The 57671-nt window shown below is 51.3% G+C and carries 50 protein-coding genes (2 of these 50 only partly in view); 28 read left to right on the top strand and 22 right to left on the bottom strand.

Annotated features, from left to right (window positions below; translation table 11 throughout):
- Positions 1 to 46: the beginning of an HAD family hydrolase gene (locus HMPREF1141_RS07965; protein WP_009063000.1), read on the bottom strand. 599 nt of this gene lie to the left of the window's left edge; the window shows 46 of its 645 coding nt (coding positions 1-46); the start codon lies at positions 44 to 46; its stop codon lies beyond the left edge, outside the window.
- Positions 47 to 362: 316 nt separating this feature from the next.
- On the opposite strand from HMPREF1141_RS07965, the gene HMPREF1141_RS07970 reads away from it, so the two are divergent.
- The 5 genes from HMPREF1141_RS07970 (at position 363) to HMPREF1141_RS07990 (ending at position 6465) form a co-directional block, all read left to right on the top strand.
- A complete protein-coding gene (locus HMPREF1141_RS07970; RefSeq protein ID WP_009063033.1) occupies positions 363 to 896 on the top strand; it encodes a FumA C-terminus/TtdB family hydratase beta subunit in 534 nt (177 codons plus the stop codon).
- A 98-nt stretch (positions 897 to 994) separates the two neighbouring features.
- Complete coding sequence (locus HMPREF1141_RS07975; protein WP_035316772.1) at positions 995 to 2179, top strand: cation diffusion facilitator family transporter; 1185 nt, start codon at positions 995 to 997, stop codon at positions 2177 to 2179.
- A 101-nt stretch (positions 2180 to 2280) separates the two neighbouring features.
- Complete coding sequence (gene htpG, locus HMPREF1141_RS07980) at positions 2281 to 4161, top strand: molecular chaperone HtpG (RefSeq protein WP_035316774.1); 1881 nt, start codon at positions 2281 to 2283, stop codon at positions 4159 to 4161.
- Between the two features lie 192 nt (positions 4162 to 4353).
- Positions 4354 to 6060 (top strand): adenine deaminase, encoded by a 1707-nt coding sequence (ade, locus tag HMPREF1141_RS07985; protein ID WP_009063064.1) that lies wholly within the window; start codon positions 4354 to 4356, stop codon positions 6058 to 6060.
- Between the two features lie 84 nt (positions 6061 to 6144).
- Entirely contained in the window at positions 6145 to 6465 is a 321-nt protein-coding gene (locus tag HMPREF1141_RS07990; RefSeq protein ID WP_035316776.1) for a DUF1540 domain-containing protein, read from the top strand.
- Positions 6466 to 6561: 96 nt separating this feature from the next.
- Here HMPREF1141_RS07990 and HMPREF1141_RS07995 read toward each other — a convergent pair whose 3' ends face one another.
- The 3 genes from HMPREF1141_RS07995 to HMPREF1141_RS08005 form a co-directional block, all read right to left on the bottom strand.
- On the bottom strand, positions 6562 to 7212 hold the full coding sequence (locus tag HMPREF1141_RS07995; protein WP_009062877.1) for an ECF transporter S component: 651 nt from the start codon (positions 7210 to 7212) through the stop codon (positions 6562 to 6564).
- A gap of 337 nt (positions 7213 to 7549) precedes the next feature.
- The gene (locus tag HMPREF1141_RS08000; protein ID WP_009063060.1) at positions 7550 to 8200 is read right to left on the bottom strand and encodes an ECF transporter S component; all 651 of its coding nucleotides are present in this window, start codon (positions 8198 to 8200) and stop codon (positions 7550 to 7552) included.
- 69 nt (positions 8201 to 8269) lie between these two features.
- Positions 8270 to 9067 (bottom strand): type III pantothenate kinase, encoded by a 798-nt coding sequence (locus HMPREF1141_RS08005; protein ID WP_035316777.1) that lies wholly within the window; start codon positions 9065 to 9067, stop codon positions 8270 to 8272.
- A 449-nt stretch (positions 9068 to 9516) separates the two neighbouring features.
- Between HMPREF1141_RS08005 and HMPREF1141_RS08010 the strand changes: the two genes are divergently transcribed.
- On the top strand, positions 9517 to 10650 hold the full coding sequence (locus HMPREF1141_RS08010; protein WP_009063019.1) for a GGDEF domain-containing protein: 1134 nt from the start codon (positions 9517 to 9519) through the stop codon (positions 10648 to 10650).
- A gap of 53 nt (positions 10651 to 10703) precedes the next feature.
- Here the strand turns inward: HMPREF1141_RS08010 and HMPREF1141_RS08015 are convergent, their stop codons facing one another.
- The 3 genes from HMPREF1141_RS08015 to HMPREF1141_RS08025 form a co-directional block, all read right to left on the bottom strand.
- Positions 10704 to 11417, bottom strand: coding sequence for a DUF554 domain-containing protein (locus tag HMPREF1141_RS08015; protein WP_009063074.1), 714 nt, complete (start codon positions 11415 to 11417; stop codon positions 10704 to 10706).
- A gap of 499 nt (positions 11418 to 11916) precedes the next feature.
- Entirely contained in the window at positions 11917 to 13161 is a 1245-nt protein-coding gene (locus tag HMPREF1141_RS08020) for a tetracycline resistance MFS efflux pump (protein WP_009062950.1), read from the bottom strand.
- A 157-nt stretch (positions 13162 to 13318) separates the two neighbouring features.
- The gene (locus tag HMPREF1141_RS08025; RefSeq protein ID WP_009062933.1) at positions 13319 to 13792 is read right to left on the bottom strand and encodes a MarR family transcriptional regulator; all 474 of its coding nucleotides are present in this window, start codon (positions 13790 to 13792) and stop codon (positions 13319 to 13321) included.
- A gap of 280 nt (positions 13793 to 14072) precedes the next feature.
- On the opposite strand from HMPREF1141_RS08025, the gene HMPREF1141_RS08030 reads away from it, so the two are divergent.
- A complete protein-coding gene (locus HMPREF1141_RS08030) occupies positions 14073 to 15317 on the top strand; it encodes a transglutaminase domain-containing protein (RefSeq protein ID WP_051044289.1) in 1245 nt (414 codons plus the stop codon).
- Here HMPREF1141_RS08030 and HMPREF1141_RS08035 read toward each other — a convergent pair.
- The gene (locus HMPREF1141_RS08035) at positions 15286 to 15879 is read right to left on the bottom strand and encodes a GNAT family N-acetyltransferase (RefSeq protein ID WP_009063005.1); all 594 of its coding nucleotides are present in this window, start codon (positions 15877 to 15879) and stop codon (positions 15286 to 15288) included. The two genes, HMPREF1141_RS08030 and HMPREF1141_RS08035, sit on opposite strands and share 32 nt — an antisense overlap.
- A 340-nt stretch (positions 15880 to 16219) precedes the next feature.
- On the opposite strand from HMPREF1141_RS08035, the gene HMPREF1141_RS08040 reads away from it, so the two are divergent.
- The 3 genes from HMPREF1141_RS08040 to HMPREF1141_RS08050 are packed head-to-tail and all read left to right on the top strand — an operon-like array spanning position 16220 to position 20459.
- Entirely contained in the window at positions 16220 to 17002 is a 783-nt protein-coding gene (locus HMPREF1141_RS08040; RefSeq protein ID WP_009063126.1) for an ABC transporter ATP-binding protein, read from the top strand.
- Positions 16999 to 19134, top strand: a complete 2136-nt coding sequence (locus HMPREF1141_RS08045) for a CARDB domain protein (protein WP_009062923.1) — start codon at positions 16999 to 17001, stop codon at positions 19132 to 19134. Before HMPREF1141_RS08040 ends, HMPREF1141_RS08045 begins: the two co-directional genes overlap by 4 nt.
- Complete coding sequence (locus HMPREF1141_RS08050; protein ID WP_009063008.1) at positions 19131 to 20459, top strand: ABC transporter permease; 1329 nt, start codon at positions 19131 to 19133, stop codon at positions 20457 to 20459. Before HMPREF1141_RS08045 ends, HMPREF1141_RS08050 begins: the two co-directional genes overlap by 4 nt.
- A 53-nt stretch (positions 20460 to 20512) precedes the next feature.
- Here the strand turns inward: HMPREF1141_RS08050 and HMPREF1141_RS08055 are convergent, their stop codons facing one another.
- Positions 20513 to 21418 (bottom strand): cation transporter, encoded by a 906-nt coding sequence (locus HMPREF1141_RS08055; protein WP_009063153.1) that lies wholly within the window; start codon positions 21416 to 21418, stop codon positions 20513 to 20515.
- Positions 21399 to 21875 (bottom strand): MarR family transcriptional regulator, encoded by a 477-nt coding sequence (locus HMPREF1141_RS08060; protein WP_009062895.1) that lies wholly within the window; start codon positions 21873 to 21875, stop codon positions 21399 to 21401. The genes HMPREF1141_RS08055 and HMPREF1141_RS08060 overlap by 20 nt, the downstream gene beginning before the upstream one ends.
- 384 nt (positions 21876 to 22259) lie before the next feature.
- Between HMPREF1141_RS08060 and HMPREF1141_RS08065 the strand changes: the two genes are divergently transcribed.
- From HMPREF1141_RS08065 to HMPREF1141_RS08075, 3 genes are all read left to right on the top strand, one after another.
- Complete coding sequence (locus HMPREF1141_RS08065) at positions 22260 to 23546, top strand: AI-2E family transporter (protein ID WP_009063070.1); 1287 nt, start codon at positions 22260 to 22262, stop codon at positions 23544 to 23546.
- Positions 23547 to 23648: 102 nt separating this feature from the next.
- On the top strand, positions 23649 to 24281 hold the full coding sequence (locus HMPREF1141_RS08070; protein ID WP_009062934.1) for a DedA family protein: 633 nt from the start codon (positions 23649 to 23651) through the stop codon (positions 24279 to 24281).
- Between the two features lie 183 nt (positions 24282 to 24464).
- Positions 24465 to 26801, top strand: coding sequence for a sensor domain-containing diguanylate cyclase (locus tag HMPREF1141_RS08075; RefSeq protein WP_009062868.1), 2337 nt, complete (start codon positions 24465 to 24467; stop codon positions 26799 to 26801).
- A 31-nt stretch (positions 26802 to 26832) separates the two neighbouring features.
- Here the strand turns inward: HMPREF1141_RS08075 and HMPREF1141_RS08080 are convergent, their stop codons facing one another.
- The 6 genes from HMPREF1141_RS08080 to fliD all read right to left on the bottom strand — a co-directional run bounded on the left by HMPREF1141_RS08080 (position 26833) and on the right by fliD (position 32884).
- A complete protein-coding gene (locus HMPREF1141_RS08080; protein ID WP_009063101.1) occupies positions 26833 to 27255 on the bottom strand; it encodes a GNAT family N-acetyltransferase in 423 nt (140 codons plus the stop codon).
- Positions 27252 to 28286, bottom strand: coding sequence for a UDP-glucose 4-epimerase GalE (galE, locus tag HMPREF1141_RS08085; protein ID WP_035316782.1), 1035 nt, complete (start codon positions 28284 to 28286; stop codon positions 27252 to 27254). The genes HMPREF1141_RS08080 and galE overlap by 4 nt, the downstream gene beginning before the upstream one ends.
- Before the next feature lie 26 nt (positions 28287 to 28312).
- Entirely contained in the window at positions 28313 to 29125 is an 813-nt protein-coding gene (locus HMPREF1141_RS08090) for an amidohydrolase family protein (RefSeq protein ID WP_035316805.1), read from the bottom strand.
- A 237-nt stretch (positions 29126 to 29362) separates the two neighbouring features.
- Positions 29363 to 29803: a hypothetical protein gene (locus HMPREF1141_RS08095; RefSeq protein ID WP_009062978.1), complete on the bottom strand. Its 441-nt coding sequence runs from the start codon at positions 29801 to 29803 to the stop codon at positions 29363 to 29365.
- Positions 29804 to 29833: 30 nt separating this feature from the next.
- A complete protein-coding gene (gene fliS / locus HMPREF1141_RS08100; protein ID WP_009063137.1) occupies positions 29834 to 30211 on the bottom strand; it encodes a flagellar export chaperone FliS in 378 nt (125 codons plus the stop codon).
- A gap of 21 nt (positions 30212 to 30232) precedes the next feature.
- Positions 30233 to 32884: a flagellar filament capping protein FliD gene (gene fliD, locus HMPREF1141_RS08105; RefSeq protein WP_009063128.1), complete on the bottom strand. Its 2652-nt coding sequence runs from the start codon at positions 32882 to 32884 to the stop codon at positions 30233 to 30235.
- A gap of 201 nt (positions 32885 to 33085) precedes the next feature.
- On the opposite strand from fliD, the gene HMPREF1141_RS08110 reads away from it, so the two are divergent.
- Positions 33086 to 34246, top strand: coding sequence for an HD-GYP domain-containing protein (locus HMPREF1141_RS08110; RefSeq protein WP_009062972.1), 1161 nt, complete (start codon positions 33086 to 33088; stop codon positions 34244 to 34246).
- Between the two features lie 153 nt (positions 34247 to 34399).
- Here the strand turns inward: HMPREF1141_RS08110 and HMPREF1141_RS08115 are convergent, their stop codons facing one another.
- The 5 genes from HMPREF1141_RS08115 to HMPREF1141_RS08135 form a co-directional block, all read right to left on the bottom strand.
- Positions 34400 to 35650 carry a methyl-accepting chemotaxis protein gene (locus tag HMPREF1141_RS08115; RefSeq protein WP_009062984.1) on the bottom strand — a complete coding sequence of 417 codons (1251 nt, stop codon included), beginning with the start codon at positions 35648 to 35650 and terminating at the stop codon, positions 34400 to 34402.
- A gap of 44 nt (positions 35651 to 35694) precedes the next feature.
- On the bottom strand, positions 35695 to 36207 hold the full coding sequence (locus tag HMPREF1141_RS08120) for a chemotaxis protein CheW (RefSeq protein ID WP_009063149.1): 513 nt from the start codon (positions 36205 to 36207) through the stop codon (positions 35695 to 35697).
- Positions 36208 to 36285: 78 nt separating this feature from the next.
- The gene (locus HMPREF1141_RS08125) at positions 36286 to 36828 is read right to left on the bottom strand and encodes a chemotaxis protein CheW (RefSeq protein WP_009062886.1); all 543 of its coding nucleotides are present in this window, start codon (positions 36826 to 36828) and stop codon (positions 36286 to 36288) included.
- Positions 36829 to 36972: 144 nt separating this feature from the next.
- Positions 36973 to 37314: an EscU/YscU/HrcU family type III secretion system export apparatus switch protein gene (locus HMPREF1141_RS08130; RefSeq protein WP_009063061.1), complete on the bottom strand. Its 342-nt coding sequence runs from the start codon at positions 37312 to 37314 to the stop codon at positions 36973 to 36975.
- Positions 37301 to 38719, bottom strand: coding sequence for a hypothetical protein (locus HMPREF1141_RS08135; protein WP_009063025.1), 1419 nt, complete (start codon positions 38717 to 38719; stop codon positions 37301 to 37303). Before HMPREF1141_RS08135 ends, HMPREF1141_RS08130 begins: the two co-directional genes overlap by 14 nt.
- A 157-nt stretch (positions 38720 to 38876) precedes the next feature.
- Here HMPREF1141_RS08135 and HMPREF1141_RS08140 point away from each other — a divergent pair, with 157 nt between their 5' ends.
- The 11 genes from HMPREF1141_RS08140 (at position 38877) to HMPREF1141_RS08195 (ending at position 53275) form a co-directional block, all read left to right on the top strand.
- Positions 38877 to 40982 carry a chemotaxis protein CheA gene (locus tag HMPREF1141_RS08140; RefSeq protein WP_009062888.1) on the top strand — a complete coding sequence of 702 codons (2106 nt, stop codon included), beginning with the start codon at positions 38877 to 38879 and terminating at the stop codon, positions 40980 to 40982.
- Between the two features lie 60 nt (positions 40983 to 41042).
- Positions 41043 to 41591: a flavin reductase family protein gene (locus HMPREF1141_RS08145; protein WP_009062893.1), complete on the top strand. Its 549-nt coding sequence runs from the start codon at positions 41043 to 41045 to the stop codon at positions 41589 to 41591.
- A 95-nt stretch (positions 41592 to 41686) separates the two neighbouring features.
- A complete protein-coding gene (locus tag HMPREF1141_RS08150; protein WP_009063167.1) occupies positions 41687 to 42751 on the top strand; it encodes a tartrate dehydrogenase in 1065 nt (354 codons plus the stop codon).
- A gap of 72 nt (positions 42752 to 42823) precedes the next feature.
- Positions 42824 to 43633: a protein-glutamate O-methyltransferase gene (locus HMPREF1141_RS08155; RefSeq protein WP_035316810.1), complete on the top strand. Its 810-nt coding sequence runs from the start codon at positions 42824 to 42826 to the stop codon at positions 43631 to 43633.
- Between the two features lie 4 nt (positions 43634 to 43637).
- Positions 43638 to 44672 carry a chemotaxis response regulator protein-glutamate methylesterase gene (locus HMPREF1141_RS08160; RefSeq protein ID WP_009062987.1) on the top strand — a complete coding sequence of 345 codons (1035 nt, stop codon included), beginning with the start codon at positions 43638 to 43640 and terminating at the stop codon, positions 44670 to 44672.
- A 387-nt stretch (positions 44673 to 45059) separates the two neighbouring features.
- Positions 45060 to 46418 (top strand): ABC transporter substrate-binding protein, encoded by a 1359-nt coding sequence (locus tag HMPREF1141_RS08170; protein ID WP_009063028.1) that lies wholly within the window; start codon positions 45060 to 45062, stop codon positions 46416 to 46418.
- A gap of 132 nt (positions 46419 to 46550) precedes the next feature.
- Positions 46551 to 47393, top strand: a complete 843-nt coding sequence (locus HMPREF1141_RS08175) for a sugar ABC transporter permease (protein ID WP_009063157.1) — start codon at positions 46551 to 46553, stop codon at positions 47391 to 47393.
- Positions 47393 to 48229 (top strand): carbohydrate ABC transporter permease, encoded by an 837-nt coding sequence (locus tag HMPREF1141_RS08180; RefSeq protein WP_009063012.1) that lies wholly within the window; start codon positions 47393 to 47395, stop codon positions 48227 to 48229. Before HMPREF1141_RS08175 ends, HMPREF1141_RS08180 begins: the two co-directional genes overlap by 1 nt.
- 36 nt (positions 48230 to 48265) lie before the next feature.
- Positions 48266 to 49312, top strand: a complete 1047-nt coding sequence (locus HMPREF1141_RS08185) for a LacI family DNA-binding transcriptional regulator (RefSeq protein WP_009062892.1) — start codon at positions 48266 to 48268, stop codon at positions 49310 to 49312.
- A gap of 1 nt (position 49313) precedes the next feature.
- Complete coding sequence (gene malQ, locus HMPREF1141_RS08190; RefSeq protein ID WP_009062866.1) at positions 49314 to 50819, top strand: 4-alpha-glucanotransferase; 1506 nt, start codon at positions 49314 to 49316, stop codon at positions 50817 to 50819.
- Positions 50820 to 50935: 116 nt separating this feature from the next.
- On the top strand, positions 50936 to 53275 hold the full coding sequence (locus HMPREF1141_RS08195; protein WP_035316812.1) for a glycogen/starch/alpha-glucan phosphorylase: 2340 nt from the start codon (positions 50936 to 50938) through the stop codon (positions 53273 to 53275).
- A 324-nt stretch (positions 53276 to 53599) separates the two neighbouring features.
- On the opposite strand, the gene iolC is transcribed toward HMPREF1141_RS08195, so the two are convergent.
- Positions 53600 to 54619 (bottom strand): 5-dehydro-2-deoxygluconokinase, encoded by a 1020-nt coding sequence (iolC, locus tag HMPREF1141_RS08200; protein WP_009062992.1) that lies wholly within the window; start codon positions 54617 to 54619, stop codon positions 53600 to 53602.
- A 218-nt stretch (positions 54620 to 54837) separates the two neighbouring features.
- On the opposite strand from iolC, the gene HMPREF1141_RS08205 reads away from it, so the two are divergent.
- From HMPREF1141_RS08205 to HMPREF1141_RS08215, 3 genes are all read left to right on the top strand, one after another.
- Positions 54838 to 55596 (top strand): DeoR/GlpR family DNA-binding transcription regulator, encoded by a 759-nt coding sequence (locus tag HMPREF1141_RS08205; protein ID WP_009063161.1) that lies wholly within the window; start codon positions 54838 to 54840, stop codon positions 55594 to 55596.
- 256 nt (positions 55597 to 55852) lie between these two features.
- On the top strand, positions 55853 to 56677 hold the full coding sequence (locus HMPREF1141_RS08210; RefSeq protein WP_035316784.1) for a class II fructose-bisphosphate aldolase: 825 nt from the start codon (positions 55853 to 55855) through the stop codon (positions 56675 to 56677).
- A gap of 25 nt (positions 56678 to 56702) precedes the next feature.
- A protein-coding gene (locus HMPREF1141_RS08215; RefSeq protein ID WP_009063076.1) for a CoA-acylating methylmalonate-semialdehyde dehydrogenase crosses the window boundary here: on the top strand, positions 56703 to 57671 show its 5' portion. 549 nt of this gene lie beyond the right edge of the window; 969 of the gene's 1518 nt are visible here — the first part of the coding sequence; it begins with the start codon at positions 56703 to 56705; its stop codon lies off the right edge, out of view.

Consider the following 57671-nt stretch of genomic DNA (forward strand, 5'->3'; position numbering starts at 1 on the left):
GAGTGCCGTCCAAATCAAAAACAATCAGTTTTTCTGGTGTTGCCATGCTTGCAGTCCTTTCTGTTGTGTGAAATGATGCAGAATGCCTGCATGTGAAGGTGCCGCCGGATTCGCGGCCTTATACAGTTTATTATACCGCATTTTATTTCGGAAACAAACCACTTTCGCAAATTCGGCGTATTCGCAAAAAATCAGAAAATAATTGCTGTATCTTTGGCGTAGAATGTGCTTTCGCAGACAGATGCGTTTACTTGAATAAAACGGTTGTCTTCTCCCACGCCTCGTGCGGAGGAAAAAGAGCCATCTATCAGTAAAACTTATTGTAACGGGAATGGGTCATCATAGAGAAGGAGAGAGTTGTTTTGGAAAAAATCAGGCTGAATACAAAGGACTTCAAGGAACAGGCGAAGAATTTGAAAGCCGGGGATCAGGTTTTGCTTTCCGGCACGGTATATACGGCGCGTGACGCCGCGCACAAGCGGATCTTCGCGCTGATGGAGGAGGGCAAACCTCTGCCGTTTTCGATGGAGGGCGCTGTGATTTACTATGCCGGTCCCACCCCCACGCCGGAGGGCATGGCGATCGGCTCCTGCGGGCCGACCACCTCGGGCCGGATGGACCCGTTTGCGCCGCGCCTGCTCGACATGGGTCTTGCCGCGATGGTCGGCAAGGGGAACCGTTCTCAGGAGGTAGTCGATGCCATCCGCCGCAACGGGGCGCTTTATCTGTGCGCCATCGGCGGCGCCGGAGCGCTGGCCGCCCAGTGTGTGCAGTCGCTGCAGGTGGTGGCGTTCGACGATTTGGGCTGTGAATCCGTCAAACGGCTGGAGCTGTGCGATCTGCCGCTGGTGGTGGCGATCGACTCCAAGGGGAACAGCCTGTTCTCAGAAATATAAAATGTTGTCAGTATCTTCCCCCGCCGCAGGCGGGGGAAGATACTGCTCATACTATTGTAAAGTCAATTTGTTAAAGCACAAAGGAAAGGGGCCTTTTGATGACAAAGCTGCTGATCCGTCTGTTTCTCCGCGATCCGGAAAACGGAAATCAATCCCAGTTGCGGGAACGGTATGGCAAGCTGGCCGGATGGGTCGGGGTTGCGACCAACCTGGTGCTGTTTTTCATTAAGCTGCTTACGGGGCTTGTATTTCACAGTATCGCGATTATGGCGGATGCGTTCAACAACCTGACGGATTCCGCTTCTTCTCTGGTGACCCTGTTCGGGTTTCACCTTTCCGCAAAGCCTGCGGATGCCGAGCATCCCTATGGTCATGCGCGGATCGAATACATTGCGGGCATGGTGGTTTCCTTTCTGGTCGTGATGGTGGGCTTTCAGCTTGCGCAGACGTCTGTCGGCAAAATCCTGGACCCGCGTCCCACGGAATTCGGCACGGCGCTGCTGATTGCACTCATCGCGTCGGTGCTGCTCAAGGTATGGCAGGGCCTGTTTTACCGCAAGATCAGCCGTACCATCGATTCCACCGCGCTGCTTGCCAGCTCTCAAGACAGCCGCAACGACGCTCTTTCCACCGGCGCGGTTCTGATCGGCCTTTTGATTTCGTATTTTACCGGCTGGCAGCTCGACGGCTGGCTTGGCCTTGGCGTTGCGGTATTCATTTTGGTCGCCGGCTTCCGCCTGGTGATCGAAACAGCGAATCCCCTGCTCGGCCTTGCTCCCAGCAAAGAGATGGTCGACGACATTTACCGCAGGATTCTGTCTTATCCCGGCATCATCGGCCTGCACGATCTGAACATTCACAACTATGGGCCGGATCGCTGCTTTGCCTCGGTTCACTGCGAAATGTGCGCCGACCGCAATATTGTGGAAAGCCACGAGATCATTGACCGGATCGAGCGCGATTTTCTCACCGACAGCAACATTCACCTGGTGATTCATCTCGACCCGGTGGTAACGGGCGACGAGCGGGCCAACCGGCTGAAAATCTATGTGGAAGAAAGTCTGCGGGCCGTTTCAGATGAAATCACGATGCACGATTTTCAAGCGGTGTGGAAGCCCGAAGACTCCCGCGTGATTTTCGACATTGTCGTGCCCTACCGCTTTTCCTGGAGCGACGAGCGGCTGACGGAATATCTGAGCGAGAAGATCAAATCGCAGGAGCCGCAGTGTGAGTCGATCATCACGGTGGACCACGATGATTCGCCGCCCCCGCGCGAGCGGTAAAATTTACATTTTGGACTTGTTTTTTGTCCGTTCTTGTATTACTATAAATTTAGCACTTTGGCTATCAGAGTGCTAAATTTATTTTTTGTACGGAAAGGAAAATCGTTATGAAGCAATTTAAAGCGGAATCAAAACGATTGCTGGAATTGATGATTCATTCCATTTACACGCACCGCGAAATTTTTTTGCGCGAGCTTTTGTCCAACTCCAGCGATGCGATTGATAAGCTGTATTACAGAACCCTGCAGGACGGCGACACGGGCCTGAACCGCGACGACTTTTACATCCGCATCACGCCGGACAAAGAGGCGCGTACCCTTACCATTGAGGATAACGGCTGCGGCATGACGAAGGATGAGCTGGAAAATAACCTGGGCGTCATTGCAAAGAGCGGCTCGCTGAATTTTAAGCAGCAGATGGAGCAGAAGGATGACGTAGAGATTATCGGCCAGTTCGGCGTGGGCTTTTATTCCGCGTTCATGGTCAGCGACTGCGTGACCGTATACAGCCGCGCCTATGGCAGCGAAGAGGCCTGGCGCTGGCAGTCGAAGGGCGTTGAGGGCTATACCGTCGAGCCCTGCGAGAAAGAGGGCCACGGCACAAAGATTGTCTTGGAGCTCAAACCCACCACCGAAGAAGAAAACGTCGATGAGTTTCTGGAGCAGTACCGGATTCGCTCCATTGTAAAAAAATATTCCGATTACATCCGTTACCCCATCCATATGGAGGTGGAAAAGCACCGCCAAGAAGGCGCCGAAAACGAGACGGAAACCTACCATGAGGACGAAACCCTGAACAGCATGGTTCCGCTGTGGCGCAAGAACAAGAACGAAATCACAAAGGAAGAATACGAGCAGTTCTACCGCGATAAATTCTATGATTATGAAGCGCCCCTGCGCATCATTCATACCAGCGCAGAGGGAACCGCCACCTATAACGCGCTTCTGTTCATCCCGGCCAAGGCTCCCTACGATTACTATACCAAGGAGTTCGAAAAGGGCCTGCAGCTGTATTCCAACGGCGTGATGATCATGGAGAAGTGCGCCGACCTGCTGCCGGATTATTTCAGCTTTGTGCGCGGTCTCGTCGATTCTCAGGACTTGTCGCTGAATATATCCCGCGAAATGCTGCAGCACGACCGTCAGCTCAAGCTGATCGAGAGCCGCCTTGAAAAGAAGATCAAGTCCGAGCTGGAAGCGATGCTGAACAACAGCCGCGAGGATTACGAAACGTTCTTTGCGAGCTTCGGCCTGCAGATGAAATACGGCGTGTATTCCGATTATGGCCAGCATAAGGATTTATTGCAGGATTTGCTTCTGTTCTACTCGTCCAGCGAGAAAAAGCCGGTAACGCTCAAGGAATATGTCGGCCGGATGAAGGAAGACCAGAAGGATATTTATTTCATCAGCGGCGAGAGCGTCGCGCGCATCGAGCAGCTGCCGCAGACGGAGCTTCTGCGCGAAAAGGGCCTTGAAATGCTGTATCTGACCGATCAGGTGGATGAATTTGCGCTGCGCATCCTGAATGCCTACGATGGTCACGAGTTCAAGAATGTCTCTTCCGACGATCTGGGCCTTGAAACCGAAGAGGAAAAGAAGGCCGCCGAGCAGCAGAAGGAAGAGTACAAAGACCTGCTCGAATTCCTGCAGAAGGCGCTTGACGGCAAGGTGAAGTCCGTCATCGTTTCCCAGCGCCTGAAATCCCACCCGGTCTGCCTTTCCAGCGAGGGGGCCATCTCTCTCGAGATGGAAAAGGTGCTCAACGCCATGCCGAACGCCGAGCGTGTGCAGGCCCAGCGCGTGCTCGAGCTGAATCCCACCCACTCGGTGTTCGCTGTTTTGCAGAAGCTGTACGAAACGAATCAGGACAAGCTCATGGAATACGCTCAGCTTCTGTACACGCAGGCCCTGCTGATCGAGGGCATCAGCATCGAAGACCCTGTAGCGTTCTCCAATCAGGTCTGCAGCCTGATGTCCGAATAATCCCCCGTTTTTTCTCTCTTTTTTTTGGGAAAATCAGCTTGTCAAAGTTGTTTGTCTGTGCTATCATGGGCAAAAGAAAATGGAATCTTACAAAATAAAACTCCTTCCTCTGCCAATGGCAGGGGAAGGAAAATTTTAAACTTTTACAGATAAAAAGCGAATGCAGGCGAACGAAAAAGGGGGCAGGCTGTGATGAAATGGAAGAAAGAATGGATTTCGTATGCTTTGGGCAAAGAGCTGCCGGAACTGGTGCTGAAAAACGCAAACGTGGTGGATGTGTTTTCCAAGCGCGTGCGAATCGCGGATGTGGCGATTCAGGAGGGCATGATCGTCGGCGTAGGGGAGTACCGCGGAAAGCGTGAGGTGAACCTTGCCGGGCGCTATGTGTGCCCGGGTTTGATCGACGCCCATGTACATATCGAATCCTCTATGACCTCGCCCGGCCTGTTTTCGCGGCAGATACTGCCGCATGGTACCACCACCGTGATCGCCGACCCGCACGAAATCGTCAACGTTGCGGGGGAGCGGGGAATGGAATACATGCTTCGCGCGAGCGAGGATGTCCCCGTCAACGTGTATTTGATGCTGCCCTCCTGCGTTCCCATCAACAGTCTGGAGCATAACGGCGCTGTGTACGCCGCCGCTCAGATGGAACGCCTGTGCCGTAACCCCCGCGTGCTCGGTCTTGGCGAAGTGATGGACTGCCCCGGCGTGCTGAGCGGAAAAGCAGACCTGCTCGAGAAAATCGAGCTGATGCGGCACGGCGTGATCGACGGCCACGCGCCGTCGGTTCGGGGGAATGAGCTGCAGGCCTACCGTCTGGCCGGGGTTCAGACCGACCACGAATGCGCCACCTATGAGGAAGCGCTGGAGCGAGTGCAGTCCGGATTTCTGGTGCAGATTCGGGAAGGTTCCGCCGCGCGGAATCTGGAAGCGATCGTGTCCGGTGCGTTAAAAGACGGCCTGCCGTTTGACCGCTTCGCGTTCTGCACCGATGATCTGCATCTGGATGATGTCAAGCGCCAGGGTCATATTGACCATAACATCCGCAAATCCATCCGCCTGGGGCTCGACCCGGTCACGGCGATTTGCTGCGCGACCATTCAGCCGGCCCGTTTCTACGGTCTGCGCGATCTGGGCGCGGTCGCCGCAGGCTATCGCGCCGATTTGGTGGTTTTGGATGATCTGGAGGAATTCCGGATCGTTCAGGTCTATAAGGACGGTGTTCCCGCGTCGGAGAAAATCACCGGTACTCCCCAGCCTATGGCGGAGCCGGAGCTGACGCACAGTGTGCATGTTCCCGCCATTTCGGCAGGGCAGCTGGCTCTGCCCGCACAGAAGGACTTCCCGGTGATCACGCTGGTGCCCGGCGAGATTCTCACCCGCCTGGAATATCTGGAGCTGCCCGGGGAAAACGGTGTGTTCCAGCCGCAGGGCGATCTACTCAAAGCCGCGGTGGTACAGCGCCACAGCGATTCCGGTCAGCTTGGGGTAGGCGTCGTGAAGGGCTTTGGCCTGAAAAACGGAGCGATCGCCTCTACGATCGCTCACGATTCTCACAATCTGATTGTAATCGGCGATAACGATGCGGACATTCTCTGCGCCATCGATGCGCTGCGCGCCTGCCAGGGCGGGTATGCGGTGTGCTCCGGCGGCAAAGTGCAGCAGGTGCTGCCGCTGCCGGTGGCGGGCCTGTTTACAGAGCAGGCCGATCTGGATGTCGCGTCGGCTCAGTACGAAATGGGAAAGCTTTGCCGGAGCATGGGAGTGCCGGAAACTCTGGATCCGTTTCAAAATCTTTCATTTTTGTCGTTGTGCGTGATTCCCGAAATCCGCCTGACAGACAGCGGGATTTTCAGTGTGACGGAAAACCGTTTTTTGATCAAAGAAAACGATTGAGCGACTTTTTCGGCGGCCTGAAACGCATAAGGAATCTGTTCGTGCGAATACTAGCAGCATCAATTCAAAATGAGGTGTTGCGTCATGACGAAACTGGAGTGTCACGTAAATTCCTGTGCTAATAACTCCGCTAATTTTTGCTGCCTGCCCAATATCAGAGTGTCGGGAGCGATGGCCTTCAACAGCGAGCAGACCTGCTGTTCTTCTTACGTTTCCCAGCAGGATGGGGCGTTTTCCAATTCAATGGTCGGCTCGATTCCAAATGAGTCCATGCCCGTCGACTGTACCGCTACAAACTGTTCTTATAACGCGGGCGGAAGCTGCGCGGCCAGCAGCATTTGCATCAGCGGCAGCGGCGCTTCTGAAAAAGGGGAGACCAGCTGCCTGACCTTCCATCAGTCCTGAGCGTTGATCAAAAAGTCCACCGGCATTGCCGGTGGACTTTTTGATTGTAACGAAGCCCCGGGCGAAGAATCGCACGGGGCTGTTTTTTATCATCAATTATGTTGATTCGGCCAGGGCGGCGGTGCTGTATCTGCGCAGGGGATAGCATACTGCGGAGGCGGCAATCGCGCAGACGACGGCTTCTAAAATTCCATTGGTGGCAACAGTGACGCTGAGCGCTCCCAGCAGAAGCTCATAGCTCATTCCAAGGGTCGCGGCATAAGCCTGGCCAAAGAAGACGTATATTCCGCTCAGAACCAGAACCGTGTTGGTCAGGCTGCCCAGAATTCCGCTGACTGCATAAGGGATCACCTTCGCGCTTTTCCTGCCCTTCAGCGCTTTTTTGAGCGCCTGGAACACAACGCCGGCAACCACGCCGATCAGAATGCGGGGCACAAAGCTGATAACAAGGCTCCAGAAATTGCCTTTCGCGTCGCCGATGCTGTAGAAGGGCGTGAACACGAACGCAACAGGGGATGTGGGTGCGAAAGTCGCAACCAGAAATCGGAACAGGCCGGTAAAAAAGCCCATCAGCGCACCGGCTTTTGTGCCAAGCATAATGGCGGTAATAATGACCGGTACACCTGCCAGAGTGGCAACCAGGGGGCCGATCGGGATGGAACCCAGCGGCGTAAAGCATACGACGATCTGGATTGCCAACAGCATAGAGAATTGTGCCAGAAACAGGGTTCTTTTGTTTGTTTTCATAGTTCCTCCTTGCTGCTGCTCCAATGCCTGGATGCAGCGCAATACATAGATTTATCAAGAACAGGGGACATCCCTGTTTTGATCGGAAAAAGCTTTGGATTTTTGCGTTTTTTTGGAAATGGGGCGCAGACCGTCGAGCAGCTGATGCTTGCCTACAATAAACGGACTCACGCAGTTCTGCATCATCAGATTTGCCATTGTACCGGCGGCCGAGGTTTGGGAGACGTGCAATTCCGCGGCAAGCCGCGAAGCAAGTCCATCCAGAGCATGGCGGCGGTACCGTACAGCAGGCCCCGGGCGGTGTTTTCCGCCCAGGGCCTTTTTTTCACACGGTGGATTATGTTGATTCGGTCAGAGCAGAGGTGCTGTATTTGCGCAGAGGATAGCATACCGCGGTGGCAGCGATCGCGCAAATCACGGCTTCCAAAAGACCATTGGTGGCAACGGTAATTCCGAGTGCTCCCAGCAGAAGTTCATAGCTCATCCCAAGGGTTGCGGCATAAGCCTGGCCAAAGAAAACGTAGATGCCGCCCAGAACCAGAATGGTGGCTGTCATGCTGCCCAGCACGCCGCTGACTGCATAGGGAATGACCTTGGCGCTTTTCTTACCCTTCAGTGCTCTGCTGAGGGCCTGGAAGACCACGCCGGCAACCACGCCGATCAGAATACGGGGCACAAAGCAAATGACAAGGCTCCAGAAGTTGCCTTTGGCTTCGCCGATGCTGTAAAAGGGCGTGAACACGAATGCAACAGGGGACGGAGGGGTGAAGGTCATGACCAAAAAGCTGAACAGGCCGGTAAAAAAGCCCATCAGCGCGCCGGCCTTTGTGCCAAGCATGATGGCAGTAATAATGACCGGTACACCTGCCAGAGTAGCGACCATGGGGCCGATCGGGATGGAACCCAGCGGCGTAAAGCATACAACGATCTGGATCGCCAACAGCATAGAAAATTGTGCCAGGAACAGGATTCTTTTATTCGCTTTCATGTTTCCTCCTTGCTGCTGCTCCAATGTTTGGATGCAGCGCAACACATTAAGATTTATCAAGCACAGGGATCACTCCTGTTTTGACCGGGGAGCTTGGGGCTTTTTGCGGTTCTTTTCGTAAATGAGCCGCAACCCGTCGAGCAGCAGGTGCTTGTCCACAATAAACGGACTCACGCAGTTCTGCATGACCAGATTGGCCATTCCGCCTGTGGCGATCAGGGTTGGGGGCTCGTGAAGCTCCGTGGCAAATCGCGCAGCAAGGCCGTCCAGCATGGCAGCTGTACCGTACAGCAGGCCGGACTGCATGCACTGCACGGTGTTTTTCCCGATGAAATGATTCGGGTTTTGCAAGCTGATGTGAGGAAGCAGCGCGGTCTGGGTCGTCAATGCGTGCAGCATGATATTCACGCCCGCGCAAATCATTCCCCCTAAATAGTTTCCGTTTTTGTCCAGAAAGCTGACGGTGGTCGCGGTGCCCAGATCAAAAATCACGCATGGCAAAGGATATTTGGCGATGGCAGCCACAGCATCTGCTACCAGGTCGGTGCCAAGCTGCGCCGGGTTATCGATCAGAATATTCAGCCCAGTTTTTACGCCGGGGCCAAGCAGCAGCGGCTGTACCCCGCAAATGTGCGCCAATGCCCGCTGAATTGGGGCAGATACCTCCGGGACAACAGACGAAATAACGACGCCGTCCACTTCTTCCGGCTCTGCGTCATGCAGATTCATAATCTGCAAAAGCTCTACTGCGTATTGATCTTCCGTCCGGTAAGGGCCTGTCAGCAGGTTTGCGACAAAGACGAGGGTTTCCTGCTCAAAGCCGCCCAGTGTAATATGAGTATTTCCAATGTCAACTGTTAATAAAATAGCTGTTTCCCCCTTTCCTCAAAATATCCATAGTATAGCACAATGCCGCATCTGCCGCAAGGTCTGTGCAAGAAAAGTGTCGATTGTTTAAAAGAGACACATGTCTCTTTTAAACAGCAAATTTGAATGATTATTTCGGCTCAAATTCCATGTAGCAGAATGTATTCTATTTTTAGGTAAAACCCGCTACAATTATACTGCTATATAAAATATTTTATTTAATTAAACAAAGACAGGAAGCAAATTTTGTCGAACTGTCTATGCAAAAACAAAAAGAAAATGCACGAAAAATATTTTATTTCAAAATTATAATGCTAAATTTTCCATAATATGGAAGATTAAGAAAGACAAAAAATGTTTATCTAAATACAAAAAATGACAGAAAGACCTATTCTTATTGCAAGTCATATGATATAATGTTGGAAAAATTGACTGAGAAGTGATTGACGTTGCGGATCAAAATGCCGGACATGAAGCTCACCAAATGGAGAAAACAAATCAACTGTATTCTTTTGTTTATGGCAATCGCTGTCACTTTACTGGAAGTAACTTCTTATTTTTATTTGATCGATTCTGGGGACTTGCCCCCCAAAGACAGTGATCTGTACGTTCGCACGCACATCTTTTTTCCATCTGTTTTCAATTATAGCTGTCTTTTGCTGAATCATACGATTCAGACGAAAGATACGGTTACGGAAGTTAGCAAAAACGACAGCATGATCGCTGCAACCATCTTTCTCTGTTCTGTCACCGTGTGGGTGCATTACACATTGATCAGTGCATTGTCTGTATTTGTTTTGCCGATTGTATTGTCTGCAGTTTTTGTCAGCAGGAAAAAAATGTATCTGATCTGCGCAGCCAGTTTGGTGGCCATGAGCGTATGCGCCGCACATTCCTACTCTTTGATCCAAAACGATCTGTTTCTGGGTCGAAACATCGCGGTGGCTTTTTTTCTGGTTCTGATCGCATGCTTTCTCTCCAACATTATCATGACTTACATAGAGGAGAGAAAAGCAGATTTGATTTCCAGTTATCAGGCCCAGCTGATTCTTGATCGAAAGGTCAAAATGGACCCGCTGACAAACCTGTATAATCAGCATACCTTTTTCAAGAAGCTCGAAGAAAGCGTCAAGCTGGCCGAGCAGCAGAACGAGGTATTCTCCATGGCGATTCTCGATATCGATAATTTTAAGGCAATTAACGATACATATGGCCATTCCGCCGGCAATCAGGTGCTGGAAGGCCTTTCCGATCTGATGGGCATGGTCTTTTCACCGAGAAGAGAATTTGTAGCGCGCTACGGCGGCGAGGAATTCGGTATTATTTTCAAGGGCATGACAAGCGAACAGGCCTATGAACGCATTGAGCAGCTCAGACGGCATTTTTCCGACAGCCGCCTTTCCTGTATCGGCGTGATACATGTGACCTTCAGCGGCGGAATCGCTCAGTATCAGCCGGGGGAGGAGGGCAGTACTCTTTTCAACCGCGCCGACGCCGCTCTTTATGAGGCAAAGCGCAAGGGAAAAAATCAGACGGTTACCGATCTGGTAGAGGAGGGAATCGCTGTTCCGTCGGGAGCGTAATATTTTTCTAATGGAATCAGGAAAGCCGGCACCCAATGGGATGCCGGCTTATTTTATGGGATCAGGGAAGTAACCCCGTAGTATAAAATCGGAATGAGAATAGCAGGCAGAAGATTTGCCGTTTTGATCTTGGTGACTCCCCAGAAATTGATGCCGATGCACATCACGATGGCGTAGCCCACCATGCAGATCTGATCCAGCAGTGCGTCCGTCAGAGCCGGGCCGATCCAGCCGGAAAGCAGCGAAAGCGAGCCCTGGTACAGAAGAACGGGAATACAGCTGAAAAGAACGCCGACTCCCAGTGTGGACGCCATGATGACAGCGCTGACGCCGTCCAGAATGCTTTTTACCAGCAGCGTACTGCTGTCGCCCCGCAGACCGTCGTTGATCGCGCCCACAATTGCCATCGCCCCAACACAGTATAAGATCGAGGCGGCAACGAATCCGCTGGAAAACCCGGAAAGCTGCATCTTCTGTTCTACCTTCTGGCTCAGGGATTCGAGCCGGTTCTCAATTTTTAACAGCTCACCCACTACCGTGCCCAGCACCAGACTGATCACCAGAAGAAGTTCCCCGCCGCTGGAAATTTGACCGTCCTTGACCGTGAACATCGAACCGATCACGCCGTTCATGCCAAGAATAAAAATCGCCACTCCCAAAACCTTATAAAGGCTTTCCTCAATCCGTGAATTCAGGCGCTTCTGAAAAAGCAGGCCAAGAGTTCCTCCTATAGCGATGGCGATGGTGTTGACGATGGTTCCAAACATGTAAGGCATCCTTTCGGTGGGGATTTGATAAGTATCCGGTTTGTTTTACACTTTGCTTTTGCTTGCGGCGCGAAGTTATTATAACATGATGAAACTTCAAAAGCATGTATTCTTTCAAAAAGCCCGCATACGGCAGGTGTCTATCCTGTTTCAATGTTCTCTCAGCCGCCCAAGGCTTTGCTTTTGCCTGCGGCGTGAGGGTATTATATCATAAATCTTGAAAACGGAACTGCGGAAAGGCAGCGAGTGGACAGAAACCACGTAACTGATGATTCAATGTTCTCTCAGCCGCCCAAGGCTTTGCCTTGGTTTGCGGCGTGAGGTTATTATAACATAATTTTACAAAAATGCCTATCAAAAAGCTGCCAGGCGGCCGAAACCGCAAGGCAATGGGTTCAATGCTTTCAGGCGTCAAAATAAAGCACCCGCTGAACAACGTTTTTTCGTTTGCGCGGCGGGTGCGTTCTTCTATTCTGTTGGAAATGCTTGCCGGAAGGAATCAGGCAGTTTCTACAGTTACATGCGTGCTTCGATACAAAACTGGGATTGCCGCAGCGATCAGGAGCATCCCCATAAAAGCGGGCGCGGCATGACCAAGTGATACATAGATTTGACCTCCGGTGATCGGCCCAATGATTCTTGCCAAAGCTTGAATCGATTGGCTGCCTCCTTGAACTCTCCCTTGTTCGCTGGAATCGACGGACTTAGAGACCATTCCGTTGAACGAGGGGCCAAAGATCGAATCGCCAAAGCCGAATATAAACATTCCGGCAATGAAAAACGGATAGAATGAGAACAGGGCCGATGCCGCAATCAGGCTGTAGCCCATGATCTCTGAAAGCATTCCGAGGATTGCGATCTGTGCATCACTCAGTTTCAGCAGAAGCCTTGGCATGATGAAACCCTGTGAAAGGATGTCCTGAACGCCCATGATCGAAAACATCAGTCCGATGATTGCGGGCTCCCAATGGAAAGTATCGATTGTAAACTGTGAAAAAACCGCCTGTAAAGCTCCATTGGGGATCCAAAGCAGGAACGCCGAAATCAGCAATCTTTTCAGATTCTTGATAGAAAGCACATTTAAAAGCTGTGTGAATGGATTCAGTCTTACAATGGGAATCTCTTTCAGGCGGTGATTCTTGTCAAGGCTCTCAGGCATATATAACATTCCATAAACAAAATTGAGTAGGGTGATGACTGCTCCGCAGTACATAGGTATGGAATACCCAAACCTCGCAAGTAATCCGCCTACGGTAGGCCCGATGGCGGCGCCTACGCCCGCAACTGCACTGATCCACCCAAAGTATTTGGTTCGCTGTTCTCTGGGGGTGATGTCTGCGAAATAGGCGAAGATCGTGCTGATGCTTCCGCCGGTGATCCCTTCGATGATGCGCCCGGCAAACAGTACCCACAGAGCGCCTCCTATGCCAAACACCAGGTACCCGATCGCGGAACCCAAAAGGCATACCAGGAGCAGTGGACGACGCCCGTATCTGTCGCTCAAAGCGCCAAGTCCGGGGGCCGCGAAAAATACGCAGGCTGCATAAACAGAGGTCAGCAGCGTAACAACAATCGCCTGATCTTTCGGATTGCTGATATAAGGCTGTACTAAGAATGGGACGACAGGGGTTATGATGCTGAAGCCTATTCCGCAAAGGAACACAGACATAAGACCGAAGAGGAAAGCCTTTTTATCTACTGCTTGTTCTATGTTCGGTTCATTGTGTGATTGAAATATGGACACTGAAGTTCTCCCTTCAAAGGTTGTGATTTAGCTTCCTTGGAAGCAAAAACATCGTATCACCATTTTGCTTCCTTGTCAACAAAATTTTGTAATAAAAAAAAGCAGCCCGTTCTCCATCGAGTTGGGCTGCCTGTGGTTTGATTCTGAATGGTTCCAATTATTCCGGCTTCATATTGACATCTAGCTTCTTGATCTCTTCATCCAAATGCCTGCTGTATCGTTCCACAAAGCGAAGCATATCGTCGAATTGTTCCTCAGTTACCTGCTCAAATACGGTTTTATCCCGCTCCTGAAACTCTTTGTGCAGTTCCTCGTGGATGCTATAAACTGCTTTGCCCTTCTCAGTGAGCCTGAAATAGATTTCTTTCTTGTTATCCGGCTTCTGGTAGCTTTCGATAACGCCTTTTTTTATGAGCTTCTTCGTTAATTTGCTGATGGCGCCGCTGGTCATATAAAAGGACTCCGCAAGTTTTGTCACGTTGGAATCTGCATTTTTTCCAATGGCTTCGATGCAGTGCACTTCAGAGGACTTAAACTCCTTCAGACTGTCTTCCATCTTCAGCTTATTGAGCCAACTCATCTTGTGATATAAGTCTCTCAAAGCCACTATGACTTGTTCTTCTTTGTTCATGGTCTGTCCTCCCGCTCGTTGGTCATCAGCAATATGAAAATAATTGTAAGAAAAGAGAGCCAAAAGCATGTAAGCATTCAGGAAAGAAATGCTATTATCATTTGATCAGCTTTGCTCCCGTTTGTGTTTTAAAGCTGGCTTTAAAATGATTATAGCACAAAAAAAGGAAACAAAAGCGGTTAAATTTCCATTAGAAGGCAAAAATTTATGAATTTACCCTTTACATAATTCTTCTACCTGTTAAAATATGGATAACAACCATGAAAGGACGTGTTTTCGAATGAATGCGTTATTTAGGGTAAACTGGAAAAAGAGAATTTGCAGCCTCGTGCTTTCTCTGACGCTGATGGGAAGTATGGCCGCTGTTGCAGGGGCGCAGCAAACTCCTGTTTTACATACAGAAACAGTTGAGTTTTCCCAGTATTTGCAGAGCGCCTCTGAACAGACACAGTCGGCTGCGGCGGTTTCTCTTCTGGCGATGGATCAAAACGCCAAAGTGGCCGAGACGGCAATCTCTGAGGGGCTGATGAACGGTGTCAGCGTACTGGATTTAAGACAGTACCAGATTACAAAGGATCAGCTGCTGCGAATCCTCAATTACTCTTCGTTTACAAATTATCCGCAGATCGCCAGTGTCGTTTCTTATGAATACACGATTGACAATCAGGAAATAGTCTATGGATTATGGCCGCAGTACGATGTCTCTCAGCAAGAGGTAGCGGCCAAAACGGCCCAGATCGAGCAGGCCGCGCAGGCGGTGATTTCTTCGGTGATCACCTCCGACATGACGCAGCTGCAGCAGATCGTGGCGATTCATGATTATCTGGTGCTGAACTGCTCCTACGATACCAGCGTAGAAACAAACAGCGCCCCGCATGATGCCTACACGGCATACGGAGCGCTGGTGAAGCAGAAAGCAGTTTGCCAGGGGTATGCAGCCGCGTTTCAGCTGCTGATGCAGAAGCTCGGAATTCCCGGCATTGTGGTGCAGAGCACGGCGATGAACCACGCGTGGAACATGGTGCGGTATAACGGCGAATGGTATCACGTGGATGCAACCTGGGATGACCCGGTTCCCGACCGTGCGGGAGTGGTGCAGACGTATGCGCTGCTCAAAAGCGACGCCGCGATGATCGGCGGGGTCAACCAGCATTATTCCTGGGATTCCGCGGGCTATGTCGCTGTCAGCACGCAGTTTGACAATGTGGCCGACTGGTCGCAGTACCGCGTGATGCGCACGGCGATTGCAAGGGGCGCTGCGCTGGATACCGCTTCTTTGTCCGGTGCGGCGGGCGTTTATTCCGAGTTCATCGTAAAGCCCTACCAGACCGGAACGCAGGTCACCGTGACCAGCTCGAACCCGGCGGTTGCCTCGGTTCAGCTTGTCAATGCGAATGACCCGCGCGGAGCAAAGTATCGCGTTGTGTATCAGGGGTCCGGCAGCGCAACGATTTTGGTTACTACCAGTGACGGCGGCCTGAAAACCGTGCCGGTCACCGTGAAATCTGCGGCACTCGCTGCATAGATTCAAATATTTCCTCAATCCGGTTTTTGGGCAGGTCGAGAATGGACTTTGTCGGGACGGGGTGCTCCAGCTGCGGCTGGGTGCAGTACTCCAGAATCGCAAGGTCGTTCCACCTGCCCAATTTATATCCTGTGTGGGGGTAAACGCCAACCTGCTCAAAGCCCAGGGAGCGATGGAAGCCAATGCTGCGGTCGTTGGGTACGGAGATCAGGGCGTACAGGTTGTAGTACCCCTGTTCTTTCAGCAGGGCAATCAGCGTCTTGTAAAGCATGGTGCCGATTCCGCCGCGGTGGTGCTGCTCGTCCATGTAAATGGAAAGCTCCGCATCCCATTGGTAGGCGGCCCGTGTCATATGGGGTGCGGCGTATGCATACCCAAGGATGATTCCGTCGCTTTCGTAAACCAGATAAGGCATTTTGCTGCTGATGCTGCGAATTCGTTCCGCAAATTCCTCCACGGAAGGAACCGTGTATTCATAAGTGATGCAGGTATTTAAAATGTAAGGGGCATAAATCGATATCAGACGCGGGGCGTCTTCAGGAGTTGCAAATCTCAGTGCCATAGCTCAAATCTCCTTTGTTTTTGACTTTTTGTTTTCATTTTACAGTTCGTTTTTCATTTTCTTGATAGATTTTTATTTTTACAAGTATAATTTTTTTTATTTTGAAAAACAAGTTGTTTTTGGACAGATACAATAATTTAAGAAATTCTTAATAGGATTCAGAATGGCTATGATATGATCAAAAGGGGACAAAGTTCTTCCTTTTTTCTCTCATTTTGGAATCATGCAGGACAAATTTCTAACAAAAATTTCAATTTTGTAGCTATTTTGTTATCGTAACTGTAAATATATTTTCTTTTAAAGAAAATAATTTTTCCGGTTCATTGGTATAATGAGGAAAATGAGAGTATCGGCAAAGGAGTTTGACATGGGCCTGATTCGTGTGGAGGACCTTCGTAAGGTATACCGGGTGGACCAGGAAAAGATTGTTGCGCTCAGTCGCATCAATCTGACGGTTGCATCGGGGGAAATATGCTGTATATTAGGAACCTCCGGTTCGGGAAAATCAACGCTGCTGAATATTATGGCAGGGTTGGAAAAGCCGTCGAAGGGCCGGGTTGTAATAGATGACGTAGAGGTCACGGCGCTTTCCGAAAAGGATCTGGCGCTGTTTCGGCAGAAAAATATCGGCTTCGTGTTCCAGTCCTACAATCTGATGCCGACGCTGAGTGCCATTGAAAACGTCGCCATGCCGCTGATGTTCCGGGGAATCAGCAAAGACCAGAGAAATCGCGAGGCGGTCAAAATGCTGCACGCGGTGCGTCTGGGCAACCGCCTGCTGCACCGGCCGACGCAGATGAGCGGCGGGCAGCAGCAGCGGGTCGGTATTGCACGCGCCTTCGTGGCGCACCCCAAGATCATATTTGCGGATGAGCCGACGGGCAACCTGGACAGCAAAACGACAAAAGAAGTGATGGAGATCATGGTCGGCATGGCGCGGGAATATCAGGAGACCCTGATTTTGGTCACGCATGACCAGGATATCGCCCGCTACGCGGACCGAATCGTCACCATTGTGGACGGAAATATTCAGGCAGATCATACGAATGAATCTGCTTTCCCTGCACAGCGGCAGGAAAAAGCACAGGAATTGACTACGGTATCAGGAGGAAAAGCGGAATGAAATTTCAAAAAATGCGCTCTTTGGCGGCGTTTGTACTTACGGCGGTTCTGCTGCTGCAGATGTTTCCCGTGATGGTATCGGCGGAAGCGCCCACGGTTGCGGATCCAGAAATTACATCAGTGTCTGTTGATCCTACTACTGTAAAATCTGGCAATTCTGTTGGAGTTAAGCTTCGCTTTCATCATGATGATGATACGATCAATGACGCGAAAAGCGCAATGATTAAGGTAAGCAGTCCTAATGGAGCAATTAGGGTAAAGAAAAATGAATTTCCTGCCACAGAGTTTTCATCAACTGAAGCTGAAGATGCTAGTGGTTTTGGCGGACTGTATTACTCTCTAAATATTCCAGAAAATTACCTGACCTATTCCGGCTCCGGCCCCGGTGTGCTGCAGTTTACCATTACATATTATAAAGATGACAATGCCTCTAAAGGACAAGAGATCGAAACCAAAAATAAAATCAGCATCCGCAAGACTCTGATCCCCGGCGAAGGCTCCGCGGATAACACGGTGCGTGTGGATGAAAACAGCTCCACGCCGACCATTATTTCCGGAACCAGCGCCACAGTGGGAATCCCTCTCATCAGCGGCGATACGCTGGAGGACGCGCAGATCGAAGTGAAGCTGCCGGCAGAACCGAAAATCCTGCTCACCTCGGCCGGCTCCGTTTATACGATGAGCTTTGTGTCGGGGGAGAAAAAGTACTTAAATCTTCCTCTTCGTGTGGATTCCTCCGTTGCGGCAGGGATTTATCCGATCACTCTGACGATCAACGGGAAAGAGGTAACCGCCTATCTTCAGGTGCTGGACAGCGCCCAGGGAAAGGGCGGCGTGATGATCGATTCCTATAAGCTGGACCGTTCCACCATCTATTCCGGCAGCACCTTCCGCATGGACCTGGTGCTGAAGAATACCGGCAGCCAGACGTATCACAATATCAACGCCGCTCTCGACGGTCTTGCGACAGAGAGCTTTACGGTAGTCGGCTCGCTTGACAGAAAGTCGGTCGCCAGCCTGGCCCCCGGCGCGACCGCAACGATTTCCTTTAACATGCAGGCCGCTTCCAAAATGGAAACAGGTAACTACGCGGTCGGGGTGAACCTCACTTCGGACGAGGTGACGGAGGCCGTCGCTACCAAGGTGTTTGTCTCTGTGGTGGGAACGGGCGATTCCAGCGGCGGAAAGCCGATCATCATCATCGAGAATTACAGCTTTGGTGGAACCTCCATTACCGGCGGCAAAACGTTCCCGCTCTCGCTCCGCTTTCGCAACGCGAATACCAGCACAGCGATTCAGAACCTGAAAATCACCATTACTTCTACGGCGGACGAGGACACCGGCGGCGTTTTCACACCGGCCAATTCCTCCAATACGTTCTTTATCTCGAAGCTGGGGGCAGGCGCTTCCATCGATAAATCGATTGATTTGTACCCCAAAGCGGACGCCAAGCCAAAATCCTATGGCATCGACGTAAAGTTTGAGTACGAGTCCTCTGCAGATACCAAGCACGAGCAGATCACGGCGACGGAAACGATCTCTATTCCGCTCACACAGCCGGATCGCTTTGAGGTGACGAACGCGGAGGTGCAGGGGCCGATCCAGATGGGAACGGACGGTCAGCTCTCCATCAGCTATGTCAACAAGGGAAAGAGCACCGTTTATAATCTTTCCGTTTTGCTGGAGGGCAATTTCACCGCGCCGGAAACGAATATTTATATCGGCAATGTGGAATCCGGTTCTTCCGACAGTTACGATACGACCCTGACCCCGACGGAAGAGGGGACGCTGCAGGGGAAGGCCACGATTACTTACGAAGACCCCAACGGGGAAACACGTGAAATCATCAAAGAGTTCTCCTGCGAGGTTCAGCCGGCGATGCCCGTTGATCAGGGCGGTATGGGCCCAGATATCAGCGAGCCGATGCCGGAGCAGTCCTCCGGTATACCGATTTGGATATGGGTGCTCATTCTGGCCGTGGTGGCTGGGGGAGCCGCAGCCGTAGTGCTGATTCGCCGCAAGCGTGCCGCAAAGCGCCGTGCCCTGCTGGAGCAGGAGGACGATTATGACGATGTGCAGCCGCAGACACCAGAGCTGCAGGACGGACAGCATCACAATGAGGATCAGCCATGAAATGGAATGATATGGTTGCCATGAGCCTGAGCAGCCTGTTCAAGCGCAAGGTGCGCACATTGCTGACTGTGGCCGGTGTTGTCATCGGTACCTGTGCCATTGTGGTAATGCTCTCCTTTGGTATCGGCATCAAAAAGACAACGGACGACATGATGCAGAGCATGGGGGATCTGACGGTGATCCAGATCGAAAACTACAGCCCCAGCCCCGATGCGGAGCCGCTCGACGATGCCATGCTGGAGAAAATCCGAGCGCTGCCGGGGGTGCAGACCCTGACCCCGATGTTTGATGTGGATTCCTCCGCCTTTCAGATCCGCAGCGGCAAATACGTATACGGCGGGCAGATCACCGGCGTGTATATGAATGCCCTTTCTGAGTTCGGCTATGAGATGGAAGCGGGTAAGCTGCCGGAGGGAACCGTGGAGGAGGGCGCGATCCTGTTTGGGAAGGACGCTCTATATAATTTCTACAACAGCAAGAAGAACAACAATAATATGATCTACCCGGAACCGGATGCCACCGGAAAAGTTCCGGATCCGTATGTCAACCCGATGGAAGATAAGCTGGAGCTGGTGCTGCGAAAGACCGACGACAACAACAAAAAGACGGTAAAGCCCATCAAGCTCAAAGGGCTAGGCATCATGGCGCAGGACTGGAGCAAGAACCCCTCGCCCGGCTACAGCGTGTTTATGGATGTCAAGTATGCGCGGTCTTTGGTGGATCAGTATAATAAGCTGAACAATATCAAGGTCGACAAATCGAAAAAGTTCCAGTACAACGGCGCCGTGGTGAAGGCACTCGATATTAAGTCGGTCGAGTCGGTGCAGGATTCCATCAAGGCGTTCGGCTTTCAGACGTACAGTATGGACAGCATCCGTGAATCCGTAGAGCAGCAGACCAGAACCATCCAGATGATTCTGGGCGGTCTGGGCGCGATTTCGCTGCTGGTCGCGGCACTGGGGATCACCAATACGATGATCATGTCCATTTATGAGCGCACCCGAGAGATCGGTGTGATGAAGGTGCTTGGCTGTGTGATCGGGAACATCCGCGCCATGTTTTTGATCGAAGCCGGAATGATCGGCTTTATCGGCGGCGTGGCGGGCCTTATTTTCAGCTATATGCTGTCATTTCTCATCAATACCCTCGCGGCGAACGGGGGAGGCGTGATGGGCCTTGGGGCCACAGGGCAGATTTCGATTATTCCGGCCTGGCTGGCTCTGGGGGCGCTGGTGTTTTCAACCATGGTTGGCCTGGTCTCGGGCTTTTCTCCCGCAAACCGCGCTGTCAAGATCAGCGCGCTCACCGCGATCCGTCAGGAATAATAAGAAGCGCTGCGGCGGTCAATCCGCCGCAGCGTTTTGTCTGAAAGCTTTATTTATGGAAATACAAAGCTGATTTTAATATAATCGTAGGTGCCCGCCAGCTCTTTTTCGATTGCGGCAGCCTTTTCTGCCAATTCCTCTTTGCTGATGATATCCTTATTGCTGTTCAGGTGGATCGCGATCCGAAAGCTCATGCCGATTTTATGAATCAGGCATTTGCTGAGCAGCGTATCTTTGGGCAGATTCTTTTGAATGATTTCCTCTATTTGCAGCTTTATTTTTCCTTTGGTAACCACTCCGTTAGCCAGTTCAATAAAGGCTTCCTTCAATATAATGAAAGGTTCCTTAATAGAGAACAGTACCAGAATAATGGTAATGAAAAAATCTCCCGTATACAGTAAGAAAGACAAAGGGCTGTTTTCGCTGATGAACGAAATGGCGACAGCCGCCGCACCAATCCCTCCGGACATCAATCCGTCAACCAAGGTGCCTTTTGATTCCGCCCCTAACAGAACGCTTGTATTGTCGATGCGCTTATTTTGATCCCGATAGAAAAAGAACAATGCGGCACACAGTATTACCATAATGACCTCGTAAGGAACAACGGGACCAATGTCCATTTGGTCGCCAATCCCGGTTGTGAAATAGAGGATTGCCTTTTGGGATACACTGATTGTAGTGAAGGCCATCAGAAAAAGCATCAGTATGGATTTGAATATGACATAAATCGGCTCTAAAACGAACAGGCCGTATGGAAACGTTTCACTGGTATGGCTGCTTCGTTTCGAAATAACTGCGGCAACAATGCCGGATAGTACGGCGATCAGGGTAAACACGGAATCAAGAAAAAGCGCCTCTATTCCGGTAATGAAATACACAAATAATCCCGCTGCGCCCATCAGAATATTTGCGGCGATCCCGATCAGAAGCGCCCGATGCTCAATTGCTTTCTGGTTCACGGGAATCTCCCTTCGCTTTCGTTGTGTTTTCACAATAATCGTTGTAATAACTGCTGAATGCATCCAGCATTTCGCAGAAACGGTTCATTTCGTCGGGCGTATATTGCTTTTTCACCTGCTCTACGGCATAATTCGTCGCTTGATCAAGCTTTTTAAATTCTTCAAGGATTTCAGGCCGTACTGTCAGAAAGTAAACCCTGCGGTCCTGTTCGCTCTGTTTTTTTTCGACAAGCCCCTGTTTGATCAGCTCATTTACTTTTAACGTTACAGAGGATTTTGCGACCCGCAGCACGCCGGCCAGAAAACTGACGGTGCAGTTTTCCGTATAGCTGATCAGGTCGAGATAAAGCAGACTGTTATAAGTGATGCTGTGATACAGGTTACTCTCGTTCATCATGCGCAGTTCATTGAGAATGATATTGTAATACAATCGGTCGATCGCCTTTGTCGGATCCATAAAAGCACCTCATTTAATTAGGTTATTATAATTATATTTACCTAATTAATATACAGCGGATTGTTTTTCGTGTCAATCTGTTTCTGATGGGAAAATATCGTACTCTGCAAAAAACAAACGAAACTGGAAAGCTGTGCGCCAAATATCCGGGCCCAAACGGGCCATGCTATTATGATTGGAAATTCAAAGCAGTACCGTCATGCTTTTCGTTGACTTTTCTCTGCGATTGCGTTAGCATGAAAAACAAGGCTATTGCCAAATCACTGGAAAAAGGTACTTTGATACAAACAGCAGTTTTCTCCCCGCCGAAGGCGGGGAGAAAACGAACCGCTTTTTCAGAGCGGTGTTCAGATACTATATTTTTGGAAAGGTTGTGCGGCAGGTATGAATTGGGAAGAAATCCTGTCGGATCCCAAGCTGTGGAAGAAGATCCGCGGTAAGATGATCTTTTTTATTGTGTTCACCGTTGGCCTGATTTTTCTTGTGTTTCATATTGAGAATGTATCCTTTGTCATTTCTTACATTCTGTCTTTGTTTGGGCCGTTGCTGGTCGGCATCGGTGTCGCCTATGTGGTGAATGTACTGGTACGTTTTTTTGAAAACAAGCTGTTTTATCCTCTGAACCAAAAGGGCTGGAAAATCTGGTTGAAATTCCGGCGGGGCATCAGCATTTTACTGGCGTTTTCTTTTTTGTCGCTGGTTGTGTGGCTGATCATCGTCTATATCGTGCCGGAATTCATCAGTTCCCTCAGCTTCTTTTCAGAGAATCTGCCCGCCTATATCAATCAGCTTTCACAGTGGCTGACGGACATGTCCAAGCAGTTCGACTGGAGTCAGGAAACCCAGAGTCTTTTGAAAATCGACTGGACCAAGCCGCTGGAAAAGGTCACCTCGACCGTCAGCGATCTGGCTACCTCTTTGGTGTCTGCCACCATCAGCGTGGCTTCCGGCATTATTTCGTTCGTGCTGAGCGTGATTTTCTCCATCTACATCCTGTTCGGGAAAGAGCGGCTGATCCGCAACATTCGCCGCGTGTTATACGCGTTTCTCCCCAAGGACAAAGCGCAGCGTATGGTAGCGGTGGGCGTGCTGACCAACCGGATTTTTTCGGGCTTTGTCACCGGACAGATGACAGAGGCCATCATCATCGGCTCGCTGTGCTACATCGGCATGTCCGTTATGGGTTTGCCTTACGCGGTGATGATCAGCGTGATCATTTCCATGACAAGCCTGATCCCGATTCTGGGTGCGTATTTGGGCGGCGCAATGGGTGCGTTTGTCCTGCTGATGATCAACCCGATATACAGCCTGTGGTTCCTGATTTTCCTCGTTCTGCTCCAGCAGTTTGAGGGGAATGTCATCTATCCCCGCGTGGTGGGCAGCTCCATCGGCCTGCCCGGCCTATGGGTGATGGTCGCGATTCTGCTGTTCGGCAATCTGTTCGGCGTGATCGGTATCTTGCTTGGTGTGCCGCTGTTCTCCGTATTTTACGCGCTGCTGCGTCAGGAAACGGAATTAAAGCTCAAGGAAAAAGAAATATCGGAAGAAGAAGTGATGGGGAAGCCGCCTGTCGAGGTGCCGGACCCCGCCGCAGGGAAAAAAGCGCCTGCTTCCGATGAGGAATTAGCGGACGAGCAGGCGGAATCCGCCAAGAATTCCGCCAAACTCTGAAATGTTGACCGAAAATTTACACTTTCGTCATGTCTGCCTGTCATGTTTCTGCTATCATCGGAATCGTGAAATCGCAGGAACACAGGAAAGGAGCACGTTGCAATGCAGGAATGGATCATCCAGACGATGAATCAGTTTGGATATATTGGAATTATGCTGCTGATTGCCATAGAGAATGTATTTCCCCCGATCCCCTCCGAAGTGATTTTGACCTTTGGCGGCTTTTCTACCACGTATACAGATATGCAGGTATGGGGGGTTGTGATCGCGGCCACCGTCGGCGCGGTGATCGGCGCCCTGGTGCTGTACAGTATCGGGCGATTTTTCCCGCCGGAACGCATTGAGGGCTGGCTCGACGGGCGTTTGGGCCAGATGCTGCATTTCAAACGCGAAGACGTGGAACGCGCGGCACATTGGTTTGAGAAAAAGGGGAGAATCACCGTTTTCGCCTGCCGCTTTATCCCGATCATCCGCAGCCTGATTTCCATCCCGGCCGGTATGACAAAAATGTCGATGGGCGTGTTTCTGCTGTACACCACCGCAGGTACCTTTTTGTGGAATACCGTATTGGTGCATCTGGGCGTGTTCGCGGGGGAATCGTGGGAACGCGTTGCAGGATATATCGATCTGTACGCGCACGCCACTCTCGTTGTGTTGATCATTCTGTTCGTTGTAGGGGCGATCTTTTTCTATAAAACAAGGATCGCGAAGAAAAATGGGAAGGAAAATGGGTAATCATACTCATTAGAGATGTAAAATCTCGGCAAAATGCCCTAAAAAACAACGAGTCGCTCTTATTTATTCTCAGGTGATTCAAAGTGTTGCGGTTGTAATCCCGAAAATGATCGGCTATAATTTGAATGACGATTACTGATTTTGATTGCCGGGGAACCCGCGCTGCATGGGAGACGACCTTTTATGGGGAGAGAGAAAAAGAGAGAAACTCACGGGATAACGGATTTCGCCTCTGAAACATTTCAGAATTGGAATCAAAGCGTTGCAATGGTTCGTAAGAAAACAGGGCAAAAAAGGCCGCGGTCCCGCGTTTTGCAGATCAGCGACCGCTGCCTTGCACTCTTTGGCTATACGAGAAAAGAATTCGAAGAAAAGTTTCAGCAAGACTACTGTAGACTGGTGCATCCGGAAGACCGGCAGGCTTTTTATTCCTCTGTGGAAGATCAGACTGCCGCTGCCGGATTTTTTTATGTCAGGTACCGCGTCCTTACCAAGCACAGGGGCGAAGCATACTGTATGGAATATGGGACCCGAAACGATAAGGGAGAGCTTGTCTGCACACTCATAGATATAACAGACGAGATCAATGAGTGTCAGGAGGCAAAAAAGGCGGGGGCTCGGCTGAAAGCCCTGATTCGTGGGATTGCCGGCGGTGTTTTGATCGCGGGTTTCGATAAAAAGAAATTCACCTTTATCGACGCTTCGGACAACTATTTCCGGATTTTCGGCTATACCAGGGAGCAATATCTGCAGCTTGAGCGCTCGTCAACGGGGATTTGCAGTGTCTATGCGGGAAATCACCAGAAGATGTTCCGCCAAATCCTCGACTGGCTGTCCCAGGGGACTGGCCGCCCGTTGACGTGCGAATATAAAATCCAGCGGAAAGACGGTTCCTATGTCTGGGCAACGGCGCAGATTTCTGTGATCGACAAAACACAGAATGGCTGGGAAATCCAGATGCTGGTGAGCGGTAATACCAGCTACCGCAGGATCATGCACGAGCTCCAGCACGATCAGCGCAATATCATCCGGCAAAGCATCTCAGAAGATATCCTGTTCGACTACGACGTTCTCACCGACACGCTTCGCCTGTCAGACAAATATGCCAATTTGAGCGGGGTGCCGGCCGTCATCGGCCAGTACAGCGAGAAGGTTTTGCGGGAGAAAAGCGTGTACCCCGCGGATATCCCCGTTTTTGTCGATTTGATTCAGAACCTGCGCAACAATATCAAAATGTCCAACACGATCCTTCGCTTTCGCCACAAGGACGGCAGGTACTACTGGTATCGTCTGATCGGTGCCGCGATCACGGACGATTCCGGCCGCATCACCAGAATGGTGGGGAAGGCCGTCAACATGAACCGCCAGAAGGAAGAAATGCTCGAGCTGGTGGAGCGTGCCCAAAGGGATCCGTTTACCAAGCTGTATAATAAAACGATGACGGAGACCTTGATCCGCCAGTACCTTTCCTATGAATCGGACCGCAGTCATGCGATCCTGGTGATCGATATCGACAATTTCAAAGAGATCAACGATACTTACGGCCATTTGCACGGCGATGCCGTACTGGTGGAGTTTTCGCGGATATTAAAGCTGAAGTTTGAAGAAAAAGGGGTAGTCGGCCGAATCGGCGGCGATGAATTCCTCGTTTTTCTGCGCGGAGAGAAGAATCTCAATACCATCCGCGAAAGGGCGCAGGAGGTCTGCCGCATGTTCCAGCAGTCCGAATCCCTGTCGAATATGCAGCACCTGCTCAGCGCGAGCGTGGGTGTTTCCCTTTCTCCCTTGGATGGAACGGAATATGAGGAGCTGTTCCATAAGGCCGATCAGGCGCTGTATGTTTCAAAGCGCCATGGGAAAGGCGACATGGTCTTTTATTCTAAAATTGCAGAACTCGAACGTGATTTGAGCACTTTGAAAACAGCCTCTTACGTGACTGAAATTCACCGCGATATAACGCCGGATTACCGGGTTGACCCGCACCTTGTGTTTGAAGCGACGGAAGAGCTTCTCACCTCGGGCGGAAGCCCCGACGGGATGGGCTCGGTTTTAAGGATGATCGGCCGGGTATTGAGCGTTGGCCGTGTGTATCTGGTGGAGTGCTCAGAGGACCGCCTGCAATGTACCGTAACGTGTGAATGGTGTGCACCGAATGTGGAGCCGATCTTCGGCAGGGCGCAGAAGCTTTCGCTGGAAGAACTGGGGCTGCATTACCAGTGCTTTGATGAATGGGGCCTGTTCCGCTGTTATGATGTGCATGAAACGGAGGATACCTACTTTTTAAGGCAAAGTCCTTCCACACGTTCCACACTGCACTGCGTGCTGTACGATCAGCGGGGAAGTATCCGCGGCTTTGTCGGCTGCGACGATGTGACGACCAACCGCACATGGAATCGGAGCGAATCCGCGTCGCTGATGGTTCTGGCCGGATTGATCAGCCGCTTTGCCTACTATCACAAAGAAGCAAAAGAAGAGCCTGAAAAGGGGATTGCTCCCTCTGCCCAAACAGAAGAGGAATAAAATGGCCCCGCCAATTGGCGGGGCCATTTTATTATTCGAGCATCCCTTTTTGGCGGACGCGTTCCGGGTCGAGGAATTTCCCCATTCCGGTTTTCAGGCGGCCAAAGCCGAAACGCTCGTAAAAGGTTTCTTTTCCCGGGGATGCGTATAGGATGGTGTTGCCGTCCGGCAGCTGCCGGAGCATCTCCTCCAGTAAGGTTCTGCCGAGCCCCTGCCCCTGGTATTCGGGCAGCAGGGCGACGTCGTAAAGGGCGGACTGAACCACCGCGTCGGAAAGGGCGCGTGCGCAGCCGATCAGGCGCTGTCCGTCCCGCAGAAAAACAACGGCAAAGCTGTTTTCAAACGCCTTTTGGAACATATCGGGCGTGTGAGGGGTAAGGCCCGCGGTTTCGACGACATGAGTCAGCTCTTTCCAGTCGATCTGGTCGCAGTTGTATTCGATGGCAAGGTTCATTTTGAATTACCTGCTTTCTTTTTCTTGTCTCCCTGTTTGCAGATGAAATTCCAGGAGTCGCGGCACATATCAGCCAATGTGTAACGGGCCTGCCAGCCAAGCTCCTCTTGTGCCTTGGCAGCGTCGGCGTAGTATTCCGGCAGATCGCCGGCCCGCCGGGGGGCAAACTGGTACGGCACAGGCACTCCCGATTCCTGCTCAAAGGTTTTTACGACCTCCAGAACAGAGCTTCCGTGCCCGGTTCCCAGGTTGTAGATGCTGGCGCCCTGCTGCGCAAACAGCGCATCCAGCGCCTTACCATGGCCCACAGCGAGATCACAGACATGAATATAATCCCGCACGCCGGTGCCGTCGCGGGTGGGGTAGTCGTTGCCGAACACGTTCAAATAAGGCAGGGCGCCCTGCGCCACCCGCATGATGTATGGCATCAGATTGTTGGGAATACCGTTCGGGTTTTCTCCAATCAGTCCGCTGGGGTGCGCGCCGATCGGGTTGAAGTAGCGCAGCAGCATGGTGTTCCAGCGGCTGTCGCTTTTGCAAAGATCCTGCAAAATCTGTTCGATCATCGCTTTCGTTGTGCCATAGGGATTCGTAGTCTGCCCGGTGGGCATGTCCTCCCGGTAAGGGATGGGATTGTTTTCCCCGTATACCGTGGCGGAGGAGCTGAATACCAGCCGCCTGACGCCGTGCAGCTCCATCTGCCGCAGAAGATTCAGGGTGCCGGTCACGTTGTTGTGATAATACAGAACAGGCTTTTGAACGCTTTCTCCCACAGCCTTCAGGCCCGCAAAATGGATGACCGCGTCGATTTGCTGTTCCTCAAAAATCTGCCCCAATTTCTCTTCCTCCAGCAGATCGCAGCAGTAGGACGGGAAATCGCGGCCGGTAATCGTGCGCACCGCATCCAGTGCGGCAGGGGAGGAGTTGCTGAAGTTATCCACTACGCAGATATCGTAACCGTTCTGCAGCAGCTCCACACAGGTGTGGCTCCCAATAAAACCGGCGCCGCCGGTGACCATAATATTTCTCATCGGAATATCCTCCGCTTTGTTCCGGGTCATATCCGCCCGGAGATTTCGTCCAGACCCAACAGCCGCCGGGCATTGTTCCAGTAAATGTCCTCCAGCATGCGGTCCGGCAGATCCAGCTGTTCCAGATAGCGCATCTGTTCTTTCGGCAGGCTCCAGGGGCAGTCGCTGGCGTAGAGTACCCTGTCCGAACCGTGATGCAGGATCATTCGTTTGGCCTGCTCCGGGTCTATGAGCAGGTAAGACATCGAGGTGTCGAGATAAACATTCTCCATACCGATCAGGTATTCCTCGGCTTCTTCGCTGCGCCTCATTCCGCCCATATGTGCCGCGATAATGGTCATGCGAGGGAAATCACGCGCCACCTTTGCCAGAGCCTTTGGCGGCGTATGCACCACATTGGGGGAAACCGGGTCCCACCCCGCATGAAAGGTAACGGGCAGCCCCAATTCCTGCAGTGCGTCGTAGACGGGGTATGCCTTTTTGTCATCGACGAAGAAGCGCTGGTACTCCGGGTGCAGCTTGACCCCGTAAAGCCCCAGATCGCGAATGCGCCAAAGCTCCCCGACGGCGTCCGGTGCGTCCGGGTGAACCGAGCCAAAGCAGTAAAAGAAATCATCCTGAACCTCTGCGGCCCAGTCATTCACGTTGGTCTGCTGTTCCGGCTTGGTTGCAATATTCATGACGGCCGCACCGGAAATCCCCCATTCCTTCAAACGGTCTCTGGTATCGGAAAGCGTGGCCTTTGTCACGGGGGGAACATGACTGGTCTCACCAATTCCGGAAAGTGCTTTTTTGGCCAGAAAATCTGGGAACATGTGAACATGCATATCGAAAATCATGGAAAACAGAATAGGTCCTTTCTTGTAATGATGTTGCTTTTCGTAAGCCTGTACAGTCAATTCACTTTCAAACAGCCTGATGTAAGTACAGTGATTCCTTTCCCCACCTGTGGGGGAAGAAATCACTCACTATTTTAAAGAGATGTTATTATATTGTTCTCATTTTACACGCTTTGGAATGAAAAAACAAGGCATAGTGTCCGGCGCTGCCGGAACACTATGCCTTTGCCGAGCTGCTTACTGATAAGTAAACAAATTGTTTTGCTCACCCTGCTGTTTCAGCTCGGCAAGCTGTTTCTTTGAATTCTCACGCTGTACCAACAAAAGATCCATTGTGGAACGATTGAGAGCGGCAGCCTGGCGAAACAGTGCATTGATTTCAGAAACCAAATTCAGGGCCCGTTTTTCGTCCGGGGAACAGGTTTCCTCTTCTAACTGCAAAGACATCAAATCGCGCAGTCTTTCCTGTTCAGCGGAGTCTTGAAGCTCTGTTTTCGATCGAATCAGAAGGTTGCATTTGTCCACCCGCTGCATCAGCTGACCGCGCTGTTCCAGCAGCAAGTCCAGATCAACTGTTTCTTCCAGCGACTGAACCTCCATCTGCTTGGTGATGTTCAAAATCTGTTCCATCAGGATTTTCTTTTGCTCCAGGCATACCAAAATGTCCTGTGTAAGCATGATATACTCCAATCTTTTCTGCGGTATTCTTTATTTCTTCATATGAACCAGCTTTTCCGCCTGTACCCAGGTATCGCGCATCTCGTTGACAAGCGGGAGCAGATCATCCAAAAGCTGCGGGTCGCGGCGGATTTCTGAACGAATGATCTGCTGATTGCAGAAGTAGTATAAATCATACAGCTCTTTCGAAATCGGATACTTAAAGTTCAGTACGGAAGAAAGATACTGAAAAATATTTTTGCACTTTTCGGTGCATTTTTCAGAATTGGTATAATCGTTCTGCTTCATCAGCAGAGAAGCATGATGAAGATTCTTTATGACTTCATCGAACAGAAGAATCAGCTGCTCCCCGCGCGACATGGTGGATACAGACTGCTGTTTGTATTGAAAAATCGCATTACTTTGCATGATACACCTCTGATTTTACCGTCAGGTAGAACTGGACTGCGTAAAGAAGCTTGCCTGACTATTCATCCGTGCAATATAAGTTTCCAGAGCGGTAAATTTATTATAATAATATTCCTGCTGTGAGGTCAGCCGCGTTTTCAGCGTTTTTACCTGTGTATCGTACTCTTTCATCTTCTTCGCCAATTCGCTCGTATCCACCGTGCTGGTGGAGGAACCCGCCTTTGTGATGAAGAGGCCGGTGTTTACCAGACTGTCATTCGCGTATTTTTTCATGACGTTCTGCATCCGTGTGGCGATACCGTCCGTAGAGGTAAACAGCTGGGCAATTTTATCGGGGTCGGAATTCAGTACCTCTTTGAGCTTGTCCTCATCCACAGTCAGCTTTCCGTTGTCGGAATAGCTGGAGGAAGAGATGCCGACCTGATACAAAGCGCTGCTCATCGAAGAAACCACATCCGTCATACTGTGACGCCAATCCTGAGCGAAGCTGCTGAGCAGAGAATCGTTAAACAACAGGCCCTGCTTTGCCTTTTTCTCCCATGCGGTGATCTGGCTTTCGCTCATTTCGCTTTTCTGATCATCCGTCAATGGGGCATAGGTAGCGTCGGTCGGTTTCTTCTCTGAGATCAGACCGTTGACTGTCGTCAAAATCGCGTTGTAATCGTCGATAAATGTTTTGATCTTTGTCACAAGGTCATCGGTTTTCGATTCTACCGAAAAGGTAATGGGGTTGGTTTCGCTGACATCGGAACCGGTCGTTGTTTTCTGCAGCTCAAAGTTCACGCCGTCCATGGTAAAGCTGTTGCTGCTGCGGGTGATTTTCGTAAAGGACTGCCCGTTATCGAAGCTGACCTCAAGCTCGGCATCCTGACCGGCCTGAACGATTTTCTTGCCGTCTACTTCCGTATCTTTATCGATCGAGCTGTACCCGAACAAAACCTGTGACAAGTTTCCGGTTTTATCCTGAATATCGATCTGGCTGTTGGCGCCGCCGTTTTTGGAAACGATGCTGAATCGATCCAAAGTGCTGGAATAGGAGATGGTAACGTTGGCGTCCGAATCATTGTTGATGGTTTTCATGATCGTGTTGATATTGTCGGTTGCATTGAAGGTGAAATCTTTTCCGTTGACAGAAATCTTGTATTCCGACAACAGGTCAGATCCGTCCGTTTCCAGTCCTGTAGACAACTCTTTCTGTACGTCCCGCAGGGTTTTGTTCAGGTTGATGCGGTTCGATTCACCGGCATATACCCGTAAAGCGCCGTCCACACCAAGCACACCGCTTTTGCTGGAGGAAGAAATGGTCAGTACATCTGTATCGCTTCCCGTTGTTGTAAAGGAAAGACCGCCGTCTTTTATTACGGCCTGAACCTTTCCGCTGCCAAAAGCAGAATCCAATTTGGTCTGAAGATAATCTTTCAGCTTTTCCGGTGTATCATAGCTCCCTGCCTGGGTTGCGTCAAAGGAGATGGTCTTCGAGAGCCCGTTCAGGTCAAACGTCAGGGTAGAACCGGAAAGGGATTCATCCAGATAGGTTTTATACAGTTCGCTCTGATTGACTGTTCCGGTGGTAGAAATGGTTCCACCACTGGAAAAGCCCAAGCCGTTCAGTAAGCTCTTGCTTCCATCCGTGATCTCGATCGATTTTCCCTCGGTGGAGGTCAACGAAACGTTTCCGCTGCCGTCTACGGAGAAGTTAATCTTTCCTTTTAAATCCGTATTGGTTTTTACCGCGTCATTCAGTGCGGTTTCCAGTGCTTTGCTGTAGTTTTCATCCACAGCGCCAACCGGGAGCGAGAGGGCGGAGGAAACGGTAAAGGTATAATCATTGCCGTCGATCTTCAGGTTTAATTTGGAACCGGCTGCGATCGAATGGTTGGTAAAATACGCTTCATTCACCGCGTCCGATCCCGTCACCGCGGTACCGGAATCATTCGCTTTCAGGCCAAGCCCGCTGAGCAGAGCGTCTGAGCCGCTTTTGATGGTAACGGCAGAGGATGAAGAATCGTCTTTGTTTTTCAGAATGAATTTTCCGTCCGCATCAACAGAAGCACCGAGCTTATCGCCAAGCCCCTGATCCTTGAGCTGCTGATTGAGCTGATTCACAATATCAGAAGTCTGTGTCGTTTTGCCGTCGGAACCCACCGTCAGGGTGTAATCCTTCCCCTCGAAGCTGATCTTCATGGTGGCGCCTGTCACGGCGCTCTTTGTCCATTCAGACTGAATCTCCCCGGTCTGAATTGCCTGGGAAGATACCTTATTGGTGGCAACATACGAAGCCTGCTTAGCAAGTGCTGTGATCGATTTGATCTGCATGTTCTGCGCAACGTTGGCAAGGCCGCTGAGCTTTACATAGGAAGAATTGTTTACAATGGAAGTGCTGTTGAAAAAGCTTGCGTTTAAAATACTGTTGCTGCTGGAAGAAGAATTAAAATATTTGGTCTGAAACTCAGAAATCGATTTGATAAGGGCCTGATAAGCCTCCTGCTGCCAGGTGGCAATCTGTTTTTTCTGATTGGCAGAGTCGATTTTATTCTGTGTTCCGATCGTGAGCTGTTTGACCAGCTCGTCGGTATCTAATCCCGACATCAGGCCGGTAAGACGCTTGGAAGAGCTTGCGGTTGCATAAAGGGAAGAGGAAGATGTGCTGGAATTGGTGGTTAAAGAAGACATTTTGAAATCCTCCTGTCCGATAAAAATACTTCTTACCTTATATATCGTACTATTTTCATAAATCCTTAGGAAAAAAAACAGAAGAATTAGTTGCGATTTTCGGAAATAACAATTGCATTTCCCAAATGAATATTGTACACTTAGTGCATAAGTTTTGTTGTACTATTGCTCAGCGATGTGAGCAAGAAAGAAAGGAAGCACATGAATTTTGTTCCAATCGATCAGCTGAAAGAAGGCATGAGGCTGGATCGGGACGTATATTTGTATGATTACAAGACTTGTAAAGTCGCCATGTTGCGTTCCGGGCAGGTTTTGACCAGCGCGTACATTCAAAAGCTTTGCGAACTGCAGGTTTTAGGGGCATATATCCATTCCGATGATGATCAAGAGGAACAGTCGGCACACAGACTGCCGCGACCTCGGCCGCCGATTAAAAGGGCGCTCAAGCAGGAAGCTGTCACCAATCTCGAACACGTTTTCGAGATGTTTGATAAGAATGCGCAGAGTATCAACATCAGCCATATCAATCAGACTCTGGATGTTTCTAAACAGCTTGTTACCGCACTGAAAAACAACAAAAATATCGAACTCAGCATTTTTAACTTAAAGCTGTACGATGACTATACTTACAATCATTCGCTGGGCGTGTCGATTCTGGCAATTGCCATTGGGATTTCCATGGGAATGAAGACCAAGGATCTGTATGATCTGGGTCTTTGCGCACTGCTGCATGATATTGGGAAGATGTCTATTCCGATTGAGATTATTGCAAAACCGGCCAAGCTGACTCCGGAAGAGTTTGAAATTGTGAAGCTCCACCCTTATAAGGGCGCCGAGTTTTTTCTAAAGCACCAGCTTGTCAGCAAAAAAATCTGTGCCGGCATATTGACGCATCATGAAAAATTTGACGGTTCCGGTTACCCCAGCGGCCTGAAAGGAGACAGCATTCCTTTGTTTGGCCGTATTATTGCGGTTGCGGATGTGTATGATGCGCTGACGTCCGTCCGGCCTTACCGAAAGCCGTCTTCTCCCACAGAAGTGCTGGAATATATCATGGGAGGGAGCGGCACCGCCTTTGACGTGGAAGTGGTCGAGGCGTTTTTAAGAAAGGTTTCTCCTTACCCGGTTGGTTCGTGTGTCAGGCTGAGCAACGGGGAAATCGCAATTGTTGTGGCGCAGAATGTCCGGCATCCGCTTCGTCCTCAGATCCGGCTGCTCAGTGAGCCGGACAAGATACTCGATCTGTACAACGACCGCAACTACCTTTCTCTCGTGATCGAGAATGCCTGTAATATCTCCACAGAAGATCTGGATGAAGAGCTTGAGGAGGATCAGGAACAGGAAGAAAAGATCGTTGAATGATGCTATAAAGCTGTAAACAGCCTGCGGACATTGCGTCTGCAGGCTGTTTTTTTGATGAGTAGGGCGGCCGGAAATTCCGGCCGCCCTGAAAGCAGGATCGTATAAAATTTAAAACTGAATTTGTTGTCATGAATCCAGCCTATTGGGGATTTATCAGGAAACGACAACCTCATCCAACGAATAGTATTCCACCAAACGCTGCAGTTGTACCGCGTGATCGGCCATTTCCTGGCTCGAAGCGGCGCTTTCCTCCGCTGTGGCGGAATTGGTCTGCACCACCGAGGAAATCTGATCTACCCCAAGGCTGATCTGGCTGATGGAGGTGGACTGCGCTTCCGAGGCGGAAGCGATCCGGTTCACAAGGTCCGTTGATTTTTCGGTGGCATCCAGAACCTCCTGCATGGTCTTTACCGTCTGGTCCGCAATGTCCTTGCCCTTTTCCACGGCCTGAATGGAATTTTCAATCAGAGCGGTGGAATTCTGCGCAGCCTCGGCGCTTTTACTGGCCAGATTGCGTACTTCCTCGGCTACAACGGCAAAGCCTTTTCCGGCGGAACCGGCTCTCGCGGCCTCGACGGCGGCGTTCAAAGCAAGAATGTTCGTCTGGCGGGCAATGTCGTTGATCGTTTTGATGATGTTGCCGATCTGATTGGACGAGCTTGTGATTTCCGCCATTGCCTGCATCATGTTTTCCGTTTCTTTTGCCACGTCCTGAATCTTTTCATGCGCAAGGGCAGAAGCGGAATTGGCGTCCAAAGCGTCGGATGCGTTCTGTTTTACCTGCTCAGAAACATCGAGTATGGCTGCGGAAAGCTCCTGAATCGAGCTGGCCTGCTCGGTGGCTCCCTGGGCCAGGGACTGAGAGGCGCTAGCCACCTGCTCCGAGCCGTCGGTTACCTCCCGCGATGTACTGGAGATCAAAGAAACGTTCTGCAGCAGAATTTCTGAAAGCTGCCGCATCGAGTTTTGAATCCGGGTAAAATCACCCGCATAGCTCCGTTTGTCCACGATATGGATCTTTCCGGAGGTAATCAGATCGAGCGTCGTCGCAATTCCGGTTACGTTCTGCTTCAGCTCCACTGCGGTGTCGTTTACCGCGCCGCAAAGGTCGTCGATATCCCCCTGCATGGCAAACTCGATCTCTACATCAAAATCGCCGCGGCCCAGGCGCCTGACGCTGTCCTTGATCATGTTCAGGGCGCTCTGTAAAATATGCGCAACGCGCCATGTGACCACTGACGCCAGAAGGATGGTGGCCAGCAGCACCAAAATGGCCGGAATCAGCAGCTGCCGGGTGTAAAGAACGGCGGCTGCGATTCCCAAAACGATCGACAGCAGCACAATGGCCAGCGTAATGATCAGCAGCTCTGCTTTCAAAGAAAGATGACGTCTTTTATTCTGCATTCTGAAGGTTCCTTTCCGACTTCTGTCAATTCGGAAGAATGATTTTACAGTTGATCCAGCGCTTTTTCCACCTGTTTGATTTCATCGTTGTTCAGAATCTTTTTCGGGTCTACCAGAAGCACGACCTTGCCGTGCAGCCGTCCGATTCCGGTGACATAGGTGTTGGCGCTGTTGCCGGAAATCACGGTGGGGGTAGACGAAATATTTTCCTCTTCAATAACAGAAACCTCATTGACGGAATCCACCAGAAAGCCGATATAGGCCTCTTCCAGCTTTGTCACAATAATGCAGGTGCGGTCGTTGTATTCCAGTTCGGGCTTGCCGAAGCGAAGCCGAATATCGATCAGCGGAATGATGCTGCCGCGCAGATTGATCACGCCCTTGGCATAGACCGGCGAATCCGGAACGGGGGTAATTTCCTGCATGCCGATGATTTGCACCACGTCGGAAATCGGGACGCCGAAGAGCTGGCTGTCCAGAAAAAAGGTCAGATATTTTCCGTCGATCTCCTGATTGGCTGTGTCCAGAAAGTCGATGGTATCGATGGTATCTTCCACTCTAGTCACCCTTTCAAAGTGATATTAAATGAGTTTTTGTATTGCCGCAAAAAAGACCCAAAACGGGAATAAAATCCGTCAGGCTCCCTTGTCTTCCGGCTGGCCGTCCGCGTCCTCTTTGTTCTGCGGATGCTCGTCTTCGTTTTCGGTCAGAATCCGCTTTAAATTCAGCAGAAGAGCCGGCCCTTTGGAAAGCGTCACGATCCCGGTCACAAAGGGATTGCTTTTTTCACGCCCAAGGCTCGGCGTTTCGTTGACGTCCGCGACGGCGATGTCGGTCACGTCGTCCACACTGTCCACGATCAGACCGATGATGGCGTCATCCCACTGCGTTACCACGATGCTTGTTTGTTCACCGTATTCCAGCTCGGGCTTTGAAAGCTTCAGCCGCAGGTCAATCAGCGGCACGATCTTGCCGCGCAGGTTGATTACGCCCTTTACATACGGGGGCAGCTTCGGCATCAGTGTGATTGTCTGAATGCGTACGATCTCCACTACCTGGCTGCTGGGAATTGCAAAAATCTGACGATCGATATAGAAGGTCAGATATTTTTCAGACGAGTTCAGTTTTGCTGCGTTCCCTGCCGTCAGGGAGGAAACCGGATTCAGATTATTACTCATATCATTTCACCACTTCTTCCGCCGCGGCTGCGGCGGTTAATTTGAAAAGAATATACGTCAAATTGTTTTATGATTCAATTACTATATCGGCCATACAAAAAAGAAAATGAAGAGTATTCTCAAAAAAAGAGGCGCCGAAACAGATCATTCTTCAGAGAAGTCCGGCATTTCGGGCACCGAGGGGGCCTTTGGAGCATCGGGAGCCGCCGGGGGCGCCTGCGGCTCTCCGTAATTGAGAAAGTACAGGTACAAATCCGCCACGGCCTGGTACAGCTCCGGCGGGATTTCAGCGCCCATATTCATCTGCGACAGCAGAGAGGCCAGCGCATCGTCCTGAAAAACGGGAATGTTGCTTTCCTGCGCAACCTCTATGATTTTGGATGCGGTGTAGCCGACTCCCGCCGCCACGACGACCGGAGCGTGGTTTTCCGCCTCGGAATAGCGCAGGGCAGCCGCACGCTGCTTGTTGTTGTTATACTGTGACATCGACGATTCGCCTTCCCTCGTGTATTTTTTTCAGAATGGTTTTTGCAGCCGAGGGAGGGGCCCCGGCCGACAGCTCCACCGTTTCCGGTTCCAGGCCGTTCCGGGCAAAAATACCGGCAACAGCCGCGCTGATCACTTTGGCGTCGGGGGCGAATTCCGCGGGGCAGTTAAGCCGTGCGCTGATCTTTTTTCCGGTCAGTGTCAGAAAGGCTTCAAAGTAGCCCCTGGACTTGATGTCAAATGTCAGAATGATCTGGCGGCTGCGTTCCTGTTCCTCCGCCGTCCGCCGTCCGTCGGATTCCTCTTCTTTTTCGATCCAGATTTCCCCGAACAGGTACTTGCCCTCAAAGGCGAGGGGAAGGAACAGATGATGGAACGGCATATATACGCTGTTGTCCATCAAAAGGGAAGTGAGTGTGTTCTGGAACAGCTCCTGCCCGCGTTGCGACGGGCCGTTCGCGTTCTCCGTCAGGAGTCTGAGCACGGAATCCAGCAGCTTGTTTTCCCTGGGCGTTTCCAGGCGGCCCATGTGATCCAGAAAAACAGAGGTCATTTCGTTGAGCTTCTGGGACGGGAAATCCAGATCATATTTGCAGTAATCGAGCAGAGCGGTGAATTTTTCCGCCAGCTCCTCGCGCGAGCTGATGTTCAGGCGCGACAGGTCGTGTACCAGCAGCGTGATGTTGTCGCGCACACGGCCAAAGTCGTTGGTGGCGGAAATGTATCGCCGGATAAACGGGATGATTTTTTCCTTGAGTGTAAAGAGGTTCCGGTTCAGGTTTTCGATCGGCAGCTCTTCGGTCAGCTCTTGCGCCATCTGCTGCAGCTGGCCGCTGTAAGGCTGCGGGATCTGCTCGCTGATCTGGATCAGCCTGCGGGTCACCGCGCGGGTGGTGTCTGCGGCGCCGGTGTAGGCGTTAAAGGCCTTCAGAAACTGCGCCGTTTTCTGTTCTAATGTCTTGTTTGGGTTTTGTTCCAGTACCTGCCGCATCATTTGGAACAGCGCGCCCGAAAACTGCGTCCTGTTGTTTTCCTGAAACAGCAGGTTCTGCACAATGTCCTCGCGCCCCATATTGATGACCTGCGTCAGCTGGCGCAGAGGGTCGGAAACACCGGCTCCCTTTTCCGCACCGGCCCGTCCCATAACCTCAAACACCAGCTTGCCCAGGCTCTGCGAAAGATCCGGCGTTCTGCCAAGCTGCTGAATAAAGCGGTTGAATACGGAGTTCCGGTTCAGAAGAAACGAAAATTCGGTGCTGCCTTGCTGGCCGGACTGACGGTCGGCATTGGCGGGCGGTACCAGCGCCGGATTGATCACGGCACGGTCGGTCGGCCTTGCGGGATTCATCCGGTTCACATTTTCTCCGCCGGGAATTGGAGTAGTGATTCTCAGGTTATCTGCCATAAACGGGTACCTCTAAAATTAAAATTTATAGAAATGAAAGGGAAAAAGTTAATTATTTGCGACTCAATCCGATATATCATATGAGAAAGACAGAACTTTCTGGCTTTTTCTAGTTTATTCCTTTCGGAATTTTTAAGATAGGCGGTGGCTATCATTCATGGATAACAATATGGAATCTTTGCTGGAAGTTTATTTGTTCGAAACCAACGGTTTGCTGACGCATCTAGATGAAATCCTCCTTCGCTGCGAGCAGGCGTGCGATTTTGATTCGGACAGTATCGACGAGATCTTTCGCATCATGCACACGATCAAGGGTTCTTCTGCAATGATGCAGTTTGACAGCATAGCTACGGTGACTCATAAGATGGAAGACCTGTTCTATTATGTAAGAGAACACGGCATTTCTTCGGAGTATAACGAGCCGCTCACGGACCTGATGTTCAAATCCAGCGATTTTCTGAAAACGGAAGTTGAGAAAATCGAAAATAACGAACCGCTTATTACAAATATCGGCAGTTTGGAGGAAGAAATTAATTCTTTCCTCAAAAAGATTTCCGGAGAAGCTCCGGAAGAACCCGAAGCAGCCGCGCAGGTGCAGCCAAGCGCCCCGGCAGAGCAGCCGGCCGCAGAGCCTGCCGCCGCTCCGGCTCCCGTGGCCCCTGTTCCTGCCCCGGCAGCGCCCGTGCAGGTGCGCCAGCCCGCCGCAAGCGGGGAAGAATATCCCTTCCCGGTGCGCGTGTTCTTTGAAGAAGAAACCGAGATGGTCCATCTGCGCGCCATGCTGCTGGTGCACGCCATTGCCGAAAACGGCATCGCGGTACGCAGCGTGCCGGAGCAGCTGGATTCCAACCCCGGCGCAGCGGATGTGATCGGAAGAGATGGACTTCTGATTTTGTTCCACACGAAAGAGGAAATGGAGTCCTCGCTCAAGAGCATCGAAAACTTTGTGTACACCAAAAATTATACCGTTCTTTCTCCCTTGACGCAACAGAAGGAGCAGGCGAAAAACACCAAAGAGGAAAAGACGGCTGCAAGCAACGAGCCTGCCGCGAACAACGGAAACGGAAATCACCTGGCCGTCAAGCAGAATCTCATCAATGTCAACCTGTCAAAGCTCGACAATCTGATGGACCTTGTGGGTGAGATCGTCATTACGGAATCGATGGTAACGTCCTCTCATTCCGTGCAGACCAATGACAGCGGCGTGGATAACAGCTACACCAAAGCTTCGCGCCAGCTGCGCAAGCTGACGGACGAGCTGCAGGAGATCGTTATGTCCATCCGAATGGTTCCGATTTCGGGCGTATTCCAGAAAATGCGCCGCATCGTGCGCGACATGAGCAAAAGTCTGGACAAAGACGCCGAGCTTGTGCTGGTTGGCGAGGATACCGAGGTCGACAAGTCGATCGTGGACAACATCAACGACCCGATCATGCACGTGGTGCGCAATGCGATGGATCATGGGCTGGAGGACAAGCAGACCCGTATCGCAAACGGAAAGCCCGCGAAGGGAACCATTACCCTGACGGCGCAGAACACCGGCGGCGAAATCCTGATCTCCATTGAGGACGACGGACAGGGAATCGACCGCGACGCGGTGCTGGCCAAGGCCAAGCGCCAGGGGATGCTCAAAAAGAGCGAAAAAGAATATTCAAACCGCGAGGTTTACAATTTTCTGTTGATGCCCGGATTTTCCACGAACGAGGTGGTCACCGAATATTCGGGCCGCGGCGTGGGAATGGATGTTGTGAAGAAGAATGTAGAGAAGGTCGGCGGCGACGTGACGATCTCGAGCGAACCCGGCAAGGGGACGAAGGTGCTGTTCAAGATTCCGCTCACTTTGGCGATCGTCAACGGCATGAAAGTTTCTGTGGGCGATACCATGTTCATTGTCCCCACCAACAATATCAAGCAGCTGGTGAAGGTGACGGCCGATCAGGTGCTGTACGATACCAGCGGCAACGAGATCATCACCATGCGCAATCAGTACTATCCGCTCATCCGTCTGCACTCTGTGTTCGGGCTTGAGCCCCGGGCGAAAACGCTGGAGGATTCCATCGTTGTGCAGGTGGAAAATCACGAGAAGGTGTACTGTATCCTCGCGGATGATCTGCTGGGCGAACAGCAGGTTGTGGTAAAGGGCCTGCCCGCATACCTCAATCAGTTCAACATTAAGGATACCGGGATTTCCGGCGGCGCCGTACTGGGCGACGGCAGCATCAGCCTGATTCTCGACGTTGTCAACCTTTACAATAACAATTAAATCGCAGAGGTTTCGAGTTAAACGGCACAAGCCCATATAAAAGAAAGGGCGGTGTAGGGGATGGCGCTGCAAAAGCTTCCTCTCGAAAAGGCGTTTATGCTGGTGGAGCCCGGCCCGGTCCTCCTTATCACGACAAATGACGGGAGGAAAAACAACATCATGACGATCACCTGGCATATGGTACTGGATTTCACCCCGCAGATCGCTCTGACGACCGGCCCGTGGAACCACTCCTTTCAGGCGCTGCGGGACACGAAGGAATGCGTGCTTGCGGTTCCGACGGTCGATCTTGCGGAAAAGGCGGTCGCGATCGGGGACTGCTCCGGCGCCGTAGTGGACAAGTTCCGAAAATTCGGGCTGACGCCGCTTCCGGGGCTGCGGGGAAAAGCGCCGCTGATCTCTGAATGTCTGGCCTGCCTGGAATGCCGTGTTCTGGATTATGTGGAGCCCTATGGCATCTTTATCCTGCAGGGCACTCAGGCCTGGATGGATTTGGAACGCAGGGAGCGCCGCACATTTCACGCGAACGGTGACGGAACCTTTCGGGTGGATGGAGAGACCCTTTGCCTGCGCAGCCTGATGGAGGATAAGCTGCCGCCCGGCGTATAGCGAACCGCTGCGTTCTTGGGGAACCAAGGACACGGGGCGGCTTTGCCTGATTTCAGAGAACAAATAACAAAGAAATAGTTCAGGGGGCGTTTGATTTGCAGGTTCATAAGATTGCGGTCATTCCCGGCGACGGGATTGGCCCAGAGGTCATTTCGGAAGGCTGTAAGGTGCTGGAGCGGGTTGCCCAGCTGGACGGCAGATTTCGGTTTGAGTTCACCACGTTTCCGTGGGGCTGCGAATATTATTTGAAAAACGGCAGAATGATGGCGGAGAACGGGATCGAGCAGCTCAGCGGCTTTGACGCCATTTTCCTCGGTGCCGTCGGGTTTCCCGGCGTGCCGGACCACGTTTCCCTTTGGGGGCTGCTTCTCACGATCCGCAAGAGCTTTGACCAGTATGTTAATCTTCGGCCTGTAAAGCTGCTGCGGGGAGCGCCCTGCCCGCTGAAGGATGTTCGGCGGGAAGACGTCGACATGGTTTTCGTGCGCGAAAACAGCGAGGGAGAATACGCGGGCAGCGGAAGCTGGCTTTACCGCGATACCCCCCATGAGCTGGTGCTCCAGAACGGCGTATTTTCCCGGCACGGGTGCGAGCGGATCATGCGCTACGCGTTCGAGCTGGCGCGCCGTGAGCAGAAAACACTGACCAGTGTGAGCAAGGGAAACGCACTGAATTATTCCATGGTGTTCTGGGATCAGATTTTTGCTGAGGTGAGCCGGGAATACCCGGATGTAAAGACCGCCTCCTACCTGGTAGACGCGGCCAGCATGATGATGGTAAAGCGCCCCGAGGCGTTCGAGGTAGTCGTTACCTCGAACCTGTTCGGCGATATCCTTACCGACCTTGGCGCCGCGATTGCAGGCGGAATGGGCCTTGCGGCCGGCGCGAATATCAACCCCGAGCGCAAATATCCTTCCATGTTTGAGCCGATCCACGGTTCGGCGCCCGACATCGCGGGCCGCCAGATCGCAAACCCGCTCGCCACTGTTTGGGCCGCCAGCCAGATGCTGGATTTCTTTCACCACGAGGATTGGGGCAAGCAGCTTCTGGACGTGATGGAGGATGTGCTGACAGAGGGGAAGGTTCTCACTCCCGATATGGGAGGAACCGCGACCACGGCGCAGGTTGGCGACGCGATTGTGTCCCGTCTGAGCCGGTGATCATTTTATTTGGATGCTGTACCGGGCGGGGGCCTCAATACCCAGAACTTTTCCACTGAAGAAAGGATCATTATGATACGTCTGACAGACCAGGAATTCCAGACCATTGTAACCTATGTAAAAAATAACTACGGGATCAATCTGGCAAACAAGCGCCAGTTGATTGAAGCGCGCATGTATTCTGTTCTGGCGGAAAAGGGCATGAAGAGCTTTTCAGAGTATATGACCCTGATCCAGCAGAAGAATCCGGAAGAAATCATCGTTCTGCTGAACAAGCTGACGACAAACCACACCTATTTCATGCGGGAACCGGCCCATTTTGATTTTATCAAGAATAAATTTCTGCCCCTTCAGGAGCGCGTCAATCACCGCAAGCTTGTGCGGATCTGGAGCGCGGGCTGTTCCTCCGGCGAAGAGGCCTATACCACCTGCATGGTACTGAAGGATTACTTTAGCCTCAGCCGTCCCGGCTGGGATTTCCGCGTTCTCGCCACGGATATTTCCGAAAAGGCGATGTCTGCGGGAAAGACCGCCGTGTACAGCGCGGAATCTCTCAAAAACGTGCCGCAGGGCTGGCTGACCCGTTATTTTGTCAAGCAGGGGGCAGACCAGTACCGCATTAACGATGATATTCGCCGTCATGTGACGTTTCAGCGGCTGAATTTAATGCAGCCCTTTCCGCCGATGCAGCCGTTTGATCTGATCTTCTGTCGGAATGTCATGATCTATTTTGATCAGAACGACCGCAACAAGCTGATTAATAAATACTACGACATGCTCATCCCAGGTGGATTTTTGCTGATTGGGCATTCAGAGACCATACAAAGGGATAGCTCTAAGTTTATTTACCTGGAGCCGTCGGTGTATCAGAAAGGACAGTAAACCTATGCCTCTCAATCATATCATCAAGGTTCTGATTGTGGATGATTCGCTGTTTTTTCGAACGGCGCTGCAGAACGCTCTGCTGAAAGACCAGGGAATATCGGTGGTGGGTACCGCAGGCAGTGCGGCCGAAGCGGCGAAGAAGATTCAGGAGCTTTCGCCGGACGTCGTTACCATGGATGTGGAAATGCCCGATATGAAGGGCACGGATTTTTTAAGAAGACTGATTCCCCGGCGGCCCGTTCCGGTTGTGCTGGTCAGCTCGCTGGATCTCGGTATTTTTGACGCGCTCGATGCAGGCGCCGTCGACTTTATCCGTAAGCCTGCCGCAAGAACCGATTACAACTTGTTTTTTACCGAGCTGGCGACAAAAATCCGGATCGCCTCGACCGCAAAGGTCAAAGCCAAGGCTCCCTCCCCGCTGGATTCTCTGCCGACGCCTGCGCTCTCCTCCAATAACAAGGGGGAAAAAATCATTGCTATCGGCGCTTCTACCGGCGGAACCGAGGCGACGCTTGAAATCCTGAAAAAGCTTCCGGCGAATATTCCGGGTATTCTGGTCGTGCAGCATATGCCGCCCGGATTTACCAAAATGTACGCGGAGCGCCTCGACCGGCTTTGCAGCTTTTCTGTGGCGGAGGCTCAGGGCGGCGAACGTGTTGAGCCGGGCCGGGCTTATATTGCGCCGGGCGATAAGCACATGACCCTCGCCAAGGATTCCAGAGGCTACTATATCAAATGCGCCGCGGGCGAAAAAGTCAGCGGACACTGTCCGTCGGTAGATGTGCTGTTCCGCTCGGTCGCCGAAACGGCGGGCAAGGACGCCATGGGGATTATCCTGACCGGTATGGGCAGCGACGGAGCAAAGGGTCTGCTCGAAATGAGGAAGCAGGGGTCTTTCACAATCGGTCAGGACAAAGCGTCCTGTGTTGTTTACGGCATGCCGATGGTAGCGTTCGATATCGGCGCAGTGGTTCGTCAGGCGCCGTGTCCCTCCATCGCGGGGATCATCATCCAGCATCTGAATCAGGCGAAATAAACGCGCCGGAATCGGCGTGAACTAGAATAAAAAGAGCAGGGAACGGATATCCGTTCCCTGCTCTTTTTTCTGTCTTACTCCTGGACGAAATCCATCACGGACAGGTCTGCTTTTCGCAGAGCCTTTCAAACCCGGATCAGGGAGAAGCGGATGTGAAAAATGACGCTCCTTCTTCTCCCCGCCGCAAAAGGAGGGGACAAATTGGTATTTTCAAAATTCTGTTTGTCCAACGGATCATCAGGGCATGTTCGGGAGAAAAATAAAAATAAATTCAAAAATACTATTGAAATCGTACAAATAATGTACTATACTAAAAATCGAAAGAAGCTGGTAACGTTTCCGGTAACGTTACTGGAACGCTGAAGAACATATTTGTTAGGAGGAAAAATGATGAAAAAGGTTCTGACATTTTGCCTGGCAATGGCGATGACAGCTTCCATGGCCGCGTGCAGCAACAGCACCGGCGGAAGCCCCAGCAGCGCCGCCAGTGCAGCTCCTCAGGGGGAGCAAAGCATCTACTATCTGAACTTTAAGCCTGAGGTTGCTTCTGTTTACGAAGAGATCGCGAAAGCGTATAAAGAAGAAACCGGCGTTACTCTGAATGTGGTTACTGCTGCTTCCAATACTTATGAGCAGACCCTGAAGTCCGAAATCGCCAAAACAGATGCGCCGACGATCTTCCAGATCAACGGGCCGAGAGGCTACGCCAGCTGGAAGGATTATTGCGCAGACCTGAAAGACACCGAGCTGTACAAACACCTGACGGATAAGAGCCTGGCTGTTACAGACGGCGACGGCGTATATGGCATCCCTTATGTGGTAGAGGGCTACGGCATTATCTATAACCAGGCCATCATGGACAAATATTTCAAGACCTCCGGTGCGAAAGCAGCCTCTATGGCAGAGATCAACAGCTTTGATAAGCTCAAGGCGGTTGTGGAAGACATGACGGCGAAAAAAGACGAACTCGGCATCAAGGGCGTATTCTCTTCCACCTCTTTAAAACCCACGGATAACTGGCGCTGGCAGACTCATCTGGCCAATGTTCCGGTTTACTACGAGTTCAAAGACAACAAGATCGACTTGACCAGCGACGCCACAAAGGAAATCAAGTTCCAGTATTCCGACAATTTCAAGAATATCTTTGATCTTTATTTGAACAACTCCATTACTCCGAAGAATCTGCTCGGCACCAAGCAGGTCACCGATTCCATGGCGGAATTCGCGCTCGGCCAGACCGCGATGGTTCAGAACGGCAACTGGGCGTGGAGCCAGATCTCCGGCGTGCAGGGAAATACCGTAAAAGCGGAAGATGTTAAGTTCCTGCCCATCTACACCGGTATGCCCGGCGAAGAGAATCAGGGCCTGTGCATCGGCACCGAGAACTTCTTCGCGATCAACAAAGAGGCTCCTGCCGAAAAACAGAAGGCAGCCGAAGACTTCCTGTATTGGCTGTATTCCAGCAAGACCGGCAAGGACTTTGTCACCAACAAGCTGAACTTCATCGCTCCGTTCGACACTTTCACCGAGGACGAGAAGCCTACCGACCCGCTGGCGAAGGAAGTGCTCAACTGGATGTCCAAGGACGGTATCAACACGGTTCCGTGGAATTTCACCGTGTTCCCCAGCCAAACCTTTAAGGATGATTTTGGCGCCGCTTTGCTGCAGTATTCGCAGGGCAGCAAATCCTGGGTCGATGTGAAAAAACTGGTTGTTTCCGAATGGAAGAGTGAAAGCGCCCAGTAATAATATCATTTGTTTTTATGAACGGGAGAGCCGCTCCGCGCCCTGCGGCGCGGGGCGGCTTTTTCCATCAATGGACAAAAGCCGGTGACGGGGCGCACACTCCGGGATTGCTTTGGAAGGGGAGAAGAAAGCATGCAGAAAACACTTAAAAAATATTTCGCCGTTTTTGCGCTGCCGACGGTTATTGCGTTTGTGATCGCCTTTTTGGTTCCGTTCTTCATGGGCGTGTATCTGTCGTTCGCCAAGTTCACTACCGTAACGAACGCCAAATGGGTGGGTACGGATAATTACGTCCGTGCGTTTTCGGACTCGAATTTCCTGAATGCGCTGGGCTTTACAGCGAAATTCACCGTTGTATCTGTCATCGCCATCAACGTGCTGGCCTTTTTGCTGGCGCTGCTGCTCACACGCGGCATTCGCGGCACAAACGTGTTCCGCACCGCGTTCTTTATGCCGAACCTGATCGGCGGCATTGTGCTCGGCTATATCTGGCAGCTGCTGATCAACGGTGTGCTGCTGAAATTTGGGGTTGACATTACGTTCGATGCAAGTTATGGTTTTTGGGGACTGGTTGTCCTGATGAACTGGCAGATGATCGGCTATATGATGATTATTTATATTGCGGGAATCCAGAACATTCCCGGCGACGTGATCGAGGCGGCGCAGATCGATGGGGCCACACCCCGCCAGACGCTGTTTTATGTGACGATTCCTCTGGTGATGCCGTCCGTCACGATTTGTACCTTTTTAACGCTGACCAATTCGTTTAAGCTGTTTGACCAGAACTTTGCCCTCACCGGCGGCGCGCCGGCACGGCAGAGCGCTATGCTGGCCCTGGATATTTTCAATTCCTTCTACGGCCGCATGGGGTATGAGGGCGTCGGCCAGGCCAAGGCGGTTGTGTTCTTCCTGCTCGTGGCGGGAATCGCTCTGGTGCAGCTGATGGTGACCCGCAGCAGGGAGGTGGAAAACTGATGGAGAACACCGCAAAAAGAGTCAATACCATTCTGTTTGTTTTCCTTTTGATTCTGTTTTTCCTGTTTTTGATCCCGATTCTTCTTGTACTGATGAATTCCTTCAAGGGGCAGCTCTTTATTTCGAATGCTCCCTTTGCACTGCCGGATGCCACGACCTTTTCCGGCATCGATAACTATGTAAATGGCGTGCAGAAGATTGATTTTTTCCGCGCGTTTGGATATTCTTTATTTATTACGGTTTTTTCCGTTGCGGCAATTATCCTGTTTACCTCAATGACGGCCTGGTATATTACCCGGGTAAAGAGCCCGGTGACCTCCGCCTTATACTATCTGTTTGTGTTCAGCATGGTGGTTCCGTTCCAGATGGTCATGTATACCATGGTCAAGGTCGCCAATGTTCTGCGGCTTGATAACCCTTTTGGCATCATCGTGATCTACCTGGGCTTTGGCGCCGGGCTGTCGGTCTTTATGTTCAGCGGTTTTATCAAGAGCGTGCCGGTCGATATTGAGGAATCCTCCGTTATTGACGGCTGCAGCCCGCTTCAGACCTTCTTTCTCATCGTGTTTCCCATTCTGCGCCCCACGGCGATCACGGTCGCGATTCTGAATGCGATGTGGATCTGGAACGACTTTCTGCTGCCGTACCTTGTGATCGGCACCAAGTTCCGAACCATTCCAATTGCGATTCAGTATCTGCAGGGCGGGTACGGTTCGCGCGATATGGGCGCGCTGATGGCGATGTTGGTGCTCTCCATCATTCCGATCATCATTTTCTACCTGACCTGCCAGAAGCATATCATCAAGGGCGTGCTGGCCGGCGCGGTGAAGGGGTAATCCAGAATTCAAATTTTCACCCTGGGGGCGTTTTTATTGACTATTAAAGATATTGCACGGGAATCCGGGTTTGCGGTCAGCACGGTGTCGCGGGCCCTCAATAATCATCCCGACGTCAGTGAGGAAACAAAGCGAAAGATTCAGGCGGTCATTGAGGCGCATCGCTTTGTTCCCAATCAGAACGCCCGCCAGCTCAAGCAAACGGCGACCAACAGCATCGCGATTCTGGTCAAGGGTATTTCGAACATGCTGTTCGCCCCGATTTTGGAGCAGATGCAGGTGCTGATTGAAAAGGAAGGGTACACCGCGCAGGTGTGCTATCTGGATGAAGAGGACGATGAGGTCATTCAGGCGCAGCAGCTGATTCGCGAGAGCAAGCCCCTCGGCCTGCTGTTTCTGGGCGGCAATCTGCAGAATTTTGTCGAGGGTTTTGAGCAGATTTCGCTGCCGAGCGTGCTGGTGTCGACCGCGGCGGATCGTCTGGGCTTTTCGTATCTTTCCAGCGTCAGCACCGACGATACTGCCGCCGCGTCCCGCGCGGTGGAATACCTGATTCAGATGGGGCACCAGAATATCGGCGTGATCGGCGGCAACCGGCTCGATACCAACAGCATCAGCTATCTGCGGTATCTGGGCTGCCAGCGGACCTTTGAGCGGTACGGCATTCCGTTCCCGGAGGAACAGCGGTACCAGAAAGCCCGCTTTTCTTACGAGGACGGCTACCACGCCATGGAACGCCTGCTGCAAAGCTCCCCGGACATCACCGCGGTATTCGCCATGAGTGACGTGATGGCAATCGGCGCCTGCCGGTACCTGCTTGACCGGAACATCCGAATCCCACAGGACATTTCCGTGATGGGCTTCGACGGAATCGAGCTTGCGCAGTATTATAACCCGAAGCTCGCCACCATCGAGCAGTCCAAATCGAAAATGGCGGAGCGCGGGGTCAGTATTTTAATTGATTGTATTGAAAATCAGTCGGCAGCAGTTCACGAGCTGGCAGATTTCTGCCTGAGGGAGGGGGAAAGCGTCCGCCGCGTGGAGGGAGCTTTTACGGCCTGCGGTACGGCTGAGGGGGAATAAAATGAAAAAGCAAAAACCAATGGAGCGCGGGGCCGGTGTGCTTTTGCCGGTCACGAGCCTTCCGTCCCCCTATGGGATCGGCACCTTCGGGCAGGCGGCGTATGATTTTGTGGATTTTCTGGTTCAGGCTGGCCAGCGCTGGTGGCAGGTGCTGCCGCTGGGGCCGACGAGCTACGGCGACAGTCCATATCAGAGCTTTTCGGCATTTGCGGGGAATCCGTATCTGATCGATCTCGATGTTCTGCAGGAGCAGGGGCTTTTGACCACCGAAGAGCTGGAGCAGGCGGACTGCGGACAGAACCCGATCGATGTGGATTACGCTGCGCTGTACGAAAAGCGCTTCGCGGTGCTGCGCCGGGCTTTTGCACGAAGCAAGCACCGGAAAACCGTGGAATATCTGCTGTTCTGTGGGGAAAATGCGGAGTGGCTGGAGGAATATGCGCTGTACATGTCCCTGAAAACCGAGTTTGACGGCAGGGAATGGCTGGCCTGGCCGGAAGAGCTTCGCCTGCGCGAGCCGGAGGCCTTGCAGGCCTGCCGCAAGCGCAATACAGCAGAAATGGATTTTTGGAAATTCTGTCAGTTTGAGTTTTTCCGCCAGTGGTTCCGCCTGAAAGCATACGCGAATCAGCAGGGGATAGAGATCATCGGTGATATCCCCATTTATGTCGCGCTCGACAGCGCGGATGTGTGGTCGCAGGGCGAGCAGTTCCAGCTCGATGAGCAGCGCAGGCCCACGCTGGTGGCAGGCGTTCCGCCGGATCTGTTTTCCGAAACCGGTCAGCTGTGGGGCAACCCGCTGTATGACTGGGCGTTTATGGAGCGCGACGGATTTTCCTGGTGGAAGCAGCGCATGCGTTTTTCGGCGCGCCTGTACGATGTCATCCGCATCGACCATTTTGTCGGCATCGCGCATTACTACTCCATCCCGGCAGAAGAGACCACCGCCCTAAGCGGCTGGTGGAACCCCGGCCCGGGCCGCCCGCTGATTGAAGCCATCGCAGAGGTGATGGGTGACAAGCGTGTGATCGCAGAAAATCTCGGCGTCGTGATTCCGGAGGTGGACCGGCTGCTCAAAATCAGCGGATACCCCGGCATGAAGCTGATGCAGTTTGCCTTTGACGGCGATGAAACCAATTCCAATCTGCCGTTTCATTTTGGCCGCAACATGGTTGTGTACGGCGGCACGCACGATAACGAGACTTTGGTCGGCTTTTTTGCGCATCAAAAGCGGAAGCGGATGCGTTTTGCAAGAGAGTATTTGAATGTGAGAACGAGCCGCGAGGTTCCCGCGGCGCTCATCCGTGCGGGGTATGCCAGCGTTGCGAATACCGTGATTTTTCAGATGCAGGATTTGCTGGGGCTGGATAATTCCGCCCGGATCAACACGCCCTCCACACTGGGGCAGAATTGGCGCTGGCGGCTGGCGCCCGGCCAGGTACCACCGGAGCTTGCGGAGAACCTGCGCCGCATGATGAAGCTGTACGGAAGACACAGCACTGAATAAACTGCCGAGTTCGTTCTCCGCCGCAAGCGGGGGAAAGGAACGACTGTATTTGTATGAGACAGTTTTCAATGGAATTTACTAGAAAGCAGATTGGCGATACGCAGGAGGAAAAGCGCATGAATCAGTTTGAACAGCAGATTGATCAATACCTGGAATACGACTACGGTGTAACGGCACGGGAAGCATCGGTAGAGCAGCTGTATAACGCAGTATCCAAAGCGGCGATGAAGTCGCTTTCTTTTTCGGAGAATCCCGGGAAGCAGGCCTGCTATCTCTCGGCGGAATTTCTTCTCGGCCGGCTGATTTACAGCAATCTGCTGAACCTGGGGCTGCTGGAGCGCTGCCGTGCATACCTGAGCCGCAACGGCTTTGACCCCGGTGTGTTTGAAAGCATTGAAGACGATGCCCTTGGCAATGGCGGGCTTGGCAGGCTTGCCGCTTGTTTTCTGGATTCGGCAGCCACGCACAATATTCCGCTGCACGGGTTTGGCATCCGCTACAAATACGGGCTGTTCCATCAATATTTTGAGGAAGGATTTCAGAAAGAAATCGCCGACGATTGGCAGAAGGTCGGCGACCCGTGGGGAATCCGGCGGGAAAACGAAGCCGTTATCGTTTCGTTTGCCGATCAGACCGTGCGCGCTGTGCCCTACGATATGCCGGTGATCGGTTGGGGCGGGCACACCGTCAACCGGCTGCGCCTGTGGCAGGCAGAGCCGCTTTCCGCGTTCGATTTTGAGCAGTTCAACCTGCAAAAATATGATGAAGCGGTTGATGAGCGGGTGCGCGCTGAAGAAATCACAGTGGTGCTCTACCCGAACGACGATACTCCCGCCGGGAAGCGGCTGCGGCTCAAGCAGCAGTATTTCTTCTGCAGCGCGTCTTTGCAAAGCCTGATGAAAGAGTTTCTCCGCCGCCATGGCGAGGATTTTTCCCGTTTTGCCGGCGACTACGCGATTCAGCTCAACGATACCCACCCGGTTATCGCGATTCCGGAGCTTTTGCGCCTTTTGATGGAGGAGCATCAGCTTTCGTTTGAGCAGGCGTTCCCGATTGTGCGCGACACCTTTGCGTATACGAACCATACCATCATGGCCGAAGCACTGGAAAAATGGGACGTTTCCTTGTTCCTTTCCGTCGCACCGCAGGTGTACCCCTATGTAGTCATGCTGCAAAACAGCTTGAGCCGTGAAATTAAGGCGCGAAATGTGCCGCAGCAGGACAAAGCTGCCCTGCAGATCATCAGTGGCGGCCAGCTTCATATGGCGCGGTTGGCGGTGTATGCTTCCCATGCGACGAACGGCGTGGCGAAAATTCACAGCGAGCTGCTGAAAAGCGCGGTGCTGCCCGAGTGGTACCGGATGTATCCCGAGCGCTTCCAGAATAAAACGAACGGCATCACCCAGCGCCGCTGGCTGGCCTTGTGCAATCAGGAGCTCGCCGCGTTCATTACCGAGCGCATCGGCAGCGGCTGGGTCACCGATTTAAATCAGCTCGAGCGCCTCGCGCCTTACCTGAATGATCCGGCATCTCTCGCACAGTTTCGCGCGATCAAGCGGCAGAAAAAAATTCAGCTGTGCGATCACGTTCGAATCCATGAATACGGCTACGAGCTGAACCCCGATTTTATATTCGATGTGCAGATCAAGCGCCTGCACGAATACAAGCGTCAGCTTTTGAATGCGTTTTCGATTCTCGACCTGTATTTTGCCATCAAAGACGGTACGCTGACCGATTTTACTCCCACCGCGTTCCTGTTCGGGGCCAAGGCTGCGCCCGGTTACCGCCGCGCCAAGGGAATTATCAAATTCATCAACGAGATCGCCCGTATGGTCGATGCCGACCCCGAGGTGCGCAACAAAATTCAGGTGCTGTTTGTGCAGAACTATAATGTGTCCTATGCCGAAAAGCTGATTCCGGCGGCGGACGTTTCCGAGCAGATTTCCACCGCGGGCACCGAGGCCAGCGGCACCGGCAACATGAAGCTGATGCTGAACGGCGCGGTCACGCTCGGTACGCTGGACGGCGCGAATATCGAAATCGTCGAGCGGGCCGAGGCAGAGAACAATTATATTTTCGGCGCGACGGTGGAAGAGATCGCGCAGAATTTAGACACCTACGACCCGAAAGCGCTGTACGAATCGAACCCACGTATCCGCCGCGTGGTAGATACCCTGATCGATGGTACGCTGGACGACGGCGACACCGGGTTGTTCCGCGAGCTGTACGATTCGCTGCTGAAAGGCGCGTCGTGGCATCGCCCCGACCAGTACTACCTGCTGCGCGATTTCGAATCCTACTGTGACGCAAAGCTGCGCGCGAACCGCGATTATCACAATGCGGAGCAGTTCTCGCGCAAATGCCTGACGAATACCGCGCACGCCGGGCAGTTTTCCAGCGACCGCACGGTGCGCGAGTACGCGCGGGAGATTTGGGGCATTCCGGTTTCCCAATAAAAGTAAGCTTTTGAATTGACGGCTTTTCATCAAGGGGAGGGGAGCCTTAAGGATTCTAACTACGAACGGCCGGCAAACGGTGATCGAACGAACTTAGCTGCACGGTTTTGTCCCCAGATCAAAGGAAAAGACCAGCCTACAAGGCTGGTCTTTTCCTTTGATCTGGGTTTGTTGTGAAAGGAGAAGCGGCTGATCAGGAGCTGTCCCATTTTCTTTTTTTAACGACAGACCTTGTTTTGCGCCTTTTGGCCCAGCCACCCTAAAGCATAAAGGCAGCATTGTGTGGTGAATAGACTGAACTCTATTCGAGCAAACTGTCGTGCCTTATTCCTTTGTCACTACTTCTCCGTTTTTTGCCTTGTTCTCAGCAATAAATTCCTGAATCTGTTGGACAGTTGGCATAGCTGCCGAACAGCTTGGGGCAGAGACCAGCATTGCGGCGGAGGCCGTGCCAAATTCCAATGCATCCATCATCGGCCATCCTTCTAAAAGCGCGTAGAGAAATGCTGAACCATAGCCGTCTCCACCGCCGAACGATTTCAATAACTGAATGGAAAATGGCTTTATCACATAGCTCTCGCCATCATTTGTATAGGCGGTAGAACCTTCCTTCCCATGCTTGATGATGACGATTTTACAGCCGAAGCTATGCCATCTGCGGGCCGTTTGTGCATCTGAGCTTGTCCCGTTTATCATGAGGCGTTCCATCAGATCAAATTCTTCTTTTGAGCCAATGATGATATCGCTCTCTTTTCCCACCAAAGAATAATATATGGAAATTTCATCCTTCGATTTCCAGGTATAGGCTCGATAATCAATATCAAAAACAACCACAGTATGATATTTTTTAGCCAGCTGTATTGCTTTCAGGGTAGCTCCACGGCTTGGACTTTTACATAATGCCGTACCGGAAATTAAAAGTATCTTCGTATTTTTAATGTACTCCTCGTCAATATCCTCAGGGTCCAGCTGCAAATCTGCTACTCCATCACGGTACATCAGTAGGCTGCTTTGCGTGGGACTGAGAATTTCCGTAAAGGCCAGACCAAGCTTTTCACCGTTTTTACAGCGGGTGATATGAGAGGTATCAATTCCTTCCGCCCGAAAATATTGAACAACATATTCACCGAACCGATCATCGGATATTTTGCCGATAAAACCCACCTTTTTCCCCAAACGCGCCATGCCGACAGCGATGTTGGCGGGAGAACCGCCGACATATTTGTTAAAATGATTACTATAGACCAATGACTGATTGATATCAACAGGATTAAAATCAATACAGATTCTGCCAAGGGGAACTAAGTCATAGGCACGGCTATGATCAAAGTGAATGTATTCCATATACGACTCTCCTTTTCTATAAAATGATAATATTTTGGTTATATTATTGTTCTGTATTGAACATATTAGCGCAAATTTATTCGATTGTCAATCGATATACAAAATATCATATTGATTTATAAGAAAAAGTGGACTATAATAATATAAATAATATAAATAATATATAAGAATCGATAAGAAATATATATTATCTGATTGGTTAAAGGGGTTGTAAAAATTTGCGTACACAGCGAATTGAACAAATCAATGATTATATTTTAGAAAATAAAACGGTCAGTATTGATACTTTGTGTGAAGTGTTTCAAGTTTCGCGGAATACGATACGCCGCGATTTGGATTCTTTGGTCAAACGTGGCACGATCAGCAAAATTTATGGAGGCGTAATCGCAAATAACGTCAAAGAAACAGTGCCGTTTGAAGAACGAAATACAACCAATATCGATCTAAAGCAGAGAATTGCCAAAAAAGCGGCAGAATTTGTTCAGGATGGAGATGCGATTTTCATTGATTCCGGAACAACCGCCACAAGTTTATTCGATCAATTACCGAAAAATTTGAATTTAACGCTTTTTACCAATAACTTGGAAATCCTGATCAGATCGATCTATGAAAATGATTATCGTGTTTTTGCTACTGGAGGCCAGCTGGCAAAAGAAACATACTCCACTGTGGGGGCCGACGCGGCAAGAATTTTTAAAAATTATAATATCGGCAAGGCTTTTCTCTCCGCTACAGCCGTTTCCATTGAGCATGGCGCGACAAATTCCACGGAGGGAGAATACGAGGTCAAAAAAGCGGCGCTGGAATGCAGTACAATCACTTATTTATTAATAGACAGCACAAAATTCGATAAGTTTTCTCTGTTAACCTATGCGAAGCTGCCTGATTTTAATGCGGTTATTACCGATAAAATGCCGTCCAATCGTTATGTTGAGTACTTTAAAGAACATGGTGTGGAACTGATTATTGCGGATTAGCTGGTACGGAGTATTAGCTGAAAATTTAAAAGAGCAAACAGAAAGCTGGTATCAGTTGGAATATTCCAACTGATACCAGCTTTCTGTTTGCTTAAATAATCTAGAAACAGGTGAAAATGCGCAAAGTCTATAAAAAATATAAAAAGGTATCTTGACAATTGCCCATAATAATGTTATATTGTTCGCAGAATTTAACCATTATATAACCAAAAGATAACAATTATTTGCCATATCAATCTGTTGGGAGGTATGAAATGTGTTGGTTAACTTAAACCATCTGTTTAAACAACATAACAATTACGCAATTGCCGGTTTTAATGTTTACGGCTATGAAGACGCCATATCGGTAATCAAAGCGGCCGAAAATTTAAAGGAACCGGTTATTTTGATGGTAAATCGCGACGCGGAAAACCATATTCCGTTAGATATCATTGGGCCGATGCTGATATCGCTGGCAAAAAAGGCATCCGTCGCGGTGAGCGTTCATCTTGACCATTCGATCTGCATGAAATCGATTGAGCTGGCGATACAGGTCGGTTTCAGCTCCGTTATGTTTGATGGTTCTCAGCTCAGCAAGGAAGAGAATATCGACCTGACACGCAAAGTAATCGCTCTTGCTCATCCTCACGACGTTTCGGTAGAGGCCGAAATTGGCTCGGTTGGTTATTCGGATCCGGCGGTCAAGGCGAAATGGATTTATACGGAACCGGAAGAGGCGCTGGAATTTTATCAGGCGACCGGGGTGGACTGCCTCGCGGTTGCAGTGGGAACAGTGCATCGGATGACCGCACAAACCGCGAATATTCAGTTTGACAGGCTGAAGCGGATTCATGAGATGGTAAAGGTGCCTCTGGTGATACACGGTTCCACCGGTGTTCCGGATGAAGATTTGAAAAAGCTATCCGCTTCCGGCGTCAGTAAAATCAATATTGGCACTTCTTTGCGCATGGCTTTTGGCAAAACGTTGAGGCAGGCTATGGAGGACCAACCGGATGAATTTGACCGAATCAAGCTTTTTCAGTTACCGATGCAAGAGGTACAAAGAGCAGCAGAACAGAAGATGCAGGCAATAAGACCTTAAATCTGAAAGAAAATGGGGGATCAAAATGGGCACGATACAGCGGTTACAGCCTTTTATCAACGGGCAATGGGTGGTATCAAAGACAGAAAAGTACCTACCGATTTATAATCCGAGCACAGGGGAAATAATTGCGGAGGCTCCATGCTGTACAAAAGAAGAAGTGGAAAGCGCAGTCACTGCGGCAAAAGCCGCATACCCCGGGTGGTCAAACACCTCACCCGTCAAACGAGCACAGATTCTACATAAGGTCCGGCAGCTGATTGAAGAAAACATGGATGAGCTGACGCTCAGTGTCGCAAGGGAAAACGGAAAAGCGTGGGAAGAAGCCCAGGGAGATATTTTAAAAGCGAAGGAAGGCACAGAGCTTGCCTGCTCGATCCCTTCTTTGCTTTCGGGAATGGGGGAGACTCTGCGGGATGCTTCTTCCGGATACGATACCGTGCTGTATCGGGAGCCGATGGGCGTGTTCGCCGGCATTGTTCCCTTCAATTTTCCCGCGATGATTCCGATGGGGTGGATGACTCCCCAATGCGTCGCCTGCGGCAATACGATTGTGATAAAAGCGGCCAGTTTCACGCCGATGACAGTCATGAAGTTTGCTGAGCTGTATCAAAAGGCGGGACTCCCGGATGGTGTCATTAATATTGTCACCTGTTCACGGCATGAAGCGGAAATCTTGTTGACACATCCGGATGTCGTGGGGATTTCCTTTGTGGGCTCCACGCAAGTGGGACTGTCGATCTATTCGAAGGCGGCGCAGGCGGGCAAGCGCGTACAGGCGCTTTGTGAAGCGAAAAATCATGCTTTGGTGCTGGAGGACTCTCCGATTCAGCGCACGGCTGCGGGAATCATTAACGCTTCTTTTGGATGCGCGGGGGAACGCTGTATGGCGCTGCCGGTTGTCTGTGTGCAGGAAAGTATTGCGGACGAGCTGATCGAAGCGACCATACAAATGGCCAGGAATTTAAAGATTGGCCTGGCGTATGATCCAAGC

This window comes from Clostridium sp. MSTE9 (assembly GCF_000277625.1).
In the GTDB taxonomy this organism is placed as follows: Bacteria; Bacillota; Clostridia; order Oscillospirales; family Acutalibacteraceae; genus Faecalispora; species Faecalispora jeddahensis.

Bases quoted from the DNA above. Each gene is read 5' to 3' on its own strand.
- HMPREF1141_RS08195 (WP_035316812.1), top strand. From the start codon at position 50,936: ATGAATCAGTTTGAACAGCAGATTGATCAATACCTGGAATACGACTAC.
- HMPREF1141_RS08045 (WP_009062923.1), top strand. From the start codon at position 16,999: ATGAAATTTCAAAAAATGCGCTCTTTGGCGGCGTTTGTACTTACGGCG.
- fliD (WP_009063128.1), bottom strand. From the start codon at position 32,884: ATGTCTTCTTTAACCACCAATTCCAGCACATCTTCCTCTTCCCTTTAT.
- malQ (WP_009062866.1), top strand. From the start codon at position 49,314: ATGAAAAAGCAAAAACCAATGGAGCGCGGGGCCGGTGTGCTTTTGCCG.
- galE (WP_035316782.1), bottom strand. From the start codon at position 28,286: ATGAGAAATATTATGGTCACCGGCGGCGCCGGTTTTATTGGGAGCCAC.
- HMPREF1141_RS07990 (WP_035316776.1), top strand. From the start codon at position 6,145: ATGACGAAACTGGAGTGTCACGTAAATTCCTGTGCTAATAACTCCGCT.
- HMPREF1141_RS08125 (WP_009062886.1), bottom strand. From the start codon at position 36,828: ATGAGTAATAATCTGAATCCGGTTTCCTCCCTGACGGCAGGGAACGCA.
- HMPREF1141_RS08080 (WP_009063101.1), bottom strand. From the start codon at position 27,255: ATGAACCTTGCCATCGAATACAACTGCGACCAGATCGACTGGAAAGAG.
- HMPREF1141_RS08075 (WP_009062868.1), top strand. From the start codon at position 24,465: ATGGGGAGAGAGAAAAAGAGAGAAACTCACGGGATAACGGATTTCGCC.
- HMPREF1141_RS08060 (WP_009062895.1), bottom strand. From the start codon at position 21,875: ATGGATCCGACAAAGGCGATCGACCGATTGTATTACAATATCATTCTC.
- HMPREF1141_RS08115 (WP_009062984.1), bottom strand. From the start codon at position 35,650: ATGCAGAATAAAAGACGTCATCTTTCTTTGAAAGCAGAGCTGCTGATC.
- HMPREF1141_RS08000 (WP_009063060.1), bottom strand. From the start codon at position 8,200: ATGAAAGCGAATAAAAGAATCCTGTTCCTGGCACAATTTTCTATGCTG.
- HMPREF1141_RS07975 (WP_035316772.1), top strand. From the start codon at position 995: ATGACAAAGCTGCTGATCCGTCTGTTTCTCCGCGATCCGGAAAACGGA.
- HMPREF1141_RS08070 (WP_009062934.1), top strand. From the start codon at position 23,649: ATGCAGGAATGGATCATCCAGACGATGAATCAGTTTGGATATATTGGA.
- ade (WP_009063064.1), top strand. From the start codon at position 4,354: ATGAAATGGAAGAAAGAATGGATTTCGTATGCTTTGGGCAAAGAGCTG.
- HMPREF1141_RS08155 (WP_035316810.1), top strand. From the start codon at position 42,824: ATGATACGTCTGACAGACCAGGAATTCCAGACCATTGTAACCTATGTA.
- HMPREF1141_RS08175 (WP_009063157.1), top strand. From the start codon at position 46,551: ATGCAGAAAACACTTAAAAAATATTTCGCCGTTTTTGCGCTGCCGACG.
- HMPREF1141_RS08090 (WP_035316805.1), bottom strand. From the start codon at position 29,125: ATGATTTTCGATATGCATGTTCACATGTTCCCAGATTTTCTGGCCAAA.
- HMPREF1141_RS08065 (WP_009063070.1), top strand. From the start codon at position 22,260: ATGAATTGGGAAGAAATCCTGTCGGATCCCAAGCTGTGGAAGAAGATC.
- HMPREF1141_RS08035 (WP_009063005.1), bottom strand. From the start codon at position 15,879: ATGGCACTGAGATTTGCAACTCCTGAAGACGCCCCGCGTCTGATATCG.
- HMPREF1141_RS08145 (WP_009062893.1), top strand. From the start codon at position 41,043: ATGGCGCTGCAAAAGCTTCCTCTCGAAAAGGCGTTTATGCTGGTGGAG.
- HMPREF1141_RS08160 (WP_009062987.1), top strand. From the start codon at position 43,638: ATGCCTCTCAATCATATCATCAAGGTTCTGATTGTGGATGATTCGCTG.
- HMPREF1141_RS08110 (WP_009062972.1), top strand. From the start codon at position 33,086: ATGAATTTTGTTCCAATCGATCAGCTGAAAGAAGGCATGAGGCTGGAT.
- HMPREF1141_RS08025 (WP_009062933.1), bottom strand. From the start codon at position 13,792: ATGAACAAAGAAGAACAAGTCATAGTGGCTTTGAGAGACTTATATCAC.
- fliS (WP_009063137.1), bottom strand. From the start codon at position 30,211: ATGCAAAGTAATGCGATTTTTCAATACAAACAGCAGTCTGTATCCACC.
- HMPREF1141_RS08170 (WP_009063028.1), top strand. From the start codon at position 45,060: ATGATGAAAAAGGTTCTGACATTTTGCCTGGCAATGGCGATGACAGCT.
- HMPREF1141_RS07995 (WP_009062877.1), bottom strand. From the start codon at position 7,212: ATGAAAACAAACAAAAGAACCCTGTTTCTGGCACAATTCTCTATGCTG.
- HMPREF1141_RS08180 (WP_009063012.1), top strand. From the start codon at position 47,393: ATGGAGAACACCGCAAAAAGAGTCAATACCATTCTGTTTGTTTTCCTT.
- HMPREF1141_RS08130 (WP_009063061.1), bottom strand. From the start codon at position 37,314: ATGTCACAGTATAACAACAACAAGCAGCGTGCGGCTGCCCTGCGCTAT.
- HMPREF1141_RS08095 (WP_009062978.1), bottom strand. From the start codon at position 29,803: ATGCTTACACAGGACATTTTGGTATGCCTGGAGCAAAAGAAAATCCTG.
- HMPREF1141_RS08015 (WP_009063074.1), bottom strand. From the start codon at position 11,417: ATGTTTGGAACCATCGTCAACACCATCGCCATCGCTATAGGAGGAACT.
- HMPREF1141_RS08140 (WP_009062888.1), top strand. From the start codon at position 38,877: ATGGATAACAATATGGAATCTTTGCTGGAAGTTTATTTGTTCGAAACC.
- HMPREF1141_RS08135 (WP_009063025.1), bottom strand. From the start codon at position 38,719: ATGGCAGATAACCTGAGAATCACTACTCCAATTCCCGGCGGAGAAAAT.
- HMPREF1141_RS08030 (WP_051044289.1), top strand. From the start codon at position 14,073: ATGAATGCGTTATTTAGGGTAAACTGGAAAAAGAGAATTTGCAGCCTC.
- iolC (WP_009062992.1), bottom strand. From the start codon at position 54,619: ATGGAATACATTCACTTTGATCATAGCCGTGCCTATGACTTAGTTCCC.
- HMPREF1141_RS08040 (WP_009063126.1), top strand. From the start codon at position 16,220: ATGAGAGTATCGGCAAAGGAGTTTGACATGGGCCTGATTCGTGTGGAG.
- HMPREF1141_RS08050 (WP_009063008.1), top strand. From the start codon at position 19,131: ATGAAATGGAATGATATGGTTGCCATGAGCCTGAGCAGCCTGTTCAAG.